This window comes from Herbaspirillum rhizosphaerae (assembly GCF_001189965.1).
GTDB lineage: Bacteria > Pseudomonadota > Gammaproteobacteria > Burkholderiales > Burkholderiaceae_D > Herbaspirillum > Herbaspirillum rhizosphaerae.
This window is the reverse complement of the sequence record NZ_LFLU01000008.1, coordinates 1-55,331: the sequence shown is the minus strand read 5'-3', so window position 1 is coordinate 55,331 and position 55,331 is coordinate 1. Positions and strand designations below refer to the sequence as shown.

Annotated in this window: 58 protein-coding genes and 2 pseudogenes (1 of these 60 running past the window's edge); 21 read left to right on the top strand and 39 right to left on the bottom strand. The window is 58.8% G+C overall.

The genetic code is table 11. The features are described from left to right. The 4 genes from AKL25_RS12755 to AKL25_RS12740 all read left to right on the top strand — a co-directional run. Positions 1–363, top strand: the 3' end of a protein-coding gene (locus tag AKL25_RS12755; protein WP_050478054.1) for a LysR family transcriptional regulator. Its footprint begins 528 nt before the window's first position; only the last 363 of its 891 coding nucleotides appear in the window; its start codon lies beyond the left edge, outside the window; its stop codon occupies positions 361–363. 174 nt (positions 364–537) lie between these two features. Then, positions 538–1,005, top strand: a complete 468-nt coding sequence (locus AKL25_RS12750) for a (2Fe-2S)-binding protein (RefSeq protein ID WP_050478053.1) — start codon at positions 538–540, stop codon at positions 1,003–1,005. Continuing rightward, positions 1,002–3,302, top strand: coding sequence for a xanthine dehydrogenase family protein molybdopterin-binding subunit (locus tag AKL25_RS12745; RefSeq protein WP_050478052.1), 2,301 nt, complete (start codon positions 1,002–1,004; stop codon positions 3,300–3,302). The genes AKL25_RS12750 and AKL25_RS12745 overlap by 4 nt, the downstream gene beginning before the upstream one ends. Before the next feature lie 51 nt (positions 3,303–3,353). Continuing rightward, positions 3,354–4,382, top strand: coding sequence for an XdhC family protein (locus tag AKL25_RS12740; RefSeq protein ID WP_050478051.1), 1,029 nt, complete (start codon positions 3,354–3,356; stop codon positions 4,380–4,382). Positions 4,383–4,400: 18 nt separating this feature from the next. On the opposite strand, the gene AKL25_RS12735 is transcribed toward AKL25_RS12740, so the two are convergent. The 14 genes from AKL25_RS12735 to dctP all read right to left on the bottom strand — a co-directional run bounded on the left by AKL25_RS12735 (position 4,401) and on the right by dctP (position 18,473). Beyond that, positions 4,401–5,024, bottom strand: a complete 624-nt coding sequence (locus AKL25_RS12735) for a nucleotidyltransferase family protein (protein ID WP_050478050.1) — start codon at positions 5,022–5,024, stop codon at positions 4,401–4,403. Positions 5,025–5,104: 80 nt separating this feature from the next. After that, positions 5,105–7,207, bottom strand: coding sequence for a putative bifunctional diguanylate cyclase/phosphodiesterase (locus AKL25_RS12730; RefSeq protein ID WP_050478049.1), 2,103 nt, complete (start codon positions 7,205–7,207; stop codon positions 5,105–5,107). Positions 7,208–7,221: 14 nt separating this feature from the next. Continuing rightward, entirely contained in the window at positions 7,222–7,668 is a 447-nt protein-coding gene (locus tag AKL25_RS12725) for a response regulator (RefSeq protein ID WP_050478048.1), read from the bottom strand. Between the two features lie 15 nt (positions 7,669–7,683). Next, the gene (locus tag AKL25_RS12720) at positions 7,684–8,982 is read right to left on the bottom strand and encodes an ATP-binding protein (protein ID WP_050478047.1); all 1,299 of its coding nucleotides are present in this window, start codon (positions 8,980–8,982) and stop codon (positions 7,684–7,686) included. 357 nt (positions 8,983–9,339) lie between these two features. Beyond that, on the bottom strand, positions 9,340–10,272 hold the full coding sequence (locus AKL25_RS12715) for an ACP S-malonyltransferase (RefSeq protein WP_050478046.1): 933 nt from the start codon (positions 10,270–10,272) through the stop codon (positions 9,340–9,342). Further along, positions 10,269–11,246: a triphosphoribosyl-dephospho-CoA synthase MdcB gene (gene mdcB / locus AKL25_RS12710; RefSeq protein ID WP_083444682.1), complete on the bottom strand. Its 978-nt coding sequence runs from the start codon at positions 11,244–11,246 to the stop codon at positions 10,269–10,271. Before mdcB ends, AKL25_RS12715 begins: the two co-directional genes overlap by 4 nt. Continuing rightward, entirely contained in the window at positions 11,234–11,935 is a 702-nt protein-coding gene (gene mdcG, locus AKL25_RS12705) for a malonate decarboxylase holo-[acyl-carrier-protein] synthase (protein WP_050478199.1), read from the bottom strand. Before mdcG ends, mdcB begins: the two co-directional genes overlap by 13 nt. Next, complete coding sequence (mdcE, locus tag AKL25_RS12700) at positions 11,919–12,635, bottom strand: biotin-independent malonate decarboxylase subunit gamma (RefSeq protein WP_050478045.1); 717 nt, start codon at positions 12,633–12,635, stop codon at positions 11,919–11,921. Before mdcE ends, mdcG begins: the two co-directional genes overlap by 17 nt. Beyond that, on the bottom strand, positions 12,632–13,546 hold the full coding sequence (locus AKL25_RS12695; RefSeq protein ID WP_050478044.1) for a biotin-independent malonate decarboxylase subunit beta: 915 nt from the start codon (positions 13,544–13,546) through the stop codon (positions 12,632–12,634). The genes mdcE and AKL25_RS12695 overlap by 4 nt, the downstream gene beginning before the upstream one ends. Next, positions 13,543–13,854 (bottom strand): malonate decarboxylase acyl carrier protein, encoded by a 312-nt coding sequence (gene mdcC, locus AKL25_RS12690; RefSeq protein ID WP_050478043.1) that lies wholly within the window; start codon positions 13,852–13,854, stop codon positions 13,543–13,545. Before mdcC ends, AKL25_RS12695 begins: the two co-directional genes overlap by 4 nt. 1 nt (position 13,855) lies before the next feature. Beyond that, positions 13,856–15,532 carry a malonate decarboxylase subunit alpha gene (mdcA, locus tag AKL25_RS12685; RefSeq protein WP_050478042.1) on the bottom strand — a complete coding sequence of 559 codons (1,677 nt, stop codon included), beginning with the start codon at positions 15,530–15,532 and terminating at the stop codon, positions 13,856–13,858. Beyond that, the gene (locus tag AKL25_RS12680) at positions 15,533–16,882 is read right to left on the bottom strand and encodes a TRAP transporter large permease (protein ID WP_050478041.1); all 1,350 of its coding nucleotides are present in this window, start codon (positions 16,880–16,882) and stop codon (positions 15,533–15,535) included. It abuts the gene before it with no gap. Further along, positions 16,879–17,454: a TRAP transporter small permease gene (locus AKL25_RS12675; protein WP_050478040.1), complete on the bottom strand. Its 576-nt coding sequence runs from the start codon at positions 17,452–17,454 to the stop codon at positions 16,879–16,881. The genes AKL25_RS12680 and AKL25_RS12675 overlap by 4 nt, the downstream gene beginning before the upstream one ends. After that, positions 17,451–18,473, bottom strand: a complete 1,023-nt coding sequence (gene dctP, locus AKL25_RS12670) for a TRAP transporter substrate-binding protein DctP (protein WP_050478039.1) — start codon at positions 18,471–18,473, stop codon at positions 17,451–17,453. The genes AKL25_RS12675 and dctP overlap by 4 nt, the downstream gene beginning before the upstream one ends. Positions 18,474–18,736: 263 nt before the next feature. Between dctP and AKL25_RS12665 the strand changes: the two genes are divergently transcribed. Beyond that, the gene (locus AKL25_RS12665) at positions 18,737–19,441 is read left to right on the top strand and encodes a GntR family transcriptional regulator (RefSeq protein ID WP_050478038.1); all 705 of its coding nucleotides are present in this window, start codon (positions 18,737–18,739) and stop codon (positions 19,439–19,441) included. 23 nt (positions 19,442–19,464) lie between these two features. On the opposite strand, the gene AKL25_RS12660 is transcribed toward AKL25_RS12665, so the two are convergent. After that, positions 19,465–20,349, bottom strand: a complete 885-nt coding sequence (locus AKL25_RS12660; RefSeq protein ID WP_050478037.1) for a LysR family transcriptional regulator — start codon at positions 20,347–20,349, stop codon at positions 19,465–19,467. Between the two features lie 134 nt (positions 20,350–20,483). Between AKL25_RS12660 and argC the strand changes: the two genes are divergently transcribed. The 3 genes from argC (at position 20,484) to map (ending at position 22,598) form a co-directional block, all read left to right on the top strand. Next, positions 20,484–21,413 carry an N-acetyl-gamma-glutamyl-phosphate reductase gene (argC, locus tag AKL25_RS12655; protein ID WP_050478036.1) on the top strand — a complete coding sequence of 310 codons (930 nt, stop codon included), beginning with the start codon at positions 20,484–20,486 and terminating at the stop codon, positions 21,411–21,413. 154 nt (positions 21,414–21,567) lie between these two features. Then, positions 21,568–21,795: a ParD-like family protein gene (locus AKL25_RS12650; RefSeq protein ID WP_050478035.1), complete on the top strand. Its 228-nt coding sequence runs from the start codon at positions 21,568–21,570 to the stop codon at positions 21,793–21,795. A 5-nt stretch (positions 21,796–21,800) separates the two neighbouring features. Continuing rightward, positions 21,801–22,598 carry a type I methionyl aminopeptidase gene (gene map, locus AKL25_RS12645; protein WP_050478034.1) on the top strand — a complete coding sequence of 266 codons (798 nt, stop codon included), beginning with the start codon at positions 21,801–21,803 and terminating at the stop codon, positions 22,596–22,598. A 32-nt stretch (positions 22,599–22,630) separates the two neighbouring features. Here the strand turns inward: map and AKL25_RS12640 are convergent, their stop codons facing one another. The 3 genes from AKL25_RS12640 to AKL25_RS12630 all read right to left on the bottom strand — a co-directional run bounded on the left by AKL25_RS12640 (position 22,631) and on the right by AKL25_RS12630 (position 24,781). After that, positions 22,631–23,131: an SRPBCC family protein gene (locus tag AKL25_RS12640; RefSeq protein ID WP_050478033.1), complete on the bottom strand. Its 501-nt coding sequence runs from the start codon at positions 23,129–23,131 to the stop codon at positions 22,631–22,633. Then, a complete protein-coding gene (locus AKL25_RS12635) occupies positions 23,121–23,465 on the bottom strand; it encodes an ArsR/SmtB family transcription factor (RefSeq protein WP_050478198.1) in 345 nt (114 codons plus the stop codon). Before AKL25_RS12635 ends, AKL25_RS12640 begins: the two co-directional genes overlap by 11 nt. 116 nt (positions 23,466–23,581) lie before the next feature. Then, entirely contained in the window at positions 23,582–24,781 is a 1,200-nt protein-coding gene (locus AKL25_RS12630; RefSeq protein WP_050478032.1) for a glycerophosphodiester phosphodiesterase family protein, read from the bottom strand. A gap of 275 nt (positions 24,782–25,056) precedes the next feature. Between AKL25_RS12630 and AKL25_RS12625 the strand changes: the two genes are divergently transcribed. Continuing rightward, complete coding sequence (locus AKL25_RS12625; RefSeq protein WP_050478031.1) at positions 25,057–25,758, top strand: GNAT family N-acetyltransferase; 702 nt, start codon at positions 25,057–25,059, stop codon at positions 25,756–25,758. A 49-nt stretch (positions 25,759–25,807) separates the two neighbouring features. Here the strand turns inward: AKL25_RS12625 and AKL25_RS12620 are convergent, their stop codons facing one another. After that, positions 25,808–26,755, bottom strand: coding sequence for a cupin-like domain-containing protein (locus tag AKL25_RS12620; RefSeq protein WP_050478030.1), 948 nt, complete (start codon positions 26,753–26,755; stop codon positions 25,808–25,810). Between the two features lie 299 nt (positions 26,756–27,054). On the opposite strand from AKL25_RS12620, the gene AKL25_RS12615 reads away from it, so the two are divergent. Next, positions 27,055–27,846: an SDR family NAD(P)-dependent oxidoreductase gene (locus tag AKL25_RS12615; protein WP_050478029.1), complete on the top strand. Its 792-nt coding sequence runs from the start codon at positions 27,055–27,057 to the stop codon at positions 27,844–27,846. Positions 27,847–28,438: 592 nt separating this feature from the next. Here AKL25_RS12615 and AKL25_RS24215 read toward each other — a convergent pair. The 7 genes and pseudogenes from AKL25_RS24215 to AKL25_RS24205 form a co-directional block, all read right to left on the bottom strand. Further along, a complete protein-coding gene (locus tag AKL25_RS24215; protein WP_157050631.1) occupies positions 28,439–28,795 on the bottom strand; it encodes a hypothetical protein in 357 nt (118 codons plus the stop codon). A 455-nt stretch (positions 28,796–29,250) separates the two neighbouring features. Continuing rightward, on the bottom strand, positions 29,251–29,532 hold the full coding sequence (locus AKL25_RS12600; RefSeq protein WP_050478026.1) for a hypothetical protein: 282 nt from the start codon (positions 29,530–29,532) through the stop codon (positions 29,251–29,253). 124 nt (positions 29,533–29,656) lie between these two features. Continuing rightward, complete coding sequence (locus AKL25_RS23750; RefSeq protein WP_240475727.1) at positions 29,657–29,968, bottom strand: DUF2628 domain-containing protein; 312 nt, start codon at positions 29,966–29,968, stop codon at positions 29,657–29,659. A gap of 60 nt (positions 29,969–30,028) precedes the next feature. After that, entirely contained in the window at positions 30,029–30,379 is a 351-nt protein-coding gene (locus AKL25_RS12595; RefSeq protein ID WP_050478025.1) for a hypothetical protein, read from the bottom strand. Positions 30,380–30,430: 51 nt separating this feature from the next. Then, on the bottom strand, positions 30,431–30,778 hold the full coding sequence (locus tag AKL25_RS12590) for a hypothetical protein (RefSeq protein WP_157050629.1): 348 nt from the start codon (positions 30,776–30,778) through the stop codon (positions 30,431–30,433). A gap of 96 nt (positions 30,779–30,874) precedes the next feature. After that, a complete protein-coding gene (locus AKL25_RS24210) occupies positions 30,875–31,378 on the bottom strand; it encodes a hypothetical protein (RefSeq protein ID WP_157050627.1) in 504 nt (167 codons plus the stop codon). A 64-nt stretch (positions 31,379–31,442) separates the two neighbouring features. Next, positions 31,443–31,559, bottom strand: a pseudogene (locus tag AKL25_RS24205) (cupin domain-containing protein); the annotation flags it as partial. Between the two features lie 718 nt (positions 31,560–32,277). Between AKL25_RS24205 and AKL25_RS24200 the strand changes: the two are divergent. The 3 genes from AKL25_RS24200 (at position 32,278) to AKL25_RS12570 (ending at position 34,099) form a co-directional block, all read left to right on the top strand. Further along, positions 32,278–32,598 carry a hypothetical protein gene (locus AKL25_RS24200; protein ID WP_157050625.1) on the top strand — a complete coding sequence of 107 codons (321 nt, stop codon included), beginning with the start codon at positions 32,278–32,280 and terminating at the stop codon, positions 32,596–32,598. Between the two features lie 6 nt (positions 32,599–32,604). After that, positions 32,605–32,961, top strand: coding sequence for a hypothetical protein (locus AKL25_RS12575; RefSeq protein ID WP_157050624.1), 357 nt, complete (start codon positions 32,605–32,607; stop codon positions 32,959–32,961). A gap of 76 nt (positions 32,962–33,037) precedes the next feature. Beyond that, complete coding sequence (locus tag AKL25_RS12570; protein WP_050478020.1) at positions 33,038–34,099, top strand: M29 family metallopeptidase; 1,062 nt, start codon at positions 33,038–33,040, stop codon at positions 34,097–34,099. Positions 34,100–34,144: 45 nt separating this feature from the next. On the opposite strand, the gene AKL25_RS12565 is transcribed toward AKL25_RS12570, so the two are convergent. The 5 genes from AKL25_RS12565 to AKL25_RS12545 all read right to left on the bottom strand — a co-directional run bounded on the left by AKL25_RS12565 (position 34,145) and on the right by AKL25_RS12545 (position 37,437). Continuing rightward, positions 34,145–35,053, bottom strand: a complete 909-nt coding sequence (locus tag AKL25_RS12565) for a pseudouridine synthase (RefSeq protein ID WP_050478019.1) — start codon at positions 35,051–35,053, stop codon at positions 34,145–34,147. Continuing rightward, positions 35,050–36,375 (bottom strand): type II toxin-antitoxin system HipA family toxin, encoded by a 1,326-nt coding sequence (locus AKL25_RS12560; RefSeq protein ID WP_050478018.1) that lies wholly within the window; start codon positions 36,373–36,375, stop codon positions 35,050–35,052. The genes AKL25_RS12565 and AKL25_RS12560 overlap by 4 nt, the downstream gene beginning before the upstream one ends. Continuing rightward, positions 36,372–36,662 (bottom strand): helix-turn-helix domain-containing protein, encoded by a 291-nt coding sequence (locus tag AKL25_RS12555; RefSeq protein ID WP_050478017.1) that lies wholly within the window; start codon positions 36,660–36,662, stop codon positions 36,372–36,374. Before AKL25_RS12555 ends, AKL25_RS12560 begins: the two co-directional genes overlap by 4 nt. A 200-nt stretch (positions 36,663–36,862) precedes the next feature. Continuing rightward, positions 36,863–37,054 (bottom strand): YjfB family protein, encoded by a 192-nt coding sequence (locus AKL25_RS12550; protein ID WP_050478016.1) that lies wholly within the window; start codon positions 37,052–37,054, stop codon positions 36,863–36,865. A gap of 200 nt (positions 37,055–37,254) precedes the next feature. Beyond that, positions 37,255–37,437, bottom strand: coding sequence for a hypothetical protein (locus tag AKL25_RS12545; RefSeq protein ID WP_050478015.1), 183 nt, complete (start codon positions 37,435–37,437; stop codon positions 37,255–37,257). Positions 37,438–37,672: 235 nt separating this feature from the next. Between AKL25_RS12545 and AKL25_RS12540 the strand changes: the two genes are divergently transcribed. Next, entirely contained in the window at positions 37,673–39,718 is a 2,046-nt protein-coding gene (locus AKL25_RS12540; protein ID WP_050478014.1) for a site-specific recombinase, read from the top strand. A gap of 18 nt (positions 39,719–39,736) precedes the next feature. On the opposite strand, the gene AKL25_RS12535 is transcribed toward AKL25_RS12540, so the two are convergent. From AKL25_RS12535 to AKL25_RS12500, 8 genes are all read right to left on the bottom strand, one after another. Next, positions 39,737–40,543 (bottom strand): anti-sigma factor family protein, encoded by an 807-nt coding sequence (locus tag AKL25_RS12535; RefSeq protein WP_050478013.1) that lies wholly within the window; start codon positions 40,541–40,543, stop codon positions 39,737–39,739. Then, entirely contained in the window at positions 40,540–41,040 is a 501-nt protein-coding gene (locus AKL25_RS12530) for an RNA polymerase sigma factor (protein ID WP_050478012.1), read from the bottom strand. Before AKL25_RS12530 ends, AKL25_RS12535 begins: the two co-directional genes overlap by 4 nt. A 33-nt stretch (positions 41,041–41,073) precedes the next feature. Then, a complete protein-coding gene (locus tag AKL25_RS12525) occupies positions 41,074–41,442 on the bottom strand; it encodes a COG4315 family predicted lipoprotein (protein WP_050478011.1) in 369 nt (122 codons plus the stop codon). Positions 41,443–41,566: 124 nt separating this feature from the next. Further along, a complete protein-coding gene (locus AKL25_RS12520; RefSeq protein ID WP_050478010.1) occupies positions 41,567–42,010 on the bottom strand; it encodes a group I truncated hemoglobin in 444 nt (147 codons plus the stop codon). Next, on the bottom strand, positions 42,010–42,948 hold the full coding sequence (locus AKL25_RS12515; RefSeq protein WP_050478009.1) for a DUF3034 family protein: 939 nt from the start codon (positions 42,946–42,948) through the stop codon (positions 42,010–42,012). Before AKL25_RS12515 ends, AKL25_RS12520 begins: the two co-directional genes overlap by 1 nt. Positions 42,949–42,985: 37 nt before the next feature. Beyond that, on the bottom strand, positions 42,986–45,370 hold the full coding sequence (locus AKL25_RS12510) for a putative bifunctional diguanylate cyclase/phosphodiesterase (RefSeq protein ID WP_050478008.1): 2,385 nt from the start codon (positions 45,368–45,370) through the stop codon (positions 42,986–42,988). A 29-nt stretch (positions 45,371–45,399) separates the two neighbouring features. Next, on the bottom strand, positions 45,400–46,017 hold the full coding sequence (locus AKL25_RS12505) for a methylamine utilization protein (protein WP_050478197.1): 618 nt from the start codon (positions 46,015–46,017) through the stop codon (positions 45,400–45,402). Between the two features lie 121 nt (positions 46,018–46,138). After that, on the bottom strand, positions 46,139–46,765 hold the full coding sequence (locus AKL25_RS12500; RefSeq protein ID WP_050478007.1) for a TetR/AcrR family transcriptional regulator: 627 nt from the start codon (positions 46,763–46,765) through the stop codon (positions 46,139–46,141). 211 nt (positions 46,766–46,976) lie between these two features. On the opposite strand from AKL25_RS12500, the gene AKL25_RS12495 reads away from it, so the two are divergent. The 7 genes and pseudogenes from AKL25_RS12495 to AKL25_RS12470 form a co-directional block, all read left to right on the top strand. Beyond that, positions 46,977–48,479 (top strand): efflux transporter outer membrane subunit, encoded by a 1,503-nt coding sequence (locus AKL25_RS12495; protein WP_050478006.1) that lies wholly within the window; start codon positions 46,977–46,979, stop codon positions 48,477–48,479. A 110-nt stretch (positions 48,480–48,589) separates the two neighbouring features. Continuing rightward, a complete protein-coding gene (locus AKL25_RS12490) occupies positions 48,590–49,795 on the top strand; it encodes an HlyD/EmrA/EmrK family protein (RefSeq protein ID WP_050478005.1) in 1,206 nt (401 codons plus the stop codon). Positions 49,796–49,810: 15 nt separating this feature from the next. After that, on the top strand, positions 49,811–51,376 hold the full coding sequence (locus AKL25_RS12485; RefSeq protein WP_050478004.1) for a DHA2 family efflux MFS transporter permease subunit: 1,566 nt from the start codon (positions 49,811–49,813) through the stop codon (positions 51,374–51,376). 386 nt (positions 51,377–51,762) lie between these two features. Beyond that, positions 51,763–52,119: a hypothetical protein gene (locus AKL25_RS12480; protein WP_050478003.1), complete on the top strand. Its 357-nt coding sequence runs from the start codon at positions 51,763–51,765 to the stop codon at positions 52,117–52,119. Between the two features lie 141 nt (positions 52,120–52,260). Then, positions 52,261–52,581 carry a hypothetical protein gene (locus tag AKL25_RS12475; RefSeq protein WP_157050622.1) on the top strand — a complete coding sequence of 107 codons (321 nt, stop codon included), beginning with the start codon at positions 52,261–52,263 and terminating at the stop codon, positions 52,579–52,581. A gap of 3 nt (positions 52,582–52,584) precedes the next feature. Then, positions 52,585–53,178, top strand: coding sequence for a DUF5625 family protein (locus tag AKL25_RS24195; RefSeq protein WP_157050620.1), 594 nt, complete (start codon positions 52,585–52,587; stop codon positions 53,176–53,178). Continuing rightward, positions 53,166–55,331: pseudogene (locus AKL25_RS12470) on the top strand (hypothetical protein); the annotation flags it as partial. The gene AKL25_RS24195 and the pseudogene AKL25_RS12470, both read left to right, overlap by 13 nt.

Below are 55,331 nucleotides of genomic sequence, written 5' to 3'. Positions count from 1 at the left end.
CATCCGATGAGCGCCATCGTCGACCGCAACACCGGCCGCATCTGGCCCTGGTATTTCGCCGACGGCCAGCAAGTCGGTCCGCGCCTGCCGGCCTTCATCACCGACGATCCCGACACCGAGCGGCGCTCCGTGCTCGACGGCGTTGCCTTCGGCCAACTGACGGCCTTCATGGCCATGCCTTACATCCGCAGCGGCGAACTGGTGACGGTGCTGCCGGAGCTGGAACCGACGCCGTGGGACCTCTATGTCTACCGTCCTCAGCGCGGACCGGTGCCGGCGCGTGTGCGGCTGGTGTTTGACGCGCTGGTCGATGCACTTTCCGCTTCGGGAGATTTTCCGATCGACTCGAAATCGGCCACGTAGGCCTCCCCGCAGAATTATTCCTCAAATAGGAATCGAGAATTCCAAAGCTTTCCATTTCAACGCTTGGTAATCATTGCGATACTCCGACATCGCTAAGGATTTGCTGCTACATTGCCTATGGCAGCGAAATATTCCTTCATTAGGTCCCCCCCAAGTCGGAAAGGTATAAGAACAATGCCCACGCTCACCATCAACGGCAAACAGCACAACGTCGATTTGCCCGAAGACACCCCCATCCTCTGGACCCTGCGCGACCAGCTCGGCATGACCGGCACCAAATTCGGCTGCGGCATGGCCTTGTGCGGCGCTTGTACGGTCCATCTGGACGGCCAGCCGATCCGCTCCTGCATCACGCCGATTTCCGCCGCTGCCGGCAAACAGATCACCACCATCGAAGCAGTGGCTGAAGACAAAGTCGGCAAATCGGTGCAAGACGCCTGGATGGCGCTCGGCGTGCCGCAATGCGGCTACTGCCAGGCAGGCCAGATCATGTCCGCCACGGCGCTGCTGAAGACCACGCCGAATCCGACCGACAAGGACATCGACGACGCCATGAGCGGCAACATCTGCCGCTGCGGCACCTACACGCGCATCAAGGCCGCCATCAAGCAGGCCGCGGCACAGAACGGAGGCGCAAAATGAGCGCAGTCTTCGATAATGCAGGCAAAGTGCAACTGAGCCGCCGCAGCCTGCTCAAGGGCATCGCCTCCTTCACCGGCCTGGCGCTGACGGTTGGCGTCAATGGCATTGTCACGGCCGCCGACGCGCCCAAATACGGCGGCGACGGTATGCCCGGCGGCCTCAAGGACAGCGCCTTGCTGTTCGTTTCCATCGGCGCCGACGGCATCGTCACCATCGTCGCCCATCGCTCCGAAATGGGCCAGGGCGTGCGCACCAGCCTGCCCATGGTCGTGGCGGACGAGCTGGAAGCCGACTGGAGCCGCGTGCGCGTGATGCAGGCGCAAGGCGACCAGGAAAAATACGGCAACCAGAACACCGACGGCTCGCGCAGCATGCGTCACTCTTTCGGCCCCATGCGCCAGGTCGGCGCCACCGCCCGCCTGATGCTGGAGACTGCCGCCGCCGCGCGTTGGAAAGTCCCGCTCGCCGAAGTCGAAACCAAAAACCACGAGCTCATCCACAAGCCCAGCGGCCGCAAGCTCGGCTTCGGCGACGTCGCCGCTGACGCCGCCAAACTGCCGCTACCGGCACGCGAGGCAGTTCGTCTCAAGACGCCGCAGCAGTTCCGCTACATCGGCAAGGACAGCACCCGCGGCATCGACCTGCACGACATCGTCACCGGCAACACGCAATACGGCATCGACACCCGCCTCGAAGGCATGGTGTACGCCGTCATCGCCCGTCCGCCGGTGTTCGGCGGCAAACTGGCCAGCGTCGACAGCAGCGAAGCGCTGAAAATCCCCGGCGTGATCCGCGTCGTCGAACTCAAAGGCAGCCCGCCGCCGGCGCTGTTCAATCCGCTCGGCGGCGTCGCCGTGATCGCGCGCAATACCTGGGCTGCAATCAAGGGCCGCGAAGCGCTCAAGCTGACCTGGGACAACGGCCCCAATGGATCCTACGATTCAGCCGAATACCGCAAGACCATGGAAGCCGCTGCGCGCAAGCCGGGCAAGGTCGTGCGTAATAACGGCGACACGATGGCGGCGCTGTCGGGCGCCGCACGCCGCATCGAGGCCGAATATTATCTGCCTCACATCGCTCACGCGACCATGGAACCGCCAGCTGCCGTCGCCCGCATCGTCGACGGCAAATGCGAAGTCTGGGCCTGCGTGCAGGCGCCGCAAGCCACGCGCGAAACCGTGGCCGGCCATCTGGGCCTGAAGCCGGAACAAGTCACCGTCAACGTCACCTTGCTGGGCGGCGGCTTCGGCCGCAAGTCCAAGCCGGACTTCGCTGCGGAAGCGGCCCTGCTGTCCAAGGCCATGAACGGCGCGCCGGTCAAGGTCACCTGGACGCGCGAAGACGACATCCATCACGATTACCTGCACACCGTTTCGGTCGAACATCTGGAAGCCTCGCTCGACGCCAACGGCAAGGTCAACGCTTGGCTGCATCGCACGGTGGCGCCGACCATTGCGTCGATCTTCGTCGCCGGCGCCAAGGGCGAAGCGCCGTTCGAACTGGGCATGTCGGCGATCAACATCCCTTACGCGATTCCGAATTTCCGGGTGGAAGCGCCGGAAGTCGAAGCGCATACGCGCATCGGCTGGTTCCGCTCGGTATCGAACATTCCCCACGCTTTTGCCGTCCAATCGTTCAGCGCCGAGCTGGCTGCCGCCGCCAAGCGCGACCATCGCGACTACCTGCTGGAACTGATCGGTCCGGCACGCAAGATCAGTCCGTCGGAGATGTCCGACGGCTGGAACTACGGCGAATCGCCCGAACGCTATCCGCTCGACACCGGCCGCATGCGCGGCGTGATCGAGCTGGCAACCGCGAAGGCCGGCTGGGGACGCAAGCTGCCCAAGGGCCGCGGGCTGGGTCTGGCGGTATGCTACAGCTTCGTCACGTATATCGCGGCGGTGGTTGAAGTGGTCGTCAACGACGAAGGCGAAGTATCGATTCCACGCGTCGACGTCGCCGTCGATTGCGGCCCGTCGATCAACCCGGACCGTATCCGCTCGCAAGTCGAGGGCGCCTGCATCATGGGCATCAGCCTGGCGATGACGGGCGAGATCTCGTTCAAGAACGGCGCCGTGGAGCAAAGCAACTTCCACGACTACGAAGTCTTGCGCGCCTTCGCCGCACCGGGCCAGATCCAGGTGCACATCGTGCCGCATACGCTGGACGTGCCGCTGGGCGGCGTCGGCGAACCGGCCACCCCGACCATCGCGCCGGCGCTGTGCAATGCGATCTTTGCGGCAACCGGCAAGCGTATCCGCCAGTTGCCGATACGCGAGCAGCTGAAAAAAGCATGATGAGCGCAACAAGCAAGGCAAACCGTCAGTTTTAGTCAATCCGGAGCACCCATGGAATCCATCGACTTCGACGTCCTCAATACCGCCCTCGCCTGGCACGAGCAGGGACACCGCGTCCTGCTCGGCACCGTCACCCACACCTGGGGATCGGCGCCGCGCCCGGTCGGCTCGATGATGGCGATTCGCGGCGACGGCCATGTGCGCGGTTCCGTCTCCGGCGGTTGCGTGGAGGACGATCTGATCCGCCGCATCCAGGGCGGTGAATTGCAGGATGCCTTGCCGTTCGAATTGAAGTACGGCCTCACCGCCGACGAAGCGCATCGCTTCGGCCTGCCTTGCGGCGGCACTCTGGAAATCATGATGGAGCCGGTCTCGGCCGCATCGCGCATCGCCGAGTTGCTGGCCGCCGTGCGCCAGGGTCTGCGCGTGACGCGCACGCTGGATCTCGACACCGGCGCGGCGACGCTGGCCACCGACAGCGACGCGCGCCAGACGCTGGTGCAGGATCGACAACTGATTGCGCCGTTCGGCCCGCGCTATCGCCTGATCATCATCGGCGCCGCACAGATGTCGCGTTATGTGGCCCAGTTTGCGCTGGCGCTGGACTACCAGGTGATCGTCTGCGATCCGCGCGAAGAATATCTGAAGGAATGGGATATCGCCGGCGTCGAACTCTCCGACGAAATGCCCGATGATCTGCTGCTGCGCCTGCAACTGGATGCCAACAGCGCCGTCGTCACGCTCACCCATGATCCCAAGCTGGACGACATGGCGCTGATCGAAGCGCTCAAGTCGCCGGCTTTCTATATCGGCGCCATCGGCTCGCGCACCAACAACATCAAGCGCCGCGAGCGGCTGGCCCTGTTCGACATCAGCAACGCCGAGATCGACAAGCTGCACGGCCCGGTCGGCTTGTTCCTCGGTGCGCGTACGCCGCCGGAAATCGCCGTCGCCATCCTGGCCGAAATGACCGCCATCCGCAACGGCGTCTCCATCTCGCAGACCCATGCCGCACGCACCGATCCCCTGCCGGACGCGGAAGGCGGCGGCAGTTGCATGGTCGGTGAATTCACCAGATAAGAGACGGGGTGTTTGCCGTCAACCGGCGTTGCCGTAAGCAGCAAGATCGGCGCGCGTATCGATGTCGCGGTGAATGCCGGGGTCGTTGACGGGAATCTCGTTGACCGGAAAAGCCTTCAGCAATTCACGCGCACCGCGGTCGCCGCTTAATTGCAGCAGGCCGTCCAGATGTGTGCGGCCGAAAGCCACCGGATTGCCGCGTTGGCCCAGATAAACCGGCACGGCGATATCGACGCCGTCCCTGAGCGCCGCCAGCAGGCCGCCATGCGTCGAGGTCTGCACATGCGGCATGTCGCCCAGCGCGATGATCCAGCCGCCCGCATCCTGCGCATGCCGGATGCCGCACATCAGCGAGGCGCTCATGCCTGCGCCTGCATCGGCACATTCCACCAGCGCGCAACCGATCGACGACAGCCGCCGGGCCACTTCGCCTTGCGCGTCATTGACTACCGCCACGACCGGCACGACCGCCAGCAGTTTGCGCGCGGCAGCGACAACGACGCAGTCATCCGAATCCGGCAAGGCCGCCAGCAGCTTGTTGTCGGTCCCGCCGGGGTCGAAGCGGGAGCCTTTTCCGGCAGCCAGCAAGAGGCCGCGAAAGGAAGAAGATGGGGGAAAGGAAGAAGAAATTGCAGAGCTCATGGACGCCGATTATCCATCAAAATCGTCTCCGTGCAACGGCCATGTCGCAGGCGTCAGCGCTGCGTCAGGGTGGCACAGCCTCAGCTACCCTTGATATGCTGCAACAGGAATTGAGTGCAGGCATCCACCGCCAAGGGCCTGCTGAAATAATAGCCTTGCACCTTGTCGCAACCGTTCTGTTTCATCACATCGTACTGTCCCTGATCTTCCACGCCTTCGGCCAGCACTTCCAGATGCAGGCTGCGTGCCAGCGCGATGACGGCTTTGGCGATGGCGAGATCGTCGGCATCGGTGGTGACGTCCTGCACGAAGGAGCGATCGATCTTCAACTGATCCACCGGGAAGCGCTTGAGGTAATTGAGGTTGGAATAGCCGGTGCCGAAGTCGTCAATCGACAGCCGCACGCCCATGGCCTTGAGCAATTTCATGACCTCGATGCTTTTTTCCGGGCTTTCCATGGACGCGCTTTCGGTCAGTTCCAGCTCCAGGCAACGTGAATCGAAACCGCTGTCTTCCAGGGCATGGCGCACCACGCTGGCCAGATTATTCAATGCAAACTGTTTGGCCGACAAATTGATCGCCATGGTCAGCCCCTCCACACCCATGTCATGCCAGCGCTTGCCCTGTTCGCAGGCAGTGCGCAGGACCCACTCGCCGATCGGCACGATGAGCCCGGTTTCTTCCGCCAGCGGGATGAACTGCAGCGGCGAGATCATGCCTTTTTCCGGATGCTGCCAGCGCAGCAAGGCTTCGACGCCGACGATCTGCCCGCTCGCCAGCGACACTTGCGGCTGGTAGTGCAGGATCAGTTCATGCTTCTGCACCGCCTGGCGCAGCTGCGATGCCATCTGCAAGCGATGGCTGACCTGGCTGTTCAGGCTGGGGGTATAAAACTGAAAACGCTCGAGCACGTTGTCCATGGCGCGATGCATCGCGACCTCGGCTGCTTGCAGCAAGGCATCGCCGCTGTCGCCGTCGTTGGGATACACCGTCACGCCGATGCTCGATTCCAGATACACGCCTTCATGACCGTCGACGTGATACGGCAGGTCGAGCACATCGATGATCTCCTGCACCACCATGGCGATCTGGTCTTGCGCATGCACATGCAACACCATCGCAAAGCTGGTGTCGCCGAACCGGGCCAGCGTGGCGTCATGCTGCATCAGTCCCGACAGACGGCGGCTGGATTCGACCAGCGCGTCTTCGCTCAGCTGCAAGCCCAGGCTCTCGCGCACGGCGATGGCGCCGCGCACGCCGATCAGGACCACCGCGATCAGTCCCGGACGCTGCTCCCGTTCCACCCGCGTGATGCCTTGCTCCAGGCGGTCGCGCAACAGGCTGCGATTGGGCAAGCCGGTCAGGACGTCGTAGTTGCTCAGGCGATGGACGCGATCTTCCGCCTGCCGCCATTGCGTGATGTCGATGCCGCTGCAAATGAAATTGAGCGCCAGGCCGCTGTCGTCCTGCAGGAAAGTGGTCAGCCACAGAATCTCGCGCCGCTCGCCGCCGGTAGTCAGCCAGCGGCTCTGATATTGCAGCGGTTGCGACTGCAGGTGCCAGTGCAGGAAATGATTGCGTACCTGCTCCATCTCTTCGGTCGGAAAGAACACCTCCCAGAACTGCTTGTCCTGCACCTGCGAGAGGGTATAACCGGTGGTGCGCTCGGCGGCCTGATTGAAGCGCATGATGCGGCCGTCCTTGTCCAGCATCATGCCCAATGCGCCGGTGGTGTCGAAGATGGCGGACAGCAGGTTGCGTTCGGCCTGCAGCGCCTGTTCCATTTTGTGGCGGATCTGGTTCTGGTGCGCTTCCTGCAAGGCGCGTTCCACCGCCGACGGCAGACGCGCCAGATTGGATTTGAGCACGTAGTCGTAGGCGCCCTGCTTGAGCGCCTTGATTGCACGCTCTTCGCCCATGGTGCCGGAGACAAACAGGAAAGGCGTGGCCGGCGTGATCTGTTGCACGATCTGCAGCGCCGACATGCCGTCGAAATTGGGCAGTGAAAAATCGCCCAGGACGATGTCGGGCTGATAGCGGCTCAGGGCATCGAGGAAAGCATCCTCGGTCTCCACCTGATAAACGTCGCAGGCAATACCGGCGCGCACCAGCTCATAGCGCGACAATTCCACATCGCCGGGGTCATCCTCCACCATCAGAATCTTGAGTGTGCCTCTTCTCATCCCATGCCCTGTTTTTATGATGCCGGTACGCGGTTGACGAGCATCCAGTAGAAGCCGGCTTTCTCGACCTCTTCCTGGAAGCTTTCGAAATCCACCGGCTTGACGATGTAGCTGTTGACGCCAAGCTGATAGCACTCGCTCAGATCCTGACCTTCCGCAGAAGACGTCAGCATGACGACCGGGATGGAGCGGGTGGCGGGGTCTTCCTTGATCTTGCGCAATACGTCGATGCCGTTGACTTTGGGCAGTTTGATGTCCAGCAGAATCAGCTTGAGCGGCTCATTCTGCGCGCGATGCGCATAGGCCCCCTGGGCGAAAATGAAATCCAGCGCATCGGCGCCGTCCTGCACCCACTCGACGTTATTGGCGAGCTTCTTCTTTTGCAGCGCGCGCATCGACAACTCGGCGTCGTAGGGGCTGTCTTCGACGAGCAGGATGTCGATTTTTTCAAAGTTGGTCATTGCCGTCCTCCCGCGCTACGCAGGCAAAGTGAAATGAAAGGTGGCGCCCTCGCCGACCACGCCTTCAGCCCAGATCCGCCCGCCGTGCCGCGTCACGATACGGTGCACGATCGCCAGGCCGACGCCGGTTCCTTCGAACTCGCTGACGCGATGCAGGCGCTGGAACACGCCGAACAGCTTGTTGTAATAGCGCATGTCAAAGCCGGCGCCATTGTCGCTGATGGTGTATGTCAGCACGCCATTTTCTTCCGCCCCCCTGATGGCGATATGCGCCTGTTCGCGCTTGGCGCTGAATTTGAAGGCATTCGACACCAGATTGAACCAGACCTGCTTGATCAGCGTAATGTCGCCGCGCGCCGCCGGCAACTCGCCCAGCGACAATGTCGTATCGTTGACGGCAAGGTTCGTCGCTTCCGTGAAAGCTGCCTGCGCCAGCGCGGACATGTCGAGATGGCCGAAGCTGAGTTCCTTGCGTCCCAGCCGGGAAAACTCCAGCAACTCGTCAATCAGCCGCCCCATGTTGCGCGTGTTGTTGCGGATGACGTCCAGCTTGCGCTTTCCCTCCTCGTCCAGCTGGTCGGCGATATCCTCTTCCAGCATGCGTGCGAAACCGTCGATGGCGCGCAGCGGCGCGCGCAAGTCATGCGAGACCGAATAGCTGAAGCTTTCCAGTTCCTTGTTGCTGGTTTCCAGCTTTTCGTTGTTGCGCTTGAGCTCGCGATTCAGTTCGCGGTTGGTTTCTTCCAGCTTGCTGCGCGCCAGGATTTCCAGTTTGAGGGCGCGGTTCAGCGCATGCAGATGCTGGTTGTCGGCGCTGATGTCTTCTGTCAGCTCCGGCAACTCCAGCTCATTGGCGCAGACGATTTTTTGCAGTTCATCGCGACTTTTCTTGAGCAGGACATAGGAGGTGATGTCTTCCGCACGATGCATGATGTAGAGGATGTTGCCATCGGTATCCATCACGGGAAAATTCGACGGACTCCAGTAGCGCTCCTCAAAACCGCTGCCATCGGGCCGTGGCACGTCGTATTTCTGCATCGCCATGGCGTCCGGCATTCTGGTCGCCAGCACCCGCTCCAGCGAGCGGCGCAGGTTGGCGACGCCGTCTGCATTGGGATCGTCCGGATTGTCCGGGAACACGTCGAACAGATGCCGCCCGACAATCTGCGCGCGCCGCGTCAATGTTGCCTGGAGATAAGCGTCGCTGACGGCGGTAATGGTGAAGTCCGGCAGCAGGACCAGAAACAATCCCGGCACCGATTCGAATAGCCGCCGAAAATCTGCAATCTCCATTTCGGAGACTTGTGAAGTCATCGCTTATGTCCGTATCTTGAAAGAGCCGTAAGTAAGTCGAGTACCAAGTCGCATGCCTGCGCGAGCAATGCATCGTTAGTCAGGATGAATTCATTTTCTGCTTGATCTTATTGATCTGCTTGAGCCACTCGATGGCCGCCTGGTTCTTGTCTCATCGCCGGATACTGCGGACACATCCGAAACGCTGTCAGTGGAGCAAGGTTGATTGTTTGTGTATGTTTTTAGGAAACCTGAATGACGAGTCCAATGTACCTAATTGATAGTTACATTTCAAGCGTACGTATGGAGTTTTGAATAGGCGTGTGCAAAGCTTGATTTTTAGTCAACAAACAACTTCCGGGTAGGTTGCTGAAACGCTTACCCGATGCGGCTTTCCAGCCACTTCCTTGCTCCCGCGAGACTGCGAAAATCGGCGAGAGAACGGCACTCGATATGCGGTTGACGTTCACGTAGCATGCGCGACAAAGCCGATCCCGGACCGAGCTCGAGCGCGACCGTGATGCCGCGTTCAGCACACGCATCCATGCAGGCCGACCACAGGATGGTGGTCGTCAATTGCTGCAGCAAACAATGCCTGGCGGCATCTTTGTTTCGGATCTCTTGCGCCGAAATGCCGGCCAGGACCGGAATCGCCGGATCATGAAAATCGGCGCCATCCAATGCCGTCGAGAACGGCGCCAATGCCGACGCCATCAGCGGCGTATGCGAGGCAATGCCGACCGGCAACGAACTCGTCCTGGCGCCTGCTCCTTCGCATTGCCGCCCGGCTGCCTGCAAGTCCGCACTGCGGCCGCCGGCGATCAGGGTATCGAAACCGGTCTGGATCGCCACATAGGCATGGTGCTGCTGCAATATCGCGGCCGCTTCTGCCACCGGCAAGCCGCTGACCGACATCAGACCTTGCTGCGGTTCGTCGTGCAGGCATGCATCCATGTTGCCGGCGCGCGCAATCGCCAGATCGATGGCGACAAATGGCGGCAGCGAGTCGGCAACGCCATACGCCGTCAGTTCGCCGATGCTGTAGCCGGCCACCAGATCGGGCGCCGGCAGCGCGCTGCGCAATACCTGCCACGCCGCCAGGCCGGCAGCGACCACCAGCGGCTGCGCATGGCGATTGGCGAACAGCAGCGCGTCGTCTTGCAGAACGGCGTCGAGCGGATGTCCCAGGCGCTGTTCCAGCGCGTAACCTTGCAAGATCTCCGCGCCGCTTGCGTCATTGCGCAACAGATCGAACATGGCGGCATGCTGGCCGCCTTGTCCGGGACAGAGGATGGCAAAACCTTCGCTCATGCCGGCAAGCCGCTGCCGGACTTGATGCGATCGCCGGCGTTGCCGAAGCAAACCGCGTGCAGCAGGCAAGCCGCCGCCAACAGATCCGCAGCGCCACCGGGGGACAGGCGATGTCGCACGAATTGGCGATGACAGGTTTCCGCCTTGGCTTGCCAGCCGGCATTGGCGGTGCCGCCATCGGCCAGAAACGCGCGGCTGTACTCCTGCACCATCGCCGCTCCGGCACTGCCGCCGCGATGGTAGACATTGGTGTCGCTGACGTGCGCCATCAGCGCGAACAAGGCGTCGACTTTGGCGCATTGCCAGCCGCGTCCGGCATCCAGCGTCGCCTGCAATTGCGGCAAGGCGATGTCGAAGACCGAGGGAAATCCCAGCGCGCCTTCTTCGCGCGCGCCGCCGACGGCATGCTGCGCCGCGACCTGCAAGCCATTGCTGCGGGCATCGCCGGCGCCGGTGTGCGCAGTCAAAGCGTCGCCCCATTGGATGAGCAGCGTGGCGCGCACGGCCTGCGGAGAAAGCGACATGCCTTGCGCCCGGCACGACGCCAGCGCAGCGCACAGCATACCCAGGCCGAAGATCGCACCGCGATGGGTGTTGACGCCGGCGGTGGCGCGCAGCATGCGCTGCTCGGCCCTGATGCCGAGCTGCTTGAGTTCGCTGAATGGCGCACTGCGCGCCCCGGCCTCGGCAATGTCGATGAAGTAACGTCGCAAGGAAAACAGACTGCGCATGAAGGTCGTTGCATCCATGTCGTCATGGCTGCCATTGTCGACCGGCGAGACCAATCCTGGCTTGGGATAGAGCACCAGCTCCTGATACAGGCTGCGCACCGCCTCGCGCGCCAGCCTGCGACAAAAATCGCGCAGGCTGCGTTGCCGCCGTCGCCGCTCGGTATAGTGCGGCGCGGTCGCCAGACGCATTACCGGCAATGTCGACATCAAAGGCTGATTGACGAGAGAATTCAGGCCGGACATGTCGCCCCTTTCTGTGCTTCGCGATTGTTCAGCATCGTGAGCAGCTCGCCGACGCGCACGAGCGCCACGTCGCGGCTGCGCTTGAGCAATACGCGGTTATCCGGATGACGGCGGGCTTGCGCCCATTCTTTCCACGACACCGCGGCGTCGTCGGGGAAAACCACTTCGCCGTCCAGCGGCAAGGTTTGCGCATGACGTTCGAGCAAATGCATCCCTTCCGTCAGCTGCGACTCGCTCAACGGACGGAACAACAAGTCGATATCGGAAGATGCGCGCAGATACGCCTGCCCTGTCAGCGCCTGCAACGCCAACGAACCATAGACGCTTACGGACAATCCTTGCGCTGCAACTTCGCCGTCCAGTTGGCGCAACCCGTCTCGCCATGAAGGCGTCACATGCGAAATTACGTCACGGATCTCCAGCGGATCCCGCACCAGGCGCACGTGTTCCTTTGCGACACGCAAAGGCAGGCGCAGCTTGTGGCCCTCCGCATCGGGAGGCAGCGCCACACCCAGGCAGATTTCGTCTACCGGACAATCCGCATCCTGGCGACGCACAAGCGCCGGCCAGTCCTGCGTCTGCCACTGCAACGCATGGCGACGGTGTTGGTCCGGCAGTGTCGAGGCGGCATCCTGCCAGCCGCGCTCGCTCAGCCAGACCAGACTGTGTCGCTTATAGCGGCTGGACATCGCTGCCGCCGACGATGGCATTGACGACACGCTGCGACCAGTTGCGGCCGCCGCGTTCCTGACCGAGGGCGGCGCGCCCGTCCCGGTTGTCTGCATCGGCCAGCGCCTGCTTCAGTTGCGCGGCCAGATCGCCGCTCCAGATCTCGGCGACACCGCCCATGCGACGATAGTTTTCCGGCCCCGGCGCAAACACCGGATTGCTCTTCGCCAGTTCGACCAGGCGCTCTTCCGGCACCTTGGTGATACGCGCCATGGCGGGCAAGCCCATCACGCGGATAGTCGCATTCGGCAAGGCGTAGCAAGCGTCGGCCATCAGCCCGCTGGTGATGAAGCCGCCCGACAAGGCCTGGTCGTACACCAGCCCGATGATCTTGTGCCCCTCCTGGCGCGCCAGGGCGATGCATTTGCCCAGATGCGCCATGTAGCTGTTGATGCCCAGCATCTCGTCGCGATGGCGCAGGCGCTGGCCTTGCGTATCGACCAGGATGACGATGGCGCGGCCCGGATGCGCGCGCACCGTTTGCAGGATGGCCTGCGCCTGCGACAGTGCGATCTCGATGCCGATCGGCGTATGGCCGGTGGTGCCGACGACGGTCACGGTCTCGCCGCCAACCTGCGCCGTGCCGGATAAGAATTCGGCCTGCTCGGTAATGCTGTGGCCCTGCGGAAACAGCTCGTCCGCCAATGTTTGCCAGCTCATGGTGTTCCTTTCACGCGATGCGCTTCGACCAGTGCGACGAACGGTCCGGCTTCCAGCATCGGGATCTGCTGCGGCTGTGCTACGCCCAGACGCTCCCAGATCTCCTGCGGATCGGCGGCGTCGCCGAAGCGTGCGATGCGTTGTTCCAGCATGGCTTGTTCCGCTTCCAGCGCTTGCAAGGTCAATGCCGTCGGATGGTTTTTGAATGCCTGCAAGGTCTGTGACGCCGCCGCACGAAACGCTTCGGTGTCGTCGGCCACGATGCCCTGGCAATCGCCCAGCAGGTAGCGATGCTTGCCGCCGGTGGTGCGCCACACCAGCGCACGGTCGCGCGAGTCAAACTCTTCGACGCCGTTGGCGGTTTCGATCACTTCCGGTCCCGACATCGCCAGACGGCCTTCTTCCGACATGATGATGGCGTTGGCGCAGCGCGCAACAATACCCATGCCGCCGAAGCAGCCGTTGGAGCCGCCCACCAGCACGATCACCGGGATGCCGGCCGCACGCGTGTCGAGTACGGCGCGCATCACTTCGGACACGGCGATCAGGCCGGCGTTGGCTTCATGCAGGCGTACGCCGCCGGTTTCGAGCAGCAGGATCACGCCTTCGGCCTGTTCCAGCACGGCGCGCTTGAGCAAGCCGACCAGTTTGGCGCCATGGACTTCGCCCACCGCGCCGCCCATGAAACCGCCCTCCTGCGCTGCCGCAAACATCTTCGCGCCGTTGAGACTGCCGCGCCCCACCACCACGCCGTCGTCGAACGACACCGGCGCATCGAGCTGCCCCAGATGCGGACTGACGATGCGTTTGGACGGCGGCAGGAATTCTTCAAAGCTGCCGGCATCGAACACCAGCGCAATGCGTTCGCGGGCGTTGGCTTCGAGATAACTGGATGTTTTCACCGCCATCATTTGTCCTCCACCAACGCTTCCACCGCCTGATCGAGACGCAGGCTGACCACCGCCGGCGTCGCGCCCATGTCGTTGATCGAAATGCGCGCATCGGCCAGTCGCCAGCGCTTGTTGAAGTCGCCGATGACGGCTTCCCAGATGGCGCCGAAGCCGCGTGCTGCGGTCTTGATTTCCACCGAGCAGCCGCCTTGCAGCTCGGCCGGTTCGATCAGCACTTCCAGATTGCCGGAGCTGACTACGCCGACCAGTTCGGCCTTGGCGGAGAGCTTGCGGGCGCCGTTTTCAAAACGATAGTTCAAGGTTTCCATATCACCAGTTCCTGAAACGTTTGGGCGGGTTGTACAGGCCGCCGGAAGCGCGCACCAGATCCTTCATGTTCTTGGCCGCCAGCAGGTCGCGCGTGGCGAGGCGCTTGTCGATGCCCATGTCTTCGGCGCGGCGGATGATGCCCCTGTCGCGCAGGTTCTCCACCATGCGCTTGTCGCGCGCCAGGCCGACCGGCGTATAGCCGGCCACGCCGCGAATGGCTTGTTCGCGCTCTTCCTCGGTGCGGCACAGCAGCAGGTTGGCGATGCCTTCTTCGGTCAGGATGTGCGTGACATCGTCGCCGTAAATCATCACCGGCGGAATCGGCATCTTGGCCTGCTCCGCCAGTTGCCAGGCGTCGAGTCGCTCGACGAAAGCCGGTTGCATGTGCTCGCGGAAGGTTTCCACGGTTTGCACCACCAGCTTCTGGCCGCGCGGGATGGCGTTCTTGCCGGCCCTGGCCTGCTGGCCGGCCTTGAGCCAGGCCGGGCTGGCGTGACGGCGGCCGCGGGCGTCGGCGCCCATGTTGGGTGCGCCGCCGAAACCGGCGATGCGTCCCAGGGTTGCCGTCGATGAATTGCCCTGCAAGTCGATCTGCAAGGTCGAGCCGATGAACATGTCGCAGGCATAGTGGCCCGCCGTTTGCGAGAACGCACGGTTGCTGCGCATGGAACCGTCCGGACCGACGAAGAAGATGTCGGGACGCGCGCGGATGTAGTCTTCCATGCCCAGCTCGGAGCCGAAGGAATGCACCGACTCCACGAAGCCGGCTTCAATTGCCGGGATCAATGCCGGATGCGGATTCAGCGCCCAGTGCTTGCAGATCTTGCCGCGCAGGCCGAGCGATTCGGCGTAGGTCGGCAGGATCAGTTCAATCGCGGCGGTATCGAAGCCGATGCCATGGTTGAGGCGCTGCACTTCGTATTCCGCGTAGATGCCCTTGATGGCCATCATCGCCATCAGCACCTGAATTTCAGAGATTTGCGCCGGATCGCGCGTGAACAGCGGCTCGATGTAATGCGGCGTCGGCGCCTTGGTCACGAAGCTGACCCAGTCGGCCGGGATATCGATACGCGGCAGCACGTCGACGATTTCGTTGACCTGGGCGATCACGATGCCGCTGCTGAAGGCCGTCGCTTCGACAATCGCCGGCGTGTCTTCGGTATTGGGGCCGGTGTAGAGATTGCCGTGGCGATCTGCCGCCTGCGCCGCCACCAGGGCGACGCGCGGCGTCAGGTCGACGAAATAGCGGCCGAACAATTCCAGATAGGTATGGATCGCGCCGATATTGAGTTTGCCGGCGGACGCCAGCTTGGCCAGCCGACCGGCCTGGGGACCGGAGAAGGAAAAATCCAGTTTCGAGGCGATGCCCTTTTCGAAGACGTCCAGATGCTCCGGGAGAGCCAGCACGGAAAACAGCATGTGCAGGTCATGCACGCGCGCCGGATCGAGCCCGGCCAATGCCTTCGACAAGAAGTCGGCCTGCTTCTGGTTGTTGCCTTCGAGGCAAACGCGATCGCCCGATTCAATGACGGCGTACAACAAATCGGCAATGCGCGCCGAAGGCAGGAGCTTGCCTTCCAGCGAATTGCCCAGCACGCCGCTTGCGCGCGCCAGGCGTTCATTGCGATTGGTTTGCCGACGATTCCAGACGTGGCCGGTCGGGGTGGCTACAGGCATTTACTTCACTCCCATCAGGATATTGGGCAAGCCGGTGGCGATGCCCGGAAAGAAACACAGCAGGATCACCGCCAGGAACATCAGCGCCAGGAAAGGAATCGTGCCCTTGATGACTTCCGACAGCGGGATGTCGGGTGCGATGTTCTTGATGACAAACAGATTCAACCCGACCGGCGGATGGATCAGCCCCATTTCCATCACAACGGTCATGACGATGCCGAACCAGATCAGGTCAAACCCGGCTTCACGCAAGGGCGGCAAGATGATCGGCGCCGTCATCAGGATGATCGATACCGGCGGCAGGAAGAAGCCGAGCACGATCACCATCAGCAGAATCACCGCCAGCAGCAGCCATTTCGACAAATGCATGTCCACCACCCACTGCGCCGCCGACTGGCTGATGTGCAGGTAACTCATCACATAGGAATACAGCAGCGACATGCCGATGATCAGCAGCAGCATGCCCGATTCCTTGATGGTCGAGTTGAGGAAAGGCACCAGCTCGCGCGGCTTGTAGATGCGGTAGACGACGGCGATCAGCACGATGGCCAGCAAGGCGCCCAGGCCGGCGGTTTCCGACGGTGTGGCAAAACCGCCGTACAAAGCCACCATCACGCCGATCAGCAGGATCAGGAAAGGCAGCACGCGCGGCAGCATTTCCACCTTTTGCGCCAGCATGAAATGCTCGTCGTCGAGGTAAGCCGATTTGACGCCGCCGCCGGTATAGATGGCGTGCGCCATCTTGTACTCCTTGCGCGCGCGGAACACGGCGTAGCCGGCGAACAGGATCACCAGCAAGACGCCAGGACCGATGCCCGCGAGGAACAAGCGTCCCAGCGATTGCTCCGCCGCCACCGCGTACAGGATCATGGTGATCGACGGCGGCAACAGGATGCCCAGCGTGCCGCCCGCCGCAATGATGCCTGCGGCAAACCCGGGCGAATAACCGCGACGGCGCATTTCCGGAATGCCGGCCGAACCGATGGCCGAGCAGGTCGCCGGCGACGACCCCGCCATTGCCGCAAACAAGGCGCAGGCAAACACGTTGGCGATGCCGAGGCCGCCCGGCACGCGATTCAACCAGGCGTGGATGGCCGAGTACAAGTCCTTGCCGGCCGGCGATTTGCCGATGGCCGCGCCTTTGAGGATGAACAGCGGAATCGACAGCAAGGTGATCGAAGCGATTTCTTCATAGACGTTTTGCGTCACGGTATCGAGCGACGACGCCGGCATGAAGAAATACATGAAAGACGTCGCCACCACGCCGAGCGCAAACGCGATCGGCATGCCGGAACACATCACGAGGATGGTGACGATCCCGTACAGGGAACCCAGAACCAATGGCGTCATGCTGCCTCCTTTGCCGCGACAGATGCGGGGACGGTGCCGGTTATGCGGGTCAGCACCTGCACCAGCAATTGCAGCGTGAGCATGGTCATGCCCAGCGCCATCATCGAATACGGAATCCACAGCGGCGGCGCGAAGGTTGACGAGGTGGTTTGTCCGTCCACCCATGCTTCGTGAAACAGCGTCCACGATTTCCAGGCGAAGAAGGCGCAAAACACGAAGGAGATCAGATCGACGATGAACATGCGGACCTTGTTGGCGGCCGGCGACAGAAAGCCCGCCAGCGCCTCGATGCCGATGTGGCCGCGCAAGGATTGCACATAACCCGAGCACAGGAAGATCACGCCGACCAGCATGAACACCGAGGCCTCGTCCTGCCAGTCGGTCGGCTGGTGGAAGAAATAACGCACCACCACCGAGTACGTCAGGATGATGGACGTCAGCATCAGCGCAATCATCGCCAGGAACACCGCGAGCTTGTTGTACTTCTCCAGCCCGTGGTGCAGTCCGGCGAGCACGGCGTTGGCCGGCACCGCAGGCTTGGCCTGCGGCTGCATCTCGAAACCGTGGCTCATAGGAGCTTCTCCGCCAGTTTCAACAGATTGGCGCAGTTGGCGTTGCGCGCGGCGAAATCTTTCCAGGCGGTGGCGCGGGCGATGTCCTGCCACTTCTTGACGGTCGCGGCGTCGAGGTCGACCACCTTGGCGCCGGCCTTCTGGTACACGGCGGCGACGGCGACGTCGTCGGTCTGCGCCGCCTTCAGCGCGAACTGTTCCATGTCGGCGCCAACGGCCATGATGGCGGCTTGCTGGTCCTTGCTCAGTTTTTCGAACACGGCCTTGGAAATCATCAGCGGCTCGAACATGTACCAGTAGGCCTTGTCGCGGCCGGTGGTCAAGGCCTTGGCGACTTCTTCCAGACGGAAGGACATGAAGGAGGTCGACGATGTCATCGCCGCATCCATCGCGCCGGTCTGCATGGCGGCATAGATTTCATTGGACGGCAGCGTCACGACGGCGGCGCCCGCTTCTTTCAGGATCAGGTCCATCTCGCGCGAACCGCCGCGCACTTTCATGCCCTTGGCGTCGGCCGGATCGACGATGGGTTTGCCGCGCGAAGCCACGCCGCCCGCCTGCCAGATCCAGCTGACGATCAGGATGCCCTTCTCCGCCAGGATGCGCGCCAGTTCCTTGCCGACTTCGGCGTTTTTCCAGGCCGAGCCTTGCGCGTACGAGGTCACCAGGCCAGGCATCAGGCCGATATTGGTTTCCGGGACTTCGCCGCCGGCGTAGTTGAGCGGCACCAGCGACAGGTCGAGCGCGCCTTTGCGCATGGCCGAGAACTGCGCATTGACCTTCATCAGCGAGGAGCCGGGATAGATCTCGAACTTCAGGCTGCCTTTGGTGCGCTTGGTCACTTCTTCGGCAAACATGCGGGTCAGGCGATCGCGGAAATCGCCTTCGTTGATGGTGCCGCCGGGGAATTGATGGGAAATTTTCAGCGAGGTGGTCTGTGCCCAGACCGATGTGCCGGCTGTCCACAACGGCGCTGTTGCCAGCGCTCCGATAATGCGTCTACGGGTTTGCGAAGTCATTGCTGCTCCTCCTTAAGGTGAAAGAAATACGGCTTTTTAATTATTCGGTGCTGGCTTATTGCTGATGCAGCCGGCGGATTCACCGGCTTATTGCTGCCTTTACGTCGCCGAACTGTAGCTGCCTTGCGACGTTGTCTCTGCACTTGCTTTGTTGTCTTTGCTTTTTTATGTATCTTTCTTGTATACACGTTCTTACAAAACAAATACATTGTCAAGCATCAAAGATGATTTAGAATTGATTCATTGCATACTTGATATCACTTATGGACATCCCCAAGAAGCGTTCCGAGACATTGCGCGAATCGATTGAAGAGCTGATCGCCGTCGGCAAGCTGACGCCCGGCCAGCATCTCGACGAAACCGTGCTGGCCGAGCAGTTCGGCGTGTCCCGCACGCCGATCCGCGAAGCGCTGATCCAGCTGGCGTCGATGGGCATCATCGTGATGCGGCCGCGGCGCGGCGCCATCGTGGCCGAGATCGGCCCGCAGCAATTGATCGAGATGTTTGAAGTGATGGCGGAGCTGGAAGCCATGTGCGGCCGCCTGGCGGCACGGCGCATGTCGGCCGCCGAACACGCCGCGCTGATGGCGGCGCACCAGGCCTGCAAGGATGCGCGCGACGCCGCCGATCCGGATACCTATTTCTACAAGAACGAAGACTTCCATGGCCAGATCTACGCCGGCAGCCACAATGCTTTCCTGGAAGAACAGGCGCGCGTCCTGCAACGCCGCCTGCGCCCTTACCGCCGCCTGCAACTGCGCGTGCGCGATCGCCTGAAAAGGTCTTACGACGAACACGAAGGCGTGGTCAACGCCATCGTCTCCGGCGACAGCGAACGCACGGTGGAACTGCTGCGCCAGCACGTAATGGTGCAGGGACAGCGCTTTGCCGACCTGGTGGCGTCGCTGCACCAGTTGAAATCGACGCCTGACGGTGAAAAACCGTCGCTCAGCGACGCACTGGCCTGACAGCGGGCATATCCCGCCCCATCCTAATCGAGGCTGAACCCCCACAAGACGTCCAGCACATGCTGGGTCGGCCGCTCGATGTTTTCCGCGCGGTGCGCAATGCCGAGCTGCCGCCACAAGGCCGGGCGCAACGGCCGCATCTGGATACGCGCATCCGGCAGCGAAGCGCCCTCTTCATGCGGCAGCAAGGTAGCGCCATAGCCGGCCGCCACCAGGCTCTTGATTGCGTCGTTGTAATTGAGCTGGATGCGCGGCGCCGGCCGTTGCCCGCCGGTAGCGAACCATTCCTGCGTCAAATGCGAAAGCCGCGTGCCTGAGTCGTTCAGAATCAGCTTCTGGGCCGCAAGCCATTCCGGCGTGACGCGCGCGGGACAACGCCAATCCGCTGGCAGGAAGGCCATCACCGGATCGCGCCGCCACGGCTGGACCGACAGGCGCGCCATCGGCGACTGCGGCAAGGCGACCAGACCGACGTCCAGCGTTCCCTCATTCAAGCGGGTCAGTGTCTCTTGCGAGGTGAGCACTTCGACCTGCACATCGATGCCGGGGTGGTCCTGCCCCAAGACTTCCAGCGCCTGCGGCAGCAAATGCGCGATCGCCCCGGTGGAGGCGCCCAGACGCACACGTCCGGCCAGCCCCTGCACTTGCCGCTGCACGTCCTGCAAGGCCTGTTCAGCATCGGCCAGCAGGCGGCGCGCGCGTTCGATCAGGGTCTCGCCTATCGTGGTGGGACGCACTTGGCCACGCTGGCGCGACAGCAGTGCAGCGCCGACGCGCTCTTCGAGATCGGCGATATGCAGGCTGATGGTCGGCGGCGCCAGGTGCAGCACGCGCGCGGCTTCGGCGAAAGAGCCGAGATCGGCGATGGCGACCAGGGTGCGCAGACGGTCCAGGTTGATTTCCCGCATCGATGTTTTCCTCTCGAATATTTCAAAGATCAGAAAAACTGAACATTATCATTATTAAATTCAACTTTTCCTATTCTATCAATACGAGCAAGATCGGGGTTCTCTTATGAACCTTAGACCAAAGGATCTCGATCATGGCTTCTCCTCTTGTTTTCATCGACGGCGACCAGGGCACCACCGGCCTGCAAATCCACGAACGCCTGCGCAATCGCAGCGATATCCGGCTGGTCACGCTGCCGGCCGCAGAACGCAAAGACCCGTTGCGCCGCGCCGAAGCGATCAACTCCGCCGACATCGCCATCCTCTGCCTGCCCGACGCAGCAGCGAAGGAAGCGGTCGCCGCCATCGAGAATCCGGCCGTACGGGTGATCGACGCCAGTTCCGCCCACCGCACGACAGAGGGGTGGGTCTATGGTTTTCCTGAAATGGATGCCGGACAAGCACAACTGATCGCCGCAGCACAACGCGTAACCAATCCAGGCTGCTATCCGACCGGTGCGATCAGCCTGCTGCGCCCGCTGATACAAGCCGGCTTGCTGCCGCGCGACTATCCGATCAGCGTGCATGCGGTATCCGGCTACTCCGGCGGCGGTCGTCCTTCTGTAGAGCAGTACGAAGGCTCATCGGCAGCACAGGCTTTGGCTTTTCAGGTATACGGCACTGCGCTCGCGCACAAACATCCACCCGAGATGCAACGCTACACAGGGCTGGCTCATCGTCCGATTTTCGTGCCGGCCTATGGCGTCTTCCGCCAGGGCATCGTCGTGACCGTGCCGCTGGAACTGCGCCTGCTGGCGCCTGGAGTAACAGGCGAGCAACTGCACGCCGCCCTGAACAGCCATTACGCGGGTTCCCAATACGTACGCGTGATTTCGCGGGAAGAAAGCAAAACGCTGACGCAGCTCAATCCGCAGGCGCTGAACGACACCAACAACATGGAGCTGGCAGTGTTCATCAATGAAGAGCACGGGCAGGTATTGCTGTCGGCGGTGTTCGACAATCTGGGCAAAGGCGCTTCCGGCGCGGCGGTGCAGAATCTGGATCTGATGCTGGCGCACGGCTGATCGGCACCTGCATGCCGTTTCAGCTGCAGTAGAAAGCCCCGCAAACGCGGGGCTTTTTTATTGTGTCGCCACCAACTGCCGGCGCGCCCGGCATCGCCGTGATAATATACGATTCATATACAAACCATATATCAACCATATAAACAGGCATCTTATGGGAATCGTCAAAATCACGGAGCAGATGCATACGAATCTGCGCCTCACCAGCGGTGCAATGAGCCGCTCCATCAATTCGCAGGCTGAGCACTGGCTGCGCGTCGGCATGATGGCGGAGCTCAATCCCGGTCTTTGCTACAGCGAGATCTGCCAGAAACTCATCGAAGCCGAGAAGCAGGCCGGGGAGGCGCCCCGGGAAATCACCCTGTCGCTTGAGAAAGTCTGACGGCCATGCAAGTCATCATCAAATCGCCGTCCGATATCGCGATGCTGCGCAAGTCCGGCGCCCTGGCGGCGCAGGTCCTGAGCATGATTGCCGAACACGTTCGTCCCGGCGTCACCACCAATGAGCTGGATCGCTTATGCCACGACTATATCGTCGACGTTCTGAAGGCGGTGCCCATTAATGTCGGCTATCGCGGCTACCCTAAAACGATCTGCACGTCGGTCAATCATGTCATCTGCCACGGCATTCCTTCCGACAAGCCGTTGAAGAACGGCGACATCGTCAATATCGACGTCGCCCTGACCAAGGATGGATGGCATGGCGATACCAGCCGCATGTACTTTGTGGGCGAGCCGGGCATCCTGGCCAGGCGCCTGGCCGACACGACTTACGAAGCGATGCGCGCAGGGATTCTGGCCGTGCGGCCCGGCGCCACCCTGGGCGATGTCGGTTACGCGATTCAGTCGGTGGCGCACAAGGAAGGTTTCAGCGTGGTCCGCGAGTATTGCGGTCACGGCATCGGCAAGATCTACCATGAAGACCTGCAGGTGCTACATTACGGCCAGCCGGGCGAAGGCCTGAAGCTTCAGACCGGGATGGTGTTCACGATTGAACCCATGATCAACGCCGGCAAGCGGCAGACCAAAGAACTGCCGGACGGCTGGACGGTGGTCACCAAGGACCACTCTTTGTCCGCCCAATGGGAACACATGGTTGCCGTCACCGAGACCGGCTTTGAAGTGCTGACGCCCTGGCCGGACGGATATGGAGATTATTCCCCGATATCCATCCCGCATCCGTAATCCTGAGCGTCTTCCCGTACTCAGTTCAGTCTTCAGTTCAGAACCAGCAAAAGTTCGTCCAGACGTTCCAGCGTCGAGGCCAGCCCCGCCTGCAGCCCCATGTCGATGACTTGCTGGAGCGCCTGCGGCGAGGCGTAGGAGACGACTGTCTCAACCAGGGTATGCGTCGCAGCATCCGAGAAAGTGATATCCCATGTGGACCTCGGCAAGTCCGGGTTCACTGCGCCGGTCTCATCGGAAAAGCCGTCCAGCGAAGTGTAACCATCGATGGGACGAATGGTTTGATAGTCCATGCGGCCCCAGTACTCTTGCCCGTTGGGTTCGACCATCGCATAGTGCCAATGCCCGCCTTCGCTGAAATCCATGGATTTGGTTTTCGTGGTCAGCGGCTTGGGCGCAAACCAGCGATCCAGGAGTTCGCTTTTGGTATAGCAGTCCCACACCAGTTGCCGCTTGGCCGCAAACTCTCTTTTGACCGTGATGGTGTTTTTCACTTTGTCGACAAGGAAGTCAAATTGGAGATCAGCTTTCATCGTTTTCGCCTTTCAGGGTCATTAATAAATTATCGAGATTGTCGTACCGGCTTTCCCAGACTGCGCGCTGCTCGTCGAACCACTTTTGCGCAGCGGTCAGCGTCCCGCGTTTCAATGTACAGGTTCGCACCCGCCCTACTTTTTCCGAGTCAATGAGGCCGCTGTTTTCCAGGACCTTGATGTGCTTCAGGAAGGAAGGCAGCCCCAACCCGTAAGGCTCCGCCAGCTCCTTGATCGATGCCGAGCCGTTGCCGAGCCTCGCAATCACCGATCGCCTTGTGGGGTCAGCCAATGCGTGGAATACGTCGTTGAGCGCTGAAGAATAGTTTTCCATGTGGAGAACTATAATCAATACTTCTCCATTTGGCAAACTATTTGGAGAAAAATTTTTTGCCCGTAAAAAAACCCGCACAAGCGGGTTCTTCTACATTGGTGAATCGCTTATCCGGCTTACCGGGCTCTCTTCGCCGCCAGCCATTCTTCCAGCGCCGCCCGGCCGGTGCCGCTGAAATCGGTAAACACCCCATCCACGCCGGCATCGAAAAATGCTTTGTATTCCGCCTTCGGATCGCCCTTGTAGGTATCGGTCAGGCGTGCAGCTTCGTCGCGGAATGTGAACGGATGCACGAACAGGCCGAGCCGGTGCGCATCGGCGACCAGCGAAGTCGGCGCCATGTTCGACGCCTGGCTCAGCGCCTTGACCGGATTACCCTCCGCATCCACGCCCTGCGCCGAAATGATGTACACCTTCCACGGGCCGATGCCGTCGGCATAAGTCTTGATCTCAGCCAGCCCTTCCGGCGTCGCCATCGCTGCGAAGGTCCGCGGATCGCCGTGCTGCAGCCATGAATACGGCTTGGCGGTATCGGGCGAGTTGTAAGTCAGGGAACCGGTCTTGAAGTTGATGCCGTCGCCGTCCATCAGTTGCACGGCGCGTGTTTTCAGGCCGAGACGGCGCATCATCTTCAGGCTTTCCGGCTCGAACGACTGCACGATGATCGGCGCGTCGAAGCTGTTCCAGCCTTCCTTGTTGATCATGGCCAGCAGCTTTTCTTCCAGCGGCACACCCAGCAGGCGCTGGAAGATCGGGTTCTTGGTTTCCGGATAAACCAGCAGCTTGCTGGCCGGGTTGGCGGCGCGCGTTGCTTTGGCCAGGTCGATGACTTCCTGGAAGGTCGCCAGTGGATACTTGCCGTCGTATTGATGGCTGCGCACGGCGACCGGCTGCTTGACGCGCAAGGTCTTCAGCTCGGCAGCCGTGAAGTCGCTGATGTACCAATCCGGCGGAACCGCCACACCATCCACGGTGCGCGCTTTCTTGCGCGATGCGAATTCAGGATGATCCGCCACGTCGGTGGTGTCGCTCAGGAAAGGATTGTGGCAAACAAACAGCACGCCGTCGCTGGACGACATCAGATCCATTTCCAGCGCGTCGGTGCCGGCGGCGATGGCGGCCTGGTAACCGGCAATGATTTCTTCCGGATACAAGCCCGGCAAACCGCGATGGCCGATGATCAAGGGTGCTTTGCCGTCCAGGGTCTTGATATCTGCGGATGCTCCCTGCGGACCGGCGCAACCGGTGATCAGGGCGGCAGCGGCAATCAGCGACAGTGAGAGTGAAAGCGAAAATACGGTCGACTTGCGAATCATGAGTTCTCTTTTCTTAACGGTTGGTCTCGCCGGCGATAAATGCAAAGCGCTTTGAGCGGAAATCACCTTGACAGCGGCTTTCCGGCAGATCAGGTCTGCACGAAAAGTAGAACGCATTTATATGACCTTGGTATGACGTTGGCAGAACCTCGGCGCGGGTCGCAATCCTTGCTTGCCGCCTCGACAACATCGGTCGCCGAAACCATCTAAAATCGTGCGGCGTATCGATTTCTCCGATCTTCACGGATCGTTACCAGACCATCATCGACATCATCATGAACCAGCATACCCCTCACCCTCTCGACAACGCCGCCTGGTCGGCGCTCACGACCAGGCAAGCAGACCTGCGCGAAGGCGCCTTGCACGCATTCCGCTATCGCGCCGACATCGCGCCGTTTGCTGCCGTGGAAAGACTCACCGAGGAATCTCTGCGAGAACTGGCGGCACTGACCCGGTCGAGCGGACTCGTCGTGTTCCCCTCTCTTGCTGCGTTGCCCCAGATCGATGACTTGATGATGGAGTCGCCCGGCGTTCTTCTTCAGATGATCGACATGGGTGCGCCAATGAGTTCGCCAAGCGGCGGCGCGATCGACGATGTCGTCAGGTTGGGCGAACAGGATGTGCCGGACATGATCGCATTGACCGAGAAGACCAAACCTGGGCCGTTCGGCAAACGGACACGCGAAATGGGCAGCTACATTGGCGTGCGCCACGAGGGCCAACTTGTCGCCATGGCGGGAGAACGCATGCGGCTGGACGGGCATACCGAAATCAGCGCCGTTTGCGTGGACGACGCACATCGAGGCAAAGGCCTGGCCGGCAGACTGATCAACATCCTGCGCGAGGAAATCCGGTCGCGCGGCGACACGCCCTTCCTCCACGTGTTTGCCCACAACCCAACCGCCATCGGCGTATACGAAAGACTAGGTTTCGAGGTGCGGCAAAACTTCCAGCTCTATCGACTCACGCCCAGATAACTCTCAGATCAATACCGAACGCGCTCGTGCCCGCCCGGACTCGGCCGACTTAGCCGGCCTTCAGCGCAGCATCTCCCTGCAACGCCAGGGGCAGCGCCCTTGCCCACCGGTTGGCCGACAGCGAAAACGTCAGCGAGCGCACTTGGTGATACCACCCCGCCGGCACATACAACAGCTCGCCCGGCTGCATGATGCATTCAATCATTGCAGCCTGGCGGGCAAGCGGAAACCTCTCGAAGTCAGGCGCCTCGGGATCAAACGGCGAGCCGAACAGGATGGCGTTGGCCTCGCGCGGATAAAGGAATGCGTCATGATGCGGCGGCGCCAGGAAGATGCGCTTGCTGCCCCAGATCTGCGCAAAAATATTATCGTCATAGTCGCAATGCAGCGGCGTCACCGTCCCCGCAGGGCCGAGCCAGAATCGCGGCGGCCCCATTTTCCTGAAGTAAGCCGGCCAGTGGCACAAACCGTTCAATTCACGCAGCGCCAGATTGCCTACATAAGGCGGCAAGTCCTGCGTGTTGTCCGCGACGAGATCAAGGTAAGCCAGCAGAGACATGTCCTGCATCGCCCGGTCAGGCGCGAACGCAGTGTTGATATAGTCCCCCACCCGTGCTCGCACAGGCAATTCGCCGAAGCGCTCGCGCAGCGTCTGCGGCGTCAGCGCGGACAACGGCCATTTCCCGACGAGCCCGGTGATGACGAATGGCAGGCCCTCTTTTGCACGCTGATGAAATGCAGCAGCATCGAGCCTGCCTATGCGAGGCACTTCAATAATGCCCGGCAGACCGCGACCGGCGCGCCTGATCGCCTGGCGCATTTCCTCGATGGACGTCACGCCGCGAACCAGCGCATCCCGCTTTTCCTGCTCCTGCTTTCTCGCCATGGCGTCTTCCGGCGACAGATCCGACGACGACGGCCGGGGCGGCAGTTGTCGCAACGATGAGCGCGCCGCTCGCAGTTCTTGCTGATCGTCAGCCGGATTCTCGGGTTTCATTTTTCTGGTGCTTGCAGATTGTGTTTTGGCAATGACTGGCGCGGATATGCATGGATTGAGCATGCTTTATTGACCCTGCGTGATTTTACCTATGTTCAGCCCCTCAGATCTGAAACACGAATTCCCCCTTCGCTCACGATGCAGTGAGTCTTGCCTGCAGGATCAACCGGATACGGTTCCCCCAGCCGTCCGATGCAGATGACGACTTCCTGATAGAGTGATGCGGCAGCCGAGATGGCAAGCAACAACAGATGGCCGATTCCGGCAGCATTTTCTGCAGTCAACCAAGGAGAAGTGACATGGATTTGCAACTTGATGGCAAGATTGCCCTGGTAAGCGGCAGCACCGCGGGCATCGGTTACGCGATCGCTCACACGCTTGCCCAGGAAGGCGCGAGCGTGATCGTCAACGGCAGGACGCAGGCGGGGGTCGACGAGGCGGTGGACCGCATACGCTCGGAAACGAAGGGCAACGTCCAGGGCTATGCTGCCGACCTTAGCCAGGCCGACGCCGCGCATGAAGTCGTTCGACGTCATGCCGGCATCAGCATCCTCGTGAACAATCTCGGCATCTTTGAGCCCAAGGCCTTTGAAGATATTCCAGACGCAGACTGGCTGCGTTTCTTTGACGTCAATGTACTGAGCGGCGTGCGCCTTGCCCGCCTGGTGCTGCCCGGGATGAAGCAAGCGAATTGGGGACGGATCATCTTCATCTCAAGCGAAAGCGCGGTACAGATCCCTACGGAGATGGTCCACTACGGCATGACCAAGACCGCCCAGCTTGCCGTTTCCCGCGGGTTGGCGGAATCGGTTGCCGGAACGGGCATCACGGTCAACAGCGTATTGCCCGGCCCGACCAAATCGCGCGGCGTCGGCGACTTCGTCGAAGAGATGGCCCGCTCGAGCGATAAAAGCTTCCAGCAGGTCGAGGCGGAATTCTTCGAGCACGTTCGTCCGACCTCACTGATCAAGCGCTTCGGCACGCCGCAGGAAGTCGCGTCGCTGGTAGCCTACGTCGCAAGCCCGCTCGCATCGGCCACCACCGGCGCAGCGCTTCGTGTCGACGGCGGCGTCATCAAGAGCGCCTTCTGAAGAAACCAGGACTCTCAGATACGCTGGGGGACTAAATTCAAAAGCCCGATTCTGCATGAGCTGAATCGGGCTTTTTATCGGACTGACGGGCGATTCTGCATGGGGCACAGTACCTGCAGCTGGACGATTGCAGGCTTCGATTGGTTTCACTTTCGAAACTTGCGAAACTGAGTTCCTAAAAAATACAAGATCGGTAACGAGAGCAAAGTAAATATCAACATCGGAACTCTCAGGGGGCCGAACAGTGGGGGCTCTTCTATGATCCGAAAATGCTCTGCCGGAGGCTCAGGAAGAGTCCAGCCGATTACCAGGCTATAGCAAATAAAAAGCACGATCAACGACAGGGACGCAAAAATCCACGGGTAATTGATTCGCCCCCAAAAGAAGATTAAAGAAAGCACTGTGTAGATAATGGGCAGAGCGAAGGCAATCACCAGTTCCAACTCTATTCCATCGGCAAACAGGTTTAACAAGTTATACATATTATCGAACCAGATAGTGATTGCGCTTGAGGCTGTCGTTTACAAGAATTGGTAACAACGACCGCTACTGGTCGGAAGCGGCCCTGAGAATTTTTCACTCAATAATCCGTTCATAAGCACTCGGACGCAATGAGGCAGACAATTGGCACGGACAAGATCAGGCCACAACATGGCCCGATGACCCCGGCTATGACTCCTGGAAAAAATACTGCTTTTGCAGATACCTGGTCTTTGCAAACATAGAGCGTGAGCGCCATAAGAATCCCTCCTAAAAAATACGCAGGAAGAAACACCTGAGACGCGCCAGGAAGCCAAGTATCAAGCGGAAATCTAAAGCGATGAAGCAAGATTGCGACAGCTACCATGCCAAGGAATCCGCCTGCTGCGGATGCCAGACTGAGAAGAAAAAACACCCGTAGCAACGCTCTTTTTCTTATGGTTTTCAAAGTGGCGATGAGTGCCTCCAATTGGAAGTTCCTTAAAAATCGGTCTGATGATCGTTCTGACATAGTTGCTCTTGGTCGATAAGGGGCACCCTATATTAAATAATTTAATGTTTTCCGATCAACTCGATTGTTTCGTTAAAACCTTCGAGTATCGCGAGAACCTGACGGTTATTTCGGTACTTTTACGCAAGACACTTAAGCGTCGATCTGTGCCAGTGCAATCTTGAACAGAAACTCTCTTCGCTCTTTCACCTCCGGATCGCCCCCGAGATCCAAAGGTTCGCTTCGAAAATGATCACATGTGTTCCTCGTATCGACGAAGGAACTGACTTCTTTAGGGATACCCTGCGCCCAGCCATTGAAACTCGCAATCGTCGTTAAAAGTATCAATAAGGTCTTTAATATATTCACACTGACCTCCTTTGGGGACTATGTTCGTTTCTGGCCGGTTGCGGACCTTAGTTTTCCGATTTGATTTACTCCGCCTTTTCTCTATCTTCTTTCCGCTTGCGATATTCGGCTATATCGATCCGACCATCTGCCAAAGCGGCGACATCCGGATCAGAGTGCGACGAAAATTGCTTCAATGAGATTTTGAATCTAGAGCCCGCCCTTAATAGCGAAAAGACGATGAATATGAACGCCAACCCTATCAGGTTGCGATAAGACGATGATGTTTTTTCGACGATTTCTGGAGCAAAGAAGATAAGCAGCCATGCGACGAAGAAGGCTGCTAAATCCCAATATTTTTTGAACACGCCGACGTTCCTCTGTTATCAAATTTGAGTCCATTTTTTGAGTGCCTGCATTTGGCCGGCAGTAGACATCAACACTGCGCCGATTTAGAGCGTTTTGGCAATCAAATGAATTTCTCTATCAGCGTCAATTTACAACTATATATCCACGTTTTAAGAGTGTATTCATCAGCCATCTATTTCCATATATCCCGCAAACAAGCATATAAATCAGCGTGATGCCAAGATCTAAAAATACGGAGAGCAGACTCTTGCTGGAAATTACATAGTCGGTAACAAAATTGGTCACTGTGAGCGCCAGAAGCAGAACAAGAAAATGCCACCAGAGCCGCTTGATGAGCGCCCATAACGGCCCAAGAAAAAAGGCTGGCCAACTGAAACCAACATTGACGTGTGCTACTTTTCTGGATGGATGCATCAGGATAATTGTTTTTTTCATTTTTATAATTTTTCACGATCAAATGGTACTGGCCAATTGCAAACTCTTTGAGTTGGCTGACTAGGATCGCAGATGGAATGTGCATTCGTTTGCAACTTGCTTCCCATCACAGTCGAAAAATTGCGACTGCAAATGTGCGGTGATGATCAGCATCCCCCGGGCATTGAATTTCAGCAGAAAATGACAAGCTCCTGCAGCGAATTGCGGATCAAACTCTCCGAACTGTAAGTCATATTGGCTGCCAGGAGTCTCCCCCTTGAATGCCTCCAAGGCTAAAACAAGCTGGCCTAGTTGTTCGTGCCCTGTATAGACTTCCGTCTGAAATCGGAAGCGCCCCTCATTGATTTCAATTCGCAGCTCCAACAGATCGTCATCCGACCATATCTTGGTGAAATATATTCCTGCATTCATTTTATTCTCTTCTCATGATGGACGCTTCTGGCCAATCGCAGACATTCTTAGTCACGAAAAATCGGCAGATATATTGCGTGCGCCTTGGAAGTAATCAACCAAAAAAACCGCGATCCAAAGCGATAACACCGTGCACCAAACAAGTACAGCAGTCCGTTTATTATTGGGCTGGCGCATGATTCGATACAGCTCCAGGAGATTGATCGTTGCAAAAAACAGTAGGATCGGAGCGAGAATAAAAAGGTAATAGAAGGCATCCCCTGGACCGCCAGGAGTATTCTTCTCGCCCCACGTAGGCCAGAGACGGGAAGCCAGCAGTAAATAAAGCCCCATGCCGGTCACGTTGACAATAGTCCAAGTGGCTGATCGTGGAGACGATTTTAATAAGTGCAGTTGCATGGCGAATAATTTTTATGGATCAATCGGGTTGGCTTTTACGATCGTACTTAATGTTGAAGCTGAAGAGCTCCGGTCCTGGCCGTTTTAAGACAAATGTCAAGGATTGCTGAGCGGACGCATTTCTCGTCCAGCAGGATCGAGCTCAAGAACGGATTCATGCAGTCCCGAAATTCTTTTTCCGAACGGACGTCCGTCTTCATCCGTTTCAAAAAAACGCCATGAGATATTTTCAATGGAATCCGGATAACTGGTCGGTCCTTCCAGCAGATGACTAATTGTAAAAAGTATTTGAACCTGCAAGCAACGGGCCATGTGAGTCAAGTCGTTATCTGTCACACCTTTCTCCCGGCAGGCCGACATTATTCCACCGAGACCGGAATAAGGTGCTGACGGCATTTTCCGAGTTTGCGAAATTGCTCGGTCAATCCAACGATTGTCGCCCTCCATTGGAATATTGTCCCAAGCATTTTTCAGAAATAGAAATCTCAAAAATTGCGGAACGCCTTCTTCAATTTGAGATTTAGCCCAAGACTCCGGGGAGCCTGCTCCAACTTCTGAAAATAACGCTACAAGTTCTTCTTTAGATGCAGGTACACCCATATTTACCTTTCATTAAACCAGGTGCGCGCAAACGTCCCCTGCCCGATTGCGGACATCAGTTACCTGCCCGCAGTACTCTTTGCTGACTACGGTAAGTTTCCCTGTAATGGCCTCCTTCCGGATGCGGCAGAAGTTCAAGACGAGCGATCAGTTCTGCAGCAATGGAATCATGTTCATTCATGGGTATCCTTAGCGGTATGAGGATTGTCGCGGCTGGAAATGAGCCACCTGTATTGATTCAATGCCGAGCGAATCTGATGGCATGTGAGTCTTCATGCAATGGTGGGGATGCCGGTTACTGGCCGACTGCGTGCGGATAGTCACGTGAGCCGATCGGATTCGAGGGTTATCTCATGAGTGCCGTCATGAATGCCTACCTTCTGACATATCCACCAGTACGCAAGTCCACTTGCAAGCCCTGATCCCAGATAGTTCAGCGAATCATAAAGACCGGATTGTACCCAGCGAGCAGATGTGAACGGTACCGCAAGCTCGATCCAGAGGGGTATGGCACAGACAAGGCCAGTCATTCCGAACTGCCACCAACGCGTTAGACGAAACTTCCAAAACAAAAGCGCAAGCGGCAAGCCAAAGATAAGCGCCGCAATTATCCCGAGAGGGAAGCCAATGAACCACATCAGCGGCAAGGCGGCACACCAAGTTCCCGTTCCGCGGGCTAGCCCTATGCCACAGGTGGAAAATGTGGCGCTAGTCACGCCAATCACGGCAGCGCCCCCAAGCATAGACACATTACGGAATATCGACTTGGCAGTTAGACGCACTGTTTTCTCCCTGTATGCAGTGGCGGTTTACAAGACAATGGCAACCCAAGAACGGAGGCTTATGGCAGGTTGTAGACATACCCATTTTAGTCATACCAAGGGTGAACAATCGCTCCGATGGAAAATGCAAAAAATGAAGTGAGAATAAGTGTCCATTTGGATGTGGCTCGCGCAGGCAATCTAATTTTGGTGAATATAAAAGCTCGCACGTTCAATAGCCCAATACAAAACATCATAGCGATGATGGGATACAGAATAGCCCCCCACCCAATTTGGGCCGGTTCATTCAAAAATGCCATTCCGAACAGCAGAAAAATCGGCGGAGTAAATGGCAAAGCGACATCGAATGCTGTCAGATATCCCTTCCGTCGTAAAAAAACCAATGGGACGAAAAACGCCATACAAATACTCATCGCGATGGCCGCAAGGGAAAAATAAATTTTCATGTCGTTATTGATTGATCTATCTAAAAGAGGTCCGCTCCTGACCGGTTGCCGTCATGAGCAATTGTCGGTGATGATGTTGAAAAACAGAATAAAAGGAAACACACGCGAAAGCATAAATCAGAACAGACCATTCGTGACTATAAAACCGAACGAAAATAGTCCCCTCCTTCAGGCGGAAAAGCAGATGGAATTCTCTGCCTTTCGTCTAGCGCAACTGCCGTTCGACGGCGGCTCAGCCCTGTTATCTGATTCGCATCCCGGCGTTTTAGCCGCGCGCTACAAGGCTGTTTCCCGGCATGACGAAAACCCTTGGTCCGGGAGACCCCGGCCGATGTCGATTAAAATGCAAGCCTGATAGGAAATAAGTGATCCCTTGAGAAGAACCTCACATCCATGTCCTTTCCACGACTTCCTGACGCGATACATTGACGATGCTCCCGATAGAGAACCAAGAACCAGCCTCGCCCTCCTTCCGCACAATCGCCGGGGAGTCGGTGGATGCTGCACAAAAACATTTGCACGACATCCTCTGCATTGCGATCGAGCATGCGCCGTCGCGCGCCGCCGTGGTGGTATTCGATACGCGCTGCGATCTCGCTGTCGCCTTGACGGAAGCCTATCGGCGCTGCCTGCCGGCGGCGAGCTTCATCGATTTTGATACGGTTGCGCCGGACGCGGTTCTGGCTGCCTTTGCCCTGCTGACGTCCGGCGATCTGGTGGTGCTGATTCAATCGACCAATTTTCGTCTTGAGGCTTTCCGGCTGCGCGTCGAGCTCTTCAAACGTTCGCTCAAGGTGATCGAACATCCCCATCTGTCGCGCATGCCCGGGCCGCAGGCTGACTACTATATCGCGTCGCTGGCCTATGACCCGGCGTATTACCGCGACGTCGGCTACGCCCTGAAGGCGCGCATCGATCGCGCACAAGGCGGCGTGGTCGACAGCGGCGGCGAACGCCTGGTATTTGCCGCGCCGTTTGAGCCGGCCAAGCTGAACATCGGCGACTATAGCGAGATGAACAACGTCGGCGGCCAGTTTCCGATCGGCGAGGTATTCACCGAATCCCGGGATCTGGAGGCGGTGAACGGGCGCGTACGCATTTTTGTTTTTGGCGATACCTCGTTCCGGGTGAACAAACCGGAGCAAGCCATCACCCTGGTGATCGCCAAGGGCCGGGTCAGCGAGGTGATTGATTCCACCCCGGATTTCGACCAGGTGCTGGAGAAAATCCGCGCCGACGAGGGTGAGGTATGGCTGCGCGAACTGGGCTTCGGCATGAACCGCGCGTTCTCACGAGAACGCATGGTCGACGATATCGGCACCTATGAACGGATGTGCGGCATCCACCTGTCGCTCGGCGCCAAGCACGGGGTCTACAGCAAGCCCAATATCAGGCGCACCACCGCGCGCTATCACATTGACGTGTTTGCGGTGACGGAGGCGGTTTACCTTGATGATGCGCTGGTGTATCGGGATGGGGCCTGGCAGGTTTGACGAGCGTGACCTACCGACATTCAAGAACGTCGCCCGCATCGGCAATCAAAGCTTTCTCAGGCTCTCAAAATACCGCACATCCCCGCTCAAGGGATCGGTGAAGGCGATCGAACGCGCCAGCAGTTTCAGCGGTGTGTCGTAGTTGTCTGCAGCGCCCGCCGGTACGGTGTGCGGATAGAAGTTGTCGTTGACGATGGGAACACCCAGCGCAGCCATGTGCACCCGCAGCTGATGCTTGCGCCCGGTCACCGGATTGAGCCGGTACAACGCCCGTTCGCCCCGCCGTTCGATCAGATCGATATGGGTTTCTGAATTCGCTTCGCCCTCTTCTTCGCGCATCAGGAAAAACTTGTCGGCGTCCACCAGGCGGCTGCGATAGACGAAGGGAAAATCGCGCCCTTCCAGCATGCCGGCCAGCGCTTCATAGGTCTTGTCCATGGTGCGTTGCTGGAACATCGACTGATAGGCGCCGCGGCTGTCCGGATTATGCGAAAAGATGATGACGCCGGCAGTCTCGCGATCGAGCCGGTGGATCGGCGTCAGATCGGCCAGTCCGGTTTTCTTTTTGAGGCGCACCAACAGGCTTTCGTGCAAAAAGCGTCCGGTCGGAATCACCGGCACGAAGTGCGGCTTGTCGACCACCAGCAGATGGTCGTCGCGATGCAGGATGGTTTCTTCAAAGGGAATCGCTTCTTCGCTGCCGTCCAGATCGCGGTAGTAAAAGATACAGTCGCCGCGCCGATACGGCGACATCGGCGTGAGAGCTTCGCCTTGTTGATTGACGACCTCGCCGCGCGCCATGCGCTGGCGCCAGGCCGCTTCGGAGATGGCCGGAAAGCGTGCGCACAGGAAGGCCAGCATGCCGACGCCTTCCCACAAACCCGGTTCTTGCTGCAGCCACAGATAGCTCGGCGCGACGCCGTCTTTCAGCGGCAAGGGTGCTTTCGGTTTCATGCCTTGCCGCTGAGCTTGCGCGCGGCGCGGCGTTGCCACGCGATGACGCTGGGGTTTGTGTCCAGGTGCGACTTGATGCGCGCACGCTGGGTGTCGGTGAGCGGCAAGGTGCGCAGCAGTTCGGGCCAGCTTTGCATGGCGCGTTCGACCGTGTCGACCAGCACCATTTGCAGCTTCGGCTCCGGAATGCTCCAGATATTGGCCAGTTCACGCAGGACCGCCGGCGTGAGCAATTGCCGCGCCTTCTCTCCCGGTGCAAACGCCAGCGCGTGGCCGTGTCCTGCCAGATAGGCGGAATACGCGACGATGTCGTAGGCAGGCGACAGCTGCGCGGCCTGCGGCGTGCGGTACAGCATGCTGAAGTTTTTCAGATGCGCATCGAAGTTGCCCAGCAGCTCGTTCACCTTGATCCGGCGCAATAATTCAAAGAGGTCGTCTTCGCCGTTGCTGCTGCGTTCCAGCAGCACCACGCCCAACGCCGCATATGTCCCCGCATATTTGGATGCAGCCGGCGTGCCGGTAATCTGCGCGAAGTCTTCCATGTGCAGCCGCCCGGTCGGAGTACTTGCATCGCGATCAAAGCGGTGGATCAGCAAGAAATTCTCTGCATCGCTGCGCAAGCCGAACGGCAAGCGATCGGCAATCGCCGTCAGCGGCACCAGCTCGTGGTCGCAGACCTGAACGCCGGCCGCGCGCGCCAGCGCCAGCGAGGAGAATTCCACCTCCGGCATGTGCGGATAATCGGAGGCCGGCAGCTTGCCGATGAAGTGGGCGCCTTGGGCATCCCTGGAGCGCATCACATAGCGCCCTCCCGAGGCGCGCACCAGACCGATCTTGGGCTGCACGCCGGAAATCGACTCGCCTTCCGGCGTCGGCAACTGCCCCGCACTCATTTCATAGCTGTCGCGGCCCTGCCCGATCAGGCGGCCGAGATGGGCATCGTCGAGGTTTTCCGACAAGGCCGAGACATCGCCGGGCAAATCCTTGCCGCAAAAAGCCAGCAAGCCGAATTCATCATCGGGAGCCAGACCCGCGCGTTCGATCAGGTGCTTGCGCAACTGGCCTTCGGGCAGCAGGTTCTGGAAGAACGGCGGCAAACCGCCTTTGCCGTCGCCGCGATTGACCTCCAGTGCGGGATTGAGCAGCTGCGCCACGGTGCGGTCTTCGGTCGAGGCGCGATACAGCTGCGACAAGACCGGCCGCTGCGCGTCGGTCGCGTAGCCGTCGTCAAAACGGAAATACACCCGGCCATCGTCCAGGGCAAACAAGGAGCCGACTTCCGTTACACCGAGACGGATACGCAAGGAACGCAGCATGCTCATGGCGTGCTCCCCATCAGGAGCTGCAGGCGTTCGGACAGCTCGGTACGCTCGCCCTCGCCTTCCGCTGCGCGTTGCGCCGAGACTTCCTGCGGCACCAGCAGCAGCTCCAGACCGAGCTCGCTGCAGATCGACAGCAGCTTGCTGAGCTCGATGTTGCCTTTGCCGGTTTCCAACGCCTGCAGCGTATTGCGGTGAATGCCGCTACGCTCGGCCAGATTGGCCGAACTGAGCTTTTGCGATTTGCGCGCTGCGCGGATGCGTGCGCCGAGAGCTTGAACGGAATGCATAATAAACTGTGCGAATGATCTTAAAGACCATTCTATTATGCATTTTGAGAAAATCAAGGAATGACACAATTAATTAGTCAATTACTTAAAATGACCAATTAATTATGCAAAAATTCCTATCAATGAGGAAAACCACAAATAAAAAATCGCCCACGAGGAGCGATCTTGATAAAGCCAGCCGGTACCGTGCCGATCTTCGGTCAGGCCACGGTATTGACGTTGCGGCCGACGTTCGGATTGGCCGGCAGTGGCGGCGGCAATGCCTGCAGCACGCCGATAGCCGCTGCGGCCTGGGTGTTCAGGGCTTTTTTCAGCATCGCCATGCTGACTGCATCGGCAGTTTCAGCGGCGGACAATGCGGAGGCAACGGCGGGTATGTTTCCAATATCCATGACAACTCCTAGAGTAACTGCTTGACTGCATTTCTTAACGACATATTTCCGTATTTCTTTACGTCAATCAAGATTTTTTACAAAAATAATTTCAAAATATTGCCAATAAAACAAATAGTTAGTACGACGTCCATGCAAAAAAAATCGCATCACGAGGATGCGATTTCAAAAATGAACCCTGATGTGCCGGGTTTCCCCCTTCAGGCCTTGGTGTTGACATTACGGCCTATATTCGGGTTGGCTGGCAGGGCCGGGCTGACAAGAGCAACCACATCATCAACGACATGATTGGCCACTTTGGTCAGGTCCAGCCCGATTCCCTCTACGGCTTTTTTCGCCAGCCAAGCGGTTGCGACACCAGTTGCCAGAGATGCGATCTCCATGATGACTCCTTTCTAGAACTCATTTCATCAATAGGCGCGAGATGCGTTCTCGATGAGTTCTGCAGGTGCAACTTCCCTTTAGCGACACAATCTGACAATTCTTAACGAATTACACATGTCCTTATCTTTGTTTTACACAGGTTAAGATTTCGCCGCCCTCAAGCAGCTCCCAAGCCTTACACTTAGCTTATCCGATCGATTAAGATCGCTTCAAGCCTCGTCCTCTGCTTTCCCCATGCTCCACACACTAGAAAAAATCAGCACGTCCCCCGTCAACGCCGAACTCGATCTTCTGATCGAACTGATGAAGGCCATTCGCCCGAAAAAGCGCGAAGCGCCGGAACTGGCCATCACCAACGTCCGTACCCTGACGCACTTGCTGCAACAGCATCCGCACTACGCCGCAACGCTGCGCCATTACCTGCTGCATCTGTTGTCGGCGCGGCGTCAGACCAGCCTGTACACCGACATCGGCATTCTCTCCAACGACGGTTTCTTCTCGGAGCTGCATCGCCGCATCGCTTACCGCATCCTGCCGCCGGCGCTGGACGATCGCTACCTGCCGGATTGCCTGGAAAAGATCTTCCCCTTCAATACCGATTACCTGTGGATGCGGGCGGTCCCGCCATCGGATTGGGAAGCGCTGTTTGAGGTGCTCAGTCGCGCTGAAATCGAATTGCCCGACCTGGAACAGATTGATGGGCAAAAGACGCTCACAGAAATCCTGCTCGCCATCCAGGTCCTGTCCTACCGCATCAGCGCCATCGGCATCGAACCGGAATTGATCCGCATCTACAGCGACATCAAGGCCTTTGAATCGCCCTTCCTGATGCAAAACGTCGAGCTGCATCGCTATCTCGACGGCTACATGCGCCACCTCAACGGCGACCCGACGCCCATCGAAGACGCCAGCCATGTACTGGTGATGCTGGAGCAATGCCAGGACGTCGTGAAGAAGATCCGCAACAGCACGCTGCGCCTGGGCACCAGCATCTCCGTCACCTACCGCCTGGTGCGCCTGGACCAGCATCTGGATCGCCTGCACAAGCTGCTGTCGCTGGTCGACGTCGGCGTCGCCGAGACGCCCGCCATGGCAGCGGCCGAAAAGCGCAGCATCGGCCTCGAACTGGGGCTGGAACTGATCGAAGCGCACAACCGCAAATACACCGTGCGCGATCTGTTTGCCGCCAACATCAACCTGCTGGCGCGCAACATCACCGAAAACGCCAGCCGCACCGGCGAACACTACATTGCCGAAGACCGCCGCGAATACGCCGCCATGTACCGCTCGGCAGCGGGCGCCGGCTTCATCATCGGGTTCATGTCGCTGATCAAGATCCTGTTTTCGTACCTGCGCGCGGCGCCGCTGGTGGAAGCCTTTTTGTTCAGCATGAATTATTCGCTGGGATTCATGTTCATCCACGTGCTGCATTTCACGGTGGCGACCAAACAGCCCGCCATGACTGCCTCGCGCATCGCCGCGGGCCTGCACAGCCGCGACGGCCGCAACATCGATCTCGACAGCCTGACGGAACTGATCGTCAAAGTGATCCGCACCCAGTTCGTGGCGGTGCTGGGCAACCTGACGATTGCCTTCCCCGTGGCGTATCTGCTGGTCTACGGCTATTTCCTCGTGACCGGGCATCACTTCGTCACTCCCGACAAGGCGCAACACCTGCTGCACGACATCGATCCGTTTGCCAGCCTGGCGCTGTTCCATGCGGCCATCGCCGGGGTCTGCCTGTTCCTGGCCGGATTGATTTCGGGTTACTACGACAACAAGGCGCTCTACACCCGCATGTCGCAGCGCGTGGCGCGTGCGCGCTGGCTCAACGGCTTGCTTGGCAAGGCGCGCACCGCGCGTCTGGGCGATTATCTGGAGACCGGCCTGGGCGGCCTGATGGGGAATTTCTACTTCGGGATTCTGCTGGGCACCATCGGCACCATCGGCTTCATGATCGGCCTGCCGATCGACATTCGTCACATCACCTTCTCGGCAACCAACTTTGCGATTGCGCTGGTCGCGCTCGACCATGCAGTCAGTTGGCATGTGATTGCGGTGTCGACCTTCGGTGTGCTGGCGATCGGCACGGTGAACCTGTGGGTAAGTTTTTCGCTGGCGCTGTTCGTGGCCCTGCGTTCGCGGCAGGTGAAATTCCGCCACAGCTGGCCGCTGCTGAAGTCGCTGTGCCGGCGCTTCCTGAAAAAACCGGTGGACTTCTTCATTCCGCCAAAGACAGCGCCGTTGCCGGAGCAGGAGAACGGAGCGGAATTGTCATGAAGCTTTCGCCCTGAATCTTTATTTCGCCGGCTTGTCCAACTGCTCGTAGACCGTATTGGCAATCCGCGCCAGTTCGCCCCGGTCGATGCTGCCGGACAAGGCGTAGCCGAACTTACCGTCGATCCAGTAAAACACGTTGACCGTGCCTTCCTGTGCGAAGCGGAAACCGGTGTCCTTGTTCTGCACCTGATCGGTGGAAACGTACAGCGTCAAACGCTGGCCGGCGCCGTCGTGATACATGAACTGCGCCACCGGCCCGCTCTGTCCCGGCAGCAAACGGCCGCCGATGAGTTCATAGCCGAGCGGCGCCAGCTTGGGCGCGCGGACATCGGCGCCGATGCGTTTGGACAGCCAGCGCACCAGAGCCTCTTCCTGATCGGCGCCGACCTCCACCGGCCGGCGCGGATCCGGCGTGTAGACGGCATGCGCGACGGCGGCGCGGCGCGCCATCATCAAGGGCGCATCCACGCGCGCCACCGATCCGGCGGCGCTGGCGATCCAGGTCACCGACGACGACTGTGCCGCGCCGTGCAGATACCAGCCGCCCGCACCGGCGAACACGGCCACGATCAGGATCGCGGCATAACGCTGCAACAACTCCCAGTTGCTGCTGGGCCGCGCCGACAGACGCGCCGGCACGGGCTCGTCCAGCACCGGGTCGAACAGCAGGTGCAAGGCTTGATTCTGATGGCGATAAGTGCGCAGGCGCTCGGCTTCGTCCGGATTGCTTTCCAGATAGGCGGCGATTTCTTCCAGACGCTCCTCGGGCAGCAGGCCGTCGACATAACCCTGCAAATCGGCTTCGGTAATCGGCATCGGTTTCATTTGACCACCTTCAACGGCGAATGCTGGGGCCGTCCCTCGACCAGCGTGCGCAAGCGCTCACGGGCGCGCGACAGGCGCGACATGACGGTCCCGATCGGGATGTTCAGGGTCGCAGCCACTTCTTCATACGTCATTTCTTCCAGCACCACCAACAACAAAATCTCTCTTTGCTCCGCGGCCAGCAGACGCAGGGCCGATTCCAGGTCGTAGCCGACCAGCCGGTCAGGCGCATAGGCCGGCGTTGCCAGCGCGTCTTCGTCATCCAGCGTCACGGTCGGGATCACCGGCTTGCGGCGCTGGTCGACATGCAGGTTGTGCATGATGCTGAACAGCCACGGCCGCATGTCGGTGCCCTTGCGCCAGCTCGACAGCTTTTGCCAGGCGCGTTCCATCGTGTCCTGCACGAGGTCGTCCGCGCCGGCGCGATCGCCCACCAACGCCCGCGCATAACGGCGCAGGCGTGGGATACAGGCTAGCAAATGACTTTCGTCGGACATGAGTTTGCGATGTGAACGCGGTGAGTTGGCTAATCAGTTCTTGATGACGTGCCAGATGTTCTTGAAGTTGTCGCCGTTGCGGTCGCCGGCTTTCTTGTCGGCGGCGAAGGTGTACAGCGGCTTGCCGTTGACGGCCAGTTGCGGGCTGCCGTCGTCGCGCTTGATCACGGAAAACGGTGCGCTCGGCGTGCCGGTCGGTGCAACCGGCGGCCAGTTGGCGGCACACGGGCCGTTGCAAACGCTCTTGCCGGCAGGGTCGTTATCAAAAGTGTAGACCGTCATGCCGCTGGTGGTGACGAGGACGTCGTCCATCTTCTTGACGGCCATGTCTTCGGCGAAGGCGGCAGGCGCCACGGACGACAGCAAGGACAATGTCAACAGGGAAAGTGGGAGCAGTTTCATTTCAGTATTCCTTTGGTCTCAGGGTTACGCGGTTTGCCTTACCCATGACCCGGTATACGTGGGGCATGACGGCTTTATTCCACGCGACTGAAAATATTTTTCCCCGTTGGCTTGCCGCCCTCGCTTATCTGGTGACCACGGTGCGCTGCATCGGCGCCAGCAAGGCCAGCAGCTTGTTTTGCGTGCGCGACGGAATATTCGCTTTGTCCATTGCCGCCTGCAGATCTTCCACCAGGGCATTGAATTGCATGTTGTTCAAGGCCAGTCCCTGATGCACCTCCTTCATCGGGTCGCCGCTGTATTTGCACGGGCCGCCGCTGAGTTCGCAGAACTGTTCCGTGATCAGCTTGGCGAGGCGCTTCATGTCGGTATCCTTGAAGGTGTCCTTGATGCGCGCATCGGCCAGCGCCAGCGCCAGCGTGTCGTCGACCACCCTGGTCAGCACTTCCAGCCCGCCGAGGTCGCGATACAGGCTGTCGTCGGCCTTTTGGGCCTGCGCCGGCAAGGCTGTCATCAGGACAACCATGGCCGCAGCCAGCCAGCCGGATTTGCTTGTGAGAGTTTTCATCAGAAGCCTGCCTGCACAGAGAGATAGACACCTTCCTGGCGTCTGGGGTTATAGATAGTGATGTCGCCCAGCGACACATAGGCCAACGTCAGCGACAGGTTCTTGCTCGGGAACCAGGCGACGAAAGCGTCGTAGTAATCCTTTTCGTTATCCGCGGCAAGATTGCGCGGCTTCATGCGGTATTCGGCGCCGACCACCCATTTGCGATTGAGCAGGTAGGCCACCGAACCTTCGAGCATGGCCTGATAGCGGTCGCCCTTGTCGCCGCCAAAACCGAGGATGCCCATCTGGTTGGCCTTGGTGGCGCGCACCGTGGCGTTGACCAACAGGCTCTGGTCGAGGAACAGCTTGGTCGCCGCCAGATAGTAATCGATGCCGGAATCATCCTTGGCGCCCAGCAGCTTGACGTTATTGACCGCGCCCAGGCCGCCGATGCCGTTGTTGCGCTTGATCATCATGCCGGCGGCGATCTGCGGCAGCCAGCTGTCCTGGTCGTAGACGATGTCGCCGGCCAGTTTGACCTTGATGCCGTAGATGTCCTGATCGATGCGCAGATTGTTGAGCGGAGCCTGGCTTCCGGTAAAGCGCTGTTTGGCGAGCGACAGCTCGACCCGATCGGCGATGCCGACCGCAACGCCGTACGAGGCGAGTGTGTAATCCTGGGTGCCGACATAGGTGTAATGCGCGTTGGCGCCATAGCTGTCGCGCGTGCCGTAGCCGGTGATGGTTGCCCACGGCACCAGGCCGCCGCCGCTCGCGCCTTCGACCTGAATCACGCCGGCCGTGGCCATCAGCTTGCCCATGTCGGGCATCATGCTGGGCGCCGTGCCGGTGGTTTCTGCGGCAGCCGAGGCCGCAACCATGGTCAGCGCGCAGGCCGATATGGCGATCAGCGGTTTGAATGAATTGGATATTTTATTGACTTGCTTGTGCGTCATGTTCCCCCCTGGTGGCACGACTTTGCCGTCCGGCAAATTATATTGCCATATTTTCCGACTGGCTTGGCATCTCCGGAGCTTTCCATTGCTCCAGCCACTCGATAAAGCGGTCGCCCGGCATCGGCTTGCTCATGTAATACCCCTGCGCCTGGTCGCAGCCCATTTGCTTGAGCAGATGCCAGACCGCAAGCGTCTCCAGCCCTTCCGCCACCACGCGCAGGCCGAGGTTGTGGCCGAGGTCGATGGTCGATTTGACGATCTTGGCGTCGTCGGCGTCATGCTCCATGTTCATGACGAAGGACTTGTCGATTTTCAGCTCGTCCACCGGCAGGCGCTTGAGGTAGGCCAGCGACGAATAGCCGGTACCGAAGTCGTCAATCGCCAGTTCCACGCCCATGCCGTGCAAGCGCTCCAGCGTCAGCTGCGCGCGTATCGGGTCGTCCATGATCGCGCTCTCGGTGATTTCCAGGCACATCGACGACGGCGACAATTGATTGCGCGCCAGGATGTCGGCGAAATGCGTCGGCAAATCCTGATCGAGCAAATCGCGGGTCGACAGGTTGACCGAGAATTTCAGCGTGATCCCCCTCTTCTGCAGCTCGGCGCACAACACTGCCGTCTTGTTCAGCATCCAGGAAGTCAGCATGCGGATGAAGCCGGTGGTCTCGGCAAAGGGAATGAAATTGTCCGGGCCGATGAAGCCCTTTTCCGGATGCACCCAGCGCACCAGCGCTTCGGCTCCCACTACCTTGCCGGTAGCCAGCTCCACCTTGGGCTGGGCGTATAGCAGGAATTCATTGCGGTCGAGCGCGCGGCGCAGCTCGCTCAGCAGGCTCAGGCTTTCCTGGCTGCTCTTGTCGATCGACGGGTCGTAGACCGTGAAACCGCTGCCGCGGCGTTTGGCGACGTACATGGCGACTTCGGCGCTGCTGAGCAGCGTGTCGCTGTTCTGCCCGTTTTCCGGATAGCCGGAAATACCGATGCCGGCCCCCAGATCGACCGTCTGGTCGCCGATGGAAATCGGCATTTCCAGCGAATGCAGGATGCGCTTGGCCTGGCGGATCGCTTCGGTGGCATCGGTGGCCGGCAGCAGGATGGCGTACTCGTCGCCGCCGAGCCGGGCGACCTTGTCGTTCTCGCGTTCCAGCTGCTGCTCGAGGCGGCGACCGACTTCGCGCAGCAGGCTGTCGCCGAAGCTGTGGCCCAGCACATCGTTGACATGCTGGAAGCGGTCCAGATCCATCATCAGGATATGGCACTGTCCGTTGCTGGCCTTGGCGCGTTCGATGGCCGCATTGAGCAAGGTTGCAAACTGCACCCGATTGGGCAAATCCGTCAGCGGATCCCAATACGCCAGCCGCCTGATTTCAAGTTCGCGGTTGGCGATGCCGGTGCGCATGCTCTCAAAGGCCTCCGCCAACTTGCCGATTTCATCGCCGCCCTTGATGTCGATGCGGGCCCGATAGTCGCCGGCGCCCAGACGCTTGGCGATGTCGGCCAGCGAACGCAAGGGACTGGTGATGCGCCGCGCCACGAAAGCGCTGGCGAAGATCGCCATCACCACGCCGATCACGCTGATGGTCAACAGGATCAGTTGCAGGCGCCGGTACGGCGCCACCGCTTCACTGATCGAGCGCTGCAATACCGCCACCGCGCTTTGATTGGACGATCCCTTGGCCAGCACCAGCAGGCGCGCGCTGTAGTCGTTGTCGCCGATCGTGAGTTGCGGGATGAAGGAACTGGTGTTGGGCTTTTGCGGCAACTGATGCATCAGCATGCCGGACTCGTCTTTCGGCAGGGTCGACACATCCTGCTGCCACTGCCCGCCGCGTGTGCTGACCATGACGCTGACTTGCAGCGAAGACAAGGCGCGCATGTCGGAAATCAGTTTCTGGTCCACCGGAAAGCCCATGACGACCCAGCCGATGATGACCGGCGCACGCACCGGCACCGCCACGATCTGGAACAGGCTGTCGTCGACGATCACCGTATCCGATGCGCCATTGGTCTCGGCCGCCTTGGCCACCAGCTCCAGAGCGTTACGCTGCAGGTCAGCGCTGGGATACGCCTGGGTTGAAGCCTTGATCTGCTGGTCGGTGCCGATCAGCATCGACAATGTCGAACCGATGCGGGCGCCGTGGTTTTCCAGGACGGAGGTAATCGTGCCGCGGTCATCGGTGCCGATCGCCTGGCGAAAGCCGAAATCCGACGCCAGCAGGCGTGCGCCCTGCGTCAGCTTGTCGGCGTTCTGATCCAGCAGGCGCAGGAACACGCGCTCGCCGATGATCAGTTCATCGCGGATGGAAGCGCGGGCGTTTTCATCGATGGCTTTGCGAATGGCGACGAAACCTGCCAACTGCACCAGCAGGATCAGGACGATGAACAGCGCAACGATGCGATTTTCTAGACGATGCCAGCGCACTTTGGATTTGTCCCCTCGTTATTCTTTGCTTATTGTACCGGCACAGCCTTGACGGCCAGTTTTACCGATGCCGCCATATCCGCGCCCTGGTAGGTGAGCGCCTGCTCCACTGCCGCTTCGTTGGGCGCCATCTTGAAGTACCAGGCCTTCAAGGCATATTTGCCGCCAACCAGCCCTTCCAGCTTGGCGTGGCCCGACATGTCGGTCTTGGCAAAATACGGCGTGTTCACGACTTGCAGGTAGGCCACCATCTGATCGTGAATATTGCAGCCCAGGACGACTGTACCAACTTTATCGAAAACGATGGGACTGGTCGGCACCCCGGAATACAGTTTCAGCTCGAAGGTCTTGGCTGGCGAAAACGAATAAACGTGATGGCGCACCTTGTCGTGATTGGGGAACAACACGGGCGTGCCCACCTGCACCACGCTTACCAAGGGGAAAAATTTGATATCTTTTTGCTCAATTTCGGCTTGCTTGAGCGACTTCGGCACCGTCTGGCCGCCGGTCGGTTCGGCATACACCACGGCATTGGGCACCGGCGTGCCGGCCACGTCGAGCACCTGCACGGTGACCGTCGCCGCTGCGGCAGGCGCAGCCTGCATGGCAGCCGCCGACACCATCAGAACAACAGTCCCCTTCAGCATGCGGCAAGCATGCTTTTGAACGAACGATAAACGCATGATCGGAATGAATCGAAAATTGGGCAGAAATTCCTGCCGACGCACTCATTCCGGATTTTGATGAACCCGCACTGAGCGAGGCTCATTATGCAATTAAATTCGATCTTTGCGCAGTTAAATAACCAACAACAGCAGGAACAATTTCAGAGCGAACGTGGGCGGCGTTGAGTCCCGGCGGCGCGATCAACACCACCGCATTGACCAACGCCTTAAGCATGCGCTGCACCACAAAGGCCGCCACATCGACATCCGGCGAGGTAATGGTCTTGCGATGCTTGGTTAGTACACCCTTGATCGCCTCGAAAAAACGCTGGCGTACGTGGTTGGAAACCGGCAGGTGAAAAGACGGAAATTCTTCTTCCAGGATGCGGTTGAGTTCGGGTTCGACCAGATGGGCCGCCACCAGCGCCTCGATCAGCGCCTCGAAATCGCTTTCCAGGCTACCGGACGCATCCATTTTGGCGACGACCTCTTCGAACAAGTGCAGCATGCGGGCCACGTGGCGCTCGCGCAGCGCAAAAATCAGCGCGTCCTTGTTCGGAAAATATTGGTACAAGGAACCGACGCTGATGCCGGCGGCTTCCGCTACCAGATTGGTGTTGGTCTTGGCGTAACCGCGCTCGACCAGCACCCGCGCCATGGCGTCGAGAATGGTGTCGACCATGGCTTTGGAGCGTGCCTGGCGCGGTTCTTTCCTGGGCTGCAGTTTCATTTTTTTATTCCAATTTACAACATGAGCTAATGTTCGTATATACGAGTATAATACAAAAGATGAGTTTTTACTCGCCAGCTCGCAAATGCTTCCGCGAGCCCCCTCGGAGACCGGCCCAATGTATCGGCGCACGGCAATGACCCGGCGACGAATTCAACCAGACGCATCACTTGTTCTCACCCGGATACTGCAACAAAAATTGGAGAATTACATGAAATCCGCCTCATCGCCTGCACTGCGTTTGCGGGTGATCGCTTTGTGTACCCTGACGATCGGCATGCTGGGCCTCTCCGGCTGCGCCAGTTTCAGCGGTATCAACAGCGACAAACACATGGCGCAACCCGGCGACTACGCCGTCGAGCGCAGCCTGTCCGGCCAGAGCCAGGGACAATGGCCGGCCACCAACTGGGTGGAGCAATTCGGCGATCCGCAACTGACCGCCCTGATTGCCGAAGCCTTGGAAAACAACCCCAGCCTGCAGCAAGCCCAGGCCCGCATCGCTTCCGCCAGCGCACTGGCTGAAAGCAAAGGCGCGCCGCTGCTGCCGACGGTCGACGCCGAAGCATCGTTCACCCGTAACTTGTTCCCGGCAACCACGATTTACCCTGCCCCTTACGGCGGCAGCTGGTACAACGAAAAGAAGGCTTTCCTGAATCTGGGTTACGAGCTGGACGTCTGGGGCAAGAACCACGCCGCGCTCGAACAAGCCGTCTCGCAGAAAAAAGCTGCCGAAGCCAGCGCACAGGAAACCCGCCTCGTCATCACCAGCTCGATCGCATCGGCTTACAACCAGCTCGCCACCGAATACGCTTTGCATGACATTTTGCAGCGTACCGTCACGCAGCGCGAATCTTTGCAAAGAATTACCGCCGACCGTGTCAAGACCGGTCTCGATACGCAAATCGAACGCAGCCAGTCGCAAGGCAGCAGCGCCGACGCCCGCGCCCAGCTGGTGCAAAGCGAAGGCCAGATCACCCTCACGCGCCAGCAGCTCGGCGTGCTGATGGGCAAAGGCCCGGACCGCGGCCTGCAAGTCGCCGCACCGCGCATGACCACGCTGACCACACCGGCCTTGCCATCCGCCCTGCCGCTGAACCTGCTGGGACGCCGTCCTGATATCGTCGCCGCACGCTGGCAGGTGGAAGCCGCCAGCAAGGACGTCGATGTCGCCAAGGCGCGTTTCTATCCCGACATCAACCTGTCGGCGATGATCGGCTTTGACTCGCTGCTCAACGCCAACCCGTTCACGGCCGCCAGCAAGAGCATCGCCTACGGCCCGGCCATCAGCCTGCCGATCTTTGAAGGCGGCGCACTGCGCGCCAACCTGAAAGGCTCGTATGCGTCCTACGACATGGCGGTCGCGTCGTATAACCAGACCCTGAACGATGCCTACGGCGACGTTGCCAAGCAAATCACCGGCATCCGTTCCATCGATCAGCAGTTGCCGATCCGCCGCGAAGCACTGGCGTCAACGCAGCGCGCTTACGATCTGGCCAAGGAACGCTATCGCATCGGCCTGGCCTCGCAGCTGGTTGTGCTCAATGCGGAAACCGCCCTGCTCGGCCAGCAACAATCGCTGATCAATCTGGAAGCCAGCCGCCGCAACCAGCAAATCGGTTTGTTCAAGGCGCTGGGAGGCGGATTCGATGCGCAGCAAGCCGGACTGGCCGTTGCAGCCCCCGACACTGGATCCGGCGTCGCCAAGACCCAATAAATTATTAACAAAATTGTTCCAAGCGTGGAGCAGCCGGCCTTCAGATCGAGACTGATCGATATCGCCGGTTGCACCTCCCAGACAAAATCAAGAAATACACGGAGTAATTCATGAGTGAAGCCCTTCCACAAAACGGCAACAGCAATGGCAACGGCAAACGCAAACGCCAGTTGCTCCTGTTGACGCTGGTCATTATCCTGGTTGCCATCGCGCTCGGCCTGTACTGGTTCCTGGTCGCCCGCTTTTACGAAGAAACCGACGACGCCTACGTCGGCGGCAATGTGATCCAGATTTCCGCCCAGGTCGGCGGCACCGTTACCGCCATCAAGGCGGACGACACGCAAATCGTCAAAGCCGGCCAGCAGCTGGTCGCGCTTGACGCCGCCGACACCAAGCTGGCACTGGCGCAAGCCGAAGCAGCCTTGGCCCAGGCCGTGCGTCAGACACGCCAGACTTTCCTGAACAACGACACCTTGTCGGCCAACGTCACCGCGGCGGAAACCAATCTGGCCCGCGCCCGTGACGACCTGCAACGCCGCCAGGCCGGCATCGCCTCCGGCGCCGTCTCGCAAGAAGATCTGTCGCACGCCCAAGACGCCGTCAAGAACGCCAGCGCATCGCTGGAGCAGGCTCGCGCCAGCCTGGCCGCCAACCGCGCACTGACCGACCACACCAGCGTGACCGAGCATCCGAACGTGCTGCAGGCATCGACGCAAGTACGTAACGCTTATCTGAACTACGCCCGCGTCAACATCGTCGCGCCGGTGTCCGGTTTCGTCTCCAAGCGTTCCGTCCAGCTCGGCCAGCGCATCGCCGCCGGCAGCCCGCTGATGGCGATCGTGCCGCTGGAACAGATCTGGATCGACGCCAACTTCAAGGAAGGCCAGCTCAAGCACATCCGCATCGGCCAGCCGGTTGAAGTCATCGCCGATGTCTACGGTTCCGACGTCAAGTACAAGGGCACCGTGATTGGCTTCTCGGCCGGCACCGGCGGCGCGTTCTCGCTGCTGCCGGCGCAAAATGCCACCGGCAACTGGATCAAGGTGGTCCAGCGCGTGCCTGTGCGCATAGCGCTGGACCCGCAAGAAGTCCAGGCGCATCCGCTGCGCATCGGCCTGTCGACCACCGCCACCGTGAACATCCGCGGCGACGGCAAGGCGCTGCAGGCAGCCGCCACCGACTACCAGACCAACGTCTACACCGATCTGGGCAAGCAAGCCGATGACATCGTCGACCGCATCATCAGCGACAACGCCAGCGGTTTGCCGATGCCGGTGCGCAAGAAGGCTGCCGCCATCGTCATTCCACACACCTGATCGGACGCATCCTCCATGGCGAGCAGTCCTCAACCCTATACACCACCGCCGCCGCTGACCGGCGGCAAGCTGGTGCTCGGCACCTTGTGCGTGTCGCTGGCGGTGTTCATGAACGTCCTCGACTCGTCGATTGCGAACGTGGCGATCCCGACCATCTCGGGCAACCTCGGCGTCTCGATCGATGAAGGCACCTGGGTCATTACTTCTTTCGCGGCGGCCAATGCGATCTCGATTCCGCTGACCGGCTGGCTCACGCAACGCATCGGCGCCGTACGCCTGTTCGTGTCGTCGGTGCTGCTGTTCGTGCTGGCGTCGTGGCTGTGCGGCCTGGCGCCGACGCTGCCGATCCTGCTGGCGGCGCGGGTTTTGCAAGGCCTGGTGGCTGGTCCGATGGTGCCGTTGTCGCAATCGCTGCTGTTGGGGGCCTACCCCAAATCCAAGGCCTCATTCGCCCTTGCGCTATGGGGCATGACCGCAGTGGTCGCGCCGGTGGCCGGACCCGCGCTGGGCGGCTGGATTACCGACGCCTACACCTGGCCGTGGATCTTTTACATCAACATCCCGGTCGGCTTGCTGGCTGCCGGCATGACGATGGCGATCTACAAGGATAGAGAAAGTCCTACCCGCAACCTGCCGATCGACACCATCGGTCTGCTGTTGCTGATTACGTGGGTGGCGGCATTCCAGATCATGCTCGACAAAGGCAAGGATCTCGACTGGTTCTCCTCGCCGACCATCGTCACGCTGGGTATCATTGCAGCAGTCGCCTTCGCCTACTTTGTGATCTGGGAGCTGAACAACGATCACCCGGTAGTGGACTTGCGGCTGTTCGGCAGGCGCAACTTCTTCGGCGGCACAGTCGCGATTTCGATCGGCTACGGCGTGTTCTTCGGCAATCTGGTGCTGTTGCCGCAGTGGTTGCAGCAATATCTCGGCTATCGCGCGATAGACTCCGGTCTGTCGACGGCGCCGCTCGGGATTTTTGCGGTGATCCTGATGCCGCTGATCGGCAAGTTCCTGCCGCGCGTGGATGCCCGCAAAGTGGCGACGGCGTCCTTCGTCTGTTTCGCACTGGTGTTCTGGCTGCGTTCGCGCTACACGCTCGAAGTGGATCAGTGGACCGTCATCCTGCCGACGCTGCTGCAAGGCATCCCGACGGCGATGTTCTTCGTGCCGCTGACGGTGCTGCTGCTGTCCGGCCTGCCGCCGGAACGCATCCCCGCCGCGGCCGGCCTGTCGAGCTTCGTGCGCGTGTTCTGCGGCGCCATCGGCACCTCGGTGGCAACCACGGCGTGGAACAACCGCACCATCGTCCACCATGCCCAGTTGACGGAACATGCGACACCCTACAGCACGGCGCTGCAACAGATGTTCAGCAATCTCACCGGCAATTTCGGCATGAGCACCGAGCAGGCAACCGGCCTGATCGAACGCAATCTGAATGCGCAGGCGGCGATGATCGGCATCAACGACATCTTCTGGCTGTCGGCGGTGATCTTCATCGTGATCATCCCCGTGATCTGGATCATCAAGCCGGCCAAGGGCAATGCCGGCGCGGAGGCAGCAGCTGCTGCTCACTGATCTGCCTCGCTTAACGAAAAAGCGCTCGTTCCTGATAAGAACGAGCGCTTTTTTATTTTGAACTTCCCATTACACGCTTAACGGCAATCATCTAGCCAAACTATTTTGAAGAGAAATCACTCCACACAAATTTTCATTAAGACGCAACTGCATTACAACTAGAGTGCAATCGACATTAATCTAATTTTAGAAATACTTACAAAAAAAGAACCTATTGCCAATTTGGCCCATTCATTTTTGCAACAAGTCCCATTAGGATAACGAACACATTTTCTTTCTCAGGAGCATCGTCTTGCCTGATCTGCCAAGTTCGTTCATCTCGCAGCACATCTAAAAAATCAAGTTAACTAAGTAGTGATCGATTAAATTTTGGAGGGGCAATCTAGATGACACCCGAAGAACGTAACAGCTATGCGCAAACCATGTTCGCGCAGCACCCAGAGCTTTTCCCAGATGATCGGCGCCAGTCCATTTTAGATGGGGTGGTAGTAAGCGGTATGGCGCCATTTGAGGCGAGACTGGCAGGCGGTGCCTTTGCCTACAAAGTAGTCGCTGATAAAGCAAAGTGGCCTGAGCATAGCGATCCGCTTAAAGTGATGTGGGCGCAATCCATGCAGGCTGACAATAGTGAAATCTGGATGACATTCAAAAATTCTTCCCAGTTTTCTGGCAAGAGCAATACCTCATTTCGCGTTTACTTCGAACGTGGGCGTGCTGTAAAGATTGAAAAATTAGAGGAGTAAAGAATGTTGAAAATGGGGAATTTTTTCTTGATTTTTCGAATGCTATTTTCGATAACGCTAGTTTCATTTTCATTCCGATCATATGCTAATGAGCCCCCGTCTCACAAGCCACCAATCGAACGCGGGGCATACGCGCAAAGAATGTTCACACAACACCCAGAGCTCTTCCCGGAAGAGCGACGAGCATTGATCTTGAGCGGTGTTGTATCAGTCGGCATGACGCCGTTTGAAGCGAAGTTGGCAGGCGGTGCCTTTGCCTACAAGGTAGTTGCTGATAAAGCAAAGTGGCCTGAGCATAGCGATCCACTTAAAGTCATGTGGGCACAATCCATACAAGCCGACAATAGTGAAATCTGGATGATGTTCAAGAATTCCTCCCAATTCCCTGGCCGTAATAATGCCCCGTTCAGAGTCTACTTTGAACGCGGTCGCGCGATAAAAATTGAAAAATTGAAGGAATGATGGATGTCGAATTCAAAAAATCGGTTTTCGATTTTTCAGTGCATCTTGATTGGACTTTTAGTGGCATCCGCAATATCGGTCTCCACATATATGCATTGCAGATCACCAGAGCCAAGTTCTGTCCAAATTAAACTTACTGAAAGTGGAGTTGTTGCTGATTTTAAATTTGAAGTAAGAAAGCATTTTCCTTACTGGTACTCGATGAGGTTTGGCTTTCCAAAAAATGATCAGGTGGAACGGGAACGCGTTCGAAAAATACTAGGTGGGAATACGATGGACAAGACTGGTAAGCCGCTGGAATCTGGCACGCCAACGCCAATAAATTTAATCATCTTTGCGATATGCACGGAAGAAAAAGAAGTCGAAGTTTACTCCCAAGATGCGGATCCAATATTGACATCTTGGGGGCAAAGTCATTTCGAAAAAAATATAGGCAGCCATGTTTTATCCCCTGGCATGTATAGAGCACGCCTTATAAATAAACGAGCATCTCCAGAATTTTCATCCATCCCTACCTCTTTCGAAATAGCGATGCCAGCCAAAGTTAATTTTAATCCCCAGAAAGAACCTACAAGGAATGAACCATGCCAACAGTAACCATCAATATTGTAGGACCTGGTACACCAACTTCAGATGGCCTCTCAAAAGTTGGGCACATGTGGTACACCCTGAATGATGCAAGTGGAAATGCCGCGAGCTACGGATTTTCCCCCGTCGCAGACAATAATCCACTCAATGACCCGTTTGGATCTGGCACAGTAAATGCACATGGCCCTGATGATTCCTACTACCAAGGAAGAGATTATTCTCGCACCATCGAAATCACTCAGGCGCAATATGATGCGATGGCGAATTTCGGTAAAAATCCGTCTGCGGGAGGGTTTAACACTTATTACAACGGTCTCAACAATAGTTGTATCGACTTCACCTGGAAAGCATTGGAAAAAGGCGGCCTCAATCCAGGCGGATTTCAGGGCGACTTGTGGCCAAAGGACAATATCGACGATGTAAAAAATATCGGCAACCTGACTACACCACCTGGCACACCGCCTGACACAACCCGCGGAGGTGATCCCTTTACAGGCTTGCCTTGGCCGGGAGGCTACACTGATCACGGTACGGGTGACGGGGCTGGAGGATCTGGTGGTGGCAACGGCGCTGCTGGCGGTATAGGCAACGCCGGGGGCAACGCAGGTGCAAGTGCAACCATCCCTCCCCGTCGCGATCCGTTAGTTCTCGACCTCGATGGTGACGGTATCGAAACAACGAGCACTCGCGATGGCAAGGTCATTGTGTTTGACCACGATGCCGATGGCGTGAAGACCGGAACCGGCTGGGTCAAGCCAGATGACGGCTGGCTGGTCCTGGATCGCAATGGCAACGGCACCATCGATTCAGGCCGCGAACTCTTCGGTGTGGACACACTCAAGAGCAATGGCCAATTGGCCACGGACGGTTTCGACGCACTCAAAGACCTTGACACCAACAAAGACGGCAAGATCGACTCAGCAGACAGCGTATTTGCCAATTTGCGCATCTGGCGCGATCTGAACCAAGACGGCATTAGCCAAGCCAATGAGCTGACCGCACTCGGCATCAACAACATTACCGGGATTGGCGTCAACTCAAACGCTGTGCGCACCGATCTGGGCAACGGCAACGTGCAAACAGCAGCAGGTACCTTTACCCGGGCCAATGGCACCACGGGTACGACAGGCGAAACTAACGGCGCAACGGCCAATCTGGACTTGCTTGTCAACACATTTCATCGTCAGTTTACCAACCAGATCACTCTCACCGACCAGGCCAAGGCGCTTCCGACACTGAGAGGCTCAGGCCACGTACGTGACCTGAATGAAGCTATTAGCCTCTCGACTGACCTCGGTAATTGGGTGCAAACTTATACCCAGCAAACCACTCGCCAAGGGCAGATCGACAAACTTGACGGCTTGATCGAAAGATGGGCCAACACGTCCGACTTAAGGTCACTCAAAGTACAGGCCGACGCCCTCGTCAGCAGTGGAGTCAAATTGACTTATAGCTTGGCAGGTCTGCCCTTAGGTACATCAGCCTACGACGATTTCATCCGCAAGTTGGGTGTAGTCGAGCGTTTTATGGGTTTCACTTATGGCGGAGCCAGTGGACAAGCCCGGTTCACGCCATTGAATGCCAACTCAGGCAATGTCACCGTTTCGCTGACTGCTGAGCAAATCTCAAACATTTCGTTGGCCTACGACAGATTTAAGACAGACATTTATGAATCCCTTGTCTCGGAAACGCACTTAAAGTCCTATTCCAAACTCCTTCTGGAAGACTGCCAAAGCGCATCAAAATTTACATCTTTGGAGAATGCGTTCAAACAGGCAATCTCGGCTAATCCCCAACAAGGAATCGTCGATCTCGTCGAGTTTATTAGTTCGATAGGTGAAGCGCGTTTAGCCAGATCTGGCTGGGTATCAATGAGATTCCTTGTTACTCAACTCAATTCCACTCCCGATCTGGGCACATTCAGCGAAGAACTGAGCAGCTGGACGGTCCGCCTTGCCGCCTCCACCGAACATAACCTCTCTGGCACCATACGATCAGATTTGTTAGTGGGAACTATGGGAGTCGACTATCTCTACGGTGGCGATGGCAATGACATCTTGCTGGGAAAAGAAGGCAATGACACCATCTACGGTCAGTCAGGTGAAGACACGCTCTACGGCGGCAATGGCAATGACACCTTATATGGCGAGTATGGCAATGAT

Coding starts and splice junctions, on each gene's coding strand:
- AKL25_RS12530 (WP_050478012.1), bottom strand. CDS start 41,040: ATGTCCGACGAAAGTCATTTGCTAGCCTGTATCCCACGCCTGCGCCGT.
- AKL25_RS12660 (WP_050478037.1), bottom strand. CDS start 20,349: ATGCGGGAAATCAACCTGGACCGTCTGCGCACCCTGGTCGCCATCGCC.
- AKL25_RS12720 (WP_050478047.1), bottom strand. CDS start 8,982: ATGACTTCACAAGTCTCCGAAATGGAGATTGCAGATTTTCGGCGGCTA.
- AKL25_RS12535 (WP_050478013.1), bottom strand. CDS start 40,543: ATGAAACCGATGCCGATTACCGAAGCCGATTTGCAGGGTTATGTCGAC.
- AKL25_RS12525 (WP_050478011.1), bottom strand. CDS start 41,442: ATGAAACTGCTCCCACTTTCCCTGTTGACATTGTCCTTGCTGTCGTCC.
- AKL25_RS12505 (WP_050478197.1), bottom strand. CDS start 46,017: ATGCTGAAGGGGACTGTTGTTCTGATGGTGTCGGCGGCTGCCATGCAG.
- AKL25_RS12490 (WP_050478005.1), top strand. CDS start 48,590: ATGAGTGAAGCCCTTCCACAAAACGGCAACAGCAATGGCAACGGCAAA.
- dctP (WP_050478039.1), bottom strand. CDS start 18,473: ATGACTTCGCAAACCCGTAGACGCATTATCGGAGCGCTGGCAACAGCG.
- AKL25_RS12550 (WP_050478016.1), bottom strand. CDS start 37,054: ATGGATATTGGAAACATACCCGCCGTTGCCTCCGCATTGTCCGCCGCT.
- AKL25_RS12730 (WP_050478049.1), bottom strand. CDS start 7,207: ATGAGAAGAGGCACACTCAAGATTCTGATGGTGGAGGATGACCCCGGC.
- AKL25_RS12500 (WP_050478007.1), bottom strand. CDS start 46,765: ATGAAACTGCAGCCCAGGAAAGAACCGCGCCAGGCACGCTCCAAAGCC.
- argC (WP_050478036.1), top strand. CDS start 20,484: ATGGCTTCTCCTCTTGTTTTCATCGACGGCGACCAGGGCACCACCGGC.
- AKL25_RS12725 (WP_050478048.1), bottom strand. CDS start 7,668: ATGACCAACTTTGAAAAAATCGACATCCTGCTCGTCGAAGACAGCCCC.
- AKL25_RS12480 (WP_050478003.1), top strand. CDS start 51,763: ATGACACCCGAAGAACGTAACAGCTATGCGCAAACCATGTTCGCGCAG.
- AKL25_RS12475 (WP_157050622.1), top strand. CDS start 52,261: ATGTTCACACAACACCCAGAGCTCTTCCCGGAAGAGCGACGAGCATTG.
- AKL25_RS24210 (WP_157050627.1), bottom strand. CDS start 31,378: ATGGGTGTACCTGCATCTAAAGAAGAACTTGTAGCGTTATTTTCAGAA.
- AKL25_RS12635 (WP_050478198.1), bottom strand. CDS start 23,465: ATGGAAAACTATTCTTCAGCGCTCAACGACGTATTCCACGCATTGGCT.
- AKL25_RS12650 (WP_050478035.1), top strand. CDS start 21,568: ATGGGAATCGTCAAAATCACGGAGCAGATGCATACGAATCTGCGCCTC.
- AKL25_RS12485 (WP_050478004.1), top strand. CDS start 49,811: ATGGCGAGCAGTCCTCAACCCTATACACCACCGCCGCCGCTGACCGGC.
- AKL25_RS12630 (WP_050478032.1), bottom strand. CDS start 24,781: ATGATTCGCAAGTCGACCGTATTTTCGCTTTCACTCTCACTGTCGCTG.
- mdcB (WP_083444682.1), bottom strand. CDS start 11,246: ATGTCCGGCCTGAATTCTCTCGTCAATCAGCCTTTGATGTCGACATTG.
- AKL25_RS12715 (WP_050478046.1), bottom strand. CDS start 10,272: ATGAGCGAAGGTTTTGCCATCCTCTGTCCCGGACAAGGCGGCCAGCAT.
- AKL25_RS12520 (WP_050478010.1), bottom strand. CDS start 42,010: ATGAAAACTCTCACAAGCAAATCCGGCTGGCTGGCTGCGGCCATGGTT.
- AKL25_RS23750 (WP_240475727.1), bottom strand. CDS start 29,968: ATGAAAAAAACAATTATCCTGATGCATCCATCCAGAAAAGTAGCACAC.
- AKL25_RS12515 (WP_050478009.1), bottom strand. CDS start 42,948: ATGACGCACAAGCAAGTCAATAAAATATCCAATTCATTCAAACCGCTG.
- AKL25_RS12545 (WP_050478015.1), bottom strand. CDS start 37,437: ATGGAGATCGCATCTCTGGCAACTGGTGTCGCAACCGCTTGGCTGGCG.
- AKL25_RS12680 (WP_050478041.1), bottom strand. CDS start 16,882: ATGACGCCATTGGTTCTGGGTTCCCTGTACGGGATCGTCACCATCCTC.
- AKL25_RS12555 (WP_050478017.1), bottom strand. CDS start 36,662: ATGCATTCCGTTCAAGCTCTCGGCGCACGCATCCGCGCAGCGCGCAAA.
- AKL25_RS12695 (WP_050478044.1), bottom strand. CDS start 13,546: ATGATGGCGGTGAAAACATCCAGTTATCTCGAAGCCAACGCCCGCGAA.
- AKL25_RS12615 (WP_050478029.1), top strand. CDS start 27,055: ATGGATTTGCAACTTGATGGCAAGATTGCCCTGGTAAGCGGCAGCACC.
- AKL25_RS12575 (WP_157050624.1), top strand. CDS start 32,605: ATGTCGTTATTGATTGATCTATCTAAAAGAGGTCCGCTCCTGACCGGT.
- AKL25_RS12740 (WP_050478051.1), top strand. CDS start 3,354: ATGGAATCCATCGACTTCGACGTCCTCAATACCGCCCTCGCCTGGCAC.
- map (WP_050478034.1), top strand. CDS start 21,801: ATGCAAGTCATCATCAAATCGCCGTCCGATATCGCGATGCTGCGCAAG.
- AKL25_RS12640 (WP_050478033.1), bottom strand. CDS start 23,131: ATGAAAGCTGATCTCCAATTTGACTTCCTTGTCGACAAAGTGAAAAAC.
- AKL25_RS24195 (WP_157050620.1), top strand. CDS start 52,585: ATGTCGAATTCAAAAAATCGGTTTTCGATTTTTCAGTGCATCTTGATT.
- mdcE (WP_050478045.1), bottom strand. CDS start 12,635: ATGAGCTGGCAAACATTGGCGGACGAGCTGTTTCCGCAGGGCCACAGC.
- AKL25_RS12620 (WP_050478030.1), bottom strand. CDS start 26,755: ATGAAACCCGAGAATCCGGCTGACGATCAGCAAGAACTGCGAGCGGCG.
- AKL25_RS24200 (WP_157050625.1), top strand. CDS start 32,278: ATGGAAAATGCAAAAAATGAAGTGAGAATAAGTGTCCATTTGGATGTG.
- AKL25_RS12665 (WP_050478038.1), top strand. CDS start 18,737: ATGGACATCCCCAAGAAGCGTTCCGAGACATTGCGCGAATCGATTGAA.
- AKL25_RS12625 (WP_050478031.1), top strand. CDS start 25,057: ATGAACCAGCATACCCCTCACCCTCTCGACAACGCCGCCTGGTCGGCG.
- AKL25_RS12735 (WP_050478050.1), bottom strand. CDS start 5,024: ATGAGCTCTGCAATTTCTTCTTCCTTTCCCCCATCTTCTTCCTTTCGC.
- AKL25_RS12560 (WP_050478018.1), bottom strand. CDS start 36,375: ATGAGCATGCTGCGTTCCTTGCGTATCCGTCTCGGTGTAACGGAAGTC.
- AKL25_RS12745 (WP_050478052.1), top strand. CDS start 1,002: ATGAGCGCAGTCTTCGATAATGCAGGCAAAGTGCAACTGAGCCGCCGC.
- AKL25_RS12590 (WP_157050629.1), bottom strand. CDS start 30,778: ATGCAACTGCACTTATTAAAATCGTCTCCACGATCAGCCACTTGGACT.
- AKL25_RS12495 (WP_050478006.1), top strand. CDS start 46,977: ATGAAATCCGCCTCATCGCCTGCACTGCGTTTGCGGGTGATCGCTTTG.
- AKL25_RS12565 (WP_050478019.1), bottom strand. CDS start 35,053: ATGAAACCGAAAGCACCCTTGCCGCTGAAAGACGGCGTCGCGCCGAGC.
- AKL25_RS12675 (WP_050478040.1), bottom strand. CDS start 17,454: ATGAGCCACGGTTTCGAGATGCAGCCGCAGGCCAAGCCTGCGGTGCCG.
- AKL25_RS12750 (WP_050478053.1), top strand. CDS start 538: ATGCCCACGCTCACCATCAACGGCAAACAGCACAACGTCGATTTGCCC.
- AKL25_RS12595 (WP_050478025.1), bottom strand. CDS start 30,379: ATGAATGCAGGAATATATTTCACCAAGATATGGTCGGATGACGATCTG.
- AKL25_RS12570 (WP_050478020.1), top strand. CDS start 33,038: ATGCTCCCGATAGAGAACCAAGAACCAGCCTCGCCCTCCTTCCGCACA.
- AKL25_RS12540 (WP_050478014.1), top strand. CDS start 37,673: ATGCTCCACACACTAGAAAAAATCAGCACGTCCCCCGTCAACGCCGAA.
- mdcA (WP_050478042.1), bottom strand. CDS start 15,532: ATGCCTGTAGCCACCCCGACCGGCCACGTCTGGAATCGTCGGCAAACC.
- mdcG (WP_050478199.1), bottom strand. CDS start 11,935: ATGTCCAGCCGCTATAAGCGACACAGTCTGGTCTGGCTGAGCGAGCGC.
- mdcC (WP_050478043.1), bottom strand. CDS start 13,854: ATGGAAACCTTGAACTATCGTTTTGAAAACGGCGCCCGCAAGCTCTCC.